At 50.9% G+C, this 57671-nt stretch carries 45 protein-coding genes (2 of these 45 cut by a window edge); 35 read left to right on the top strand and 10 right to left on the bottom strand.

From position 1 onward, the window contains the following. A protein-coding gene (locus A3848_RS11150) for a DUF2933 domain-containing protein (protein ID WP_074085036.1) crosses the window boundary here: on the top strand, window positions 1–35 show its final stretch. 160 nt of this gene lie to the left of the window's left edge; 35 of the gene's 195 nt are visible here — the last part of the coding sequence; its start codon lies off the left edge, out of view; it ends in the stop codon at window positions 33–35. A 366-nt stretch (window positions 36–401) separates the two neighbouring features. Then, window positions 402–1664 carry an Nramp family divalent metal transporter gene (locus A3848_RS11145; protein ID WP_178381977.1) on the top strand — a complete coding sequence of 421 codons (1263 nt, stop codon included), beginning with the start codon at window positions 402–404 and terminating at the stop codon, window positions 1662–1664. A 421-nt stretch (window positions 1665–2085) separates the two neighbouring features. Here the strand turns inward: A3848_RS11145 and A3848_RS11140 are convergent, their stop codons facing one another. The 3 genes from A3848_RS11140 to A3848_RS11130 form a co-directional block, all read right to left on the bottom strand. Continuing rightward, a complete protein-coding gene (locus A3848_RS11140) occupies window positions 2086–3393 on the bottom strand; it encodes an ABC transporter substrate-binding protein (protein ID WP_074085035.1) in 1308 nt (435 codons plus the stop codon). 108 nt (window positions 3394–3501) lie between these two features. Further along, window positions 3502–4338: a carbohydrate ABC transporter permease gene (locus A3848_RS11135; RefSeq protein ID WP_074085034.1), complete on the bottom strand. Its 837-nt coding sequence runs from the start codon at window positions 4336–4338 to the stop codon at window positions 3502–3504. Then, complete coding sequence (locus A3848_RS11130) at window positions 4338–5228, bottom strand: carbohydrate ABC transporter permease (protein ID WP_074085033.1); 891 nt, start codon at window positions 5226–5228, stop codon at window positions 4338–4340. Before A3848_RS11130 ends, A3848_RS11135 begins: the two co-directional genes overlap by 1 nt. 142 nt (window positions 5229–5370) lie before the next feature. Between A3848_RS11130 and A3848_RS11125 the strand changes: the two genes are divergently transcribed. The 3 genes from A3848_RS11125 to A3848_RS11115 all read left to right on the top strand — a co-directional run bounded on the left by A3848_RS11125 (window position 5371) and on the right by A3848_RS11115 (window position 9906). Further along, window positions 5371–7239 carry a sensor histidine kinase gene (locus tag A3848_RS11125; protein WP_074085032.1) on the top strand — a complete coding sequence of 623 codons (1869 nt, stop codon included), beginning with the start codon at window positions 5371–5373 and terminating at the stop codon, window positions 7237–7239. Beyond that, complete coding sequence (locus A3848_RS11120; RefSeq protein ID WP_074085031.1) at window positions 7217–8797, top strand: response regulator; 1581 nt, start codon at window positions 7217–7219, stop codon at window positions 8795–8797. The genes A3848_RS11125 and A3848_RS11120 overlap by 23 nt, the downstream gene beginning before the upstream one ends. Before the next feature lie 101 nt (window positions 8798–8898). Beyond that, on the top strand, window positions 8899–9906 hold the full coding sequence (locus tag A3848_RS11115; protein ID WP_074085030.1) for an HD-GYP domain-containing protein: 1008 nt from the start codon (window positions 8899–8901) through the stop codon (window positions 9904–9906). A 20-nt stretch (window positions 9907–9926) separates the two neighbouring features. Here A3848_RS11115 and A3848_RS11110 read toward each other — a convergent pair whose 3' ends face one another. Next, a complete protein-coding gene (locus tag A3848_RS11110; RefSeq protein ID WP_074085084.1) occupies window positions 9927–11033 on the bottom strand; it encodes an N-acetylmuramoyl-L-alanine amidase family protein in 1107 nt (368 codons plus the stop codon). Between the two features lie 462 nt (window positions 11034–11495). Here A3848_RS11110 and A3848_RS32870 point away from each other — a divergent pair, with 462 nt between their 5' ends. From A3848_RS32870 to A3848_RS11090, 4 genes are all read left to right on the top strand, one after another. After that, window positions 11496–13292 carry a hypothetical protein gene (locus A3848_RS32870; protein ID WP_256702295.1) on the top strand — a complete coding sequence of 599 codons (1797 nt, stop codon included), beginning with the start codon at window positions 11496–11498 and terminating at the stop codon, window positions 13290–13292. Beyond that, a complete protein-coding gene (locus A3848_RS11100) occupies window positions 13279–13893 on the top strand; it encodes a hypothetical protein (protein ID WP_074085029.1) in 615 nt (204 codons plus the stop codon). Before A3848_RS32870 ends, A3848_RS11100 begins: the two co-directional genes overlap by 14 nt. Before the next feature lie 822 nt (window positions 13894–14715). Next, window positions 14716–15717 carry a TIR domain-containing protein gene (locus A3848_RS11095; protein ID WP_074085028.1) on the top strand — a complete coding sequence of 334 codons (1002 nt, stop codon included), beginning with the start codon at window positions 14716–14718 and terminating at the stop codon, window positions 15715–15717. Between the two features lie 4 nt (window positions 15718–15721). Beyond that, window positions 15722–15961, top strand: coding sequence for a hypothetical protein (locus A3848_RS11090; protein ID WP_074085027.1), 240 nt, complete (start codon window positions 15722–15724; stop codon window positions 15959–15961). Window positions 15962–16033: 72 nt separating this feature from the next. Here A3848_RS11090 and A3848_RS11085 read toward each other — a convergent pair whose 3' ends face one another. Continuing rightward, complete coding sequence (locus tag A3848_RS11085; RefSeq protein ID WP_074085026.1) at window positions 16034–16732, bottom strand: ArsR/SmtB family transcription factor; 699 nt, start codon at window positions 16730–16732, stop codon at window positions 16034–16036. A gap of 94 nt (window positions 16733–16826) precedes the next feature. On the opposite strand from A3848_RS11085, the gene A3848_RS11080 reads away from it, so the two are divergent. Further along, a complete protein-coding gene (locus A3848_RS11080) occupies window positions 16827–17447 on the top strand; it encodes a flavin reductase family protein (protein ID WP_074085025.1) in 621 nt (206 codons plus the stop codon). 12 nt (window positions 17448–17459) lie between these two features. Here the strand turns inward: A3848_RS11080 and A3848_RS11075 are convergent, their stop codons facing one another. Next, window positions 17460–18566, bottom strand: a complete 1107-nt coding sequence (locus A3848_RS11075; RefSeq protein ID WP_074085024.1) for an LLM class flavin-dependent oxidoreductase — start codon at window positions 18564–18566, stop codon at window positions 17460–17462. A 359-nt stretch (window positions 18567–18925) separates the two neighbouring features. Between A3848_RS11075 and A3848_RS11070 the strand changes: the two genes are divergently transcribed. The 12 genes from A3848_RS11070 to A3848_RS32270 all read left to right on the top strand — a co-directional run bounded on the left by A3848_RS11070 (window position 18926) and on the right by A3848_RS32270 (window position 34022). Next, window positions 18926–20518 carry a copper amine oxidase N-terminal domain-containing protein gene (locus tag A3848_RS11070; RefSeq protein ID WP_074085023.1) on the top strand — a complete coding sequence of 531 codons (1593 nt, stop codon included), beginning with the start codon at window positions 18926–18928 and terminating at the stop codon, window positions 20516–20518. Between the two features lie 162 nt (window positions 20519–20680). Then, window positions 20681–21964 (top strand): ArsB/NhaD family transporter, encoded by a 1284-nt coding sequence (locus A3848_RS11065; protein ID WP_074085083.1) that lies wholly within the window; start codon window positions 20681–20683, stop codon window positions 21962–21964. Window positions 21965–22127: 163 nt separating this feature from the next. After that, window positions 22128–22802 (top strand): Na-translocating system protein MpsC family protein, encoded by a 675-nt coding sequence (locus A3848_RS11060; protein WP_074085022.1) that lies wholly within the window; start codon window positions 22128–22130, stop codon window positions 22800–22802. Window positions 22803–22950: 148 nt separating this feature from the next. Then, window positions 22951–23337 carry a response regulator gene (locus A3848_RS11055; RefSeq protein WP_178381973.1) on the top strand — a complete coding sequence of 129 codons (387 nt, stop codon included), beginning with the start codon at window positions 22951–22953 and terminating at the stop codon, window positions 23335–23337. 136 nt (window positions 23338–23473) lie between these two features. Beyond that, window positions 23474–25738, top strand: a complete 2265-nt coding sequence (locus tag A3848_RS11045) for a PAS domain-containing hybrid sensor histidine kinase/response regulator (protein WP_083612074.1) — start codon at window positions 23474–23476, stop codon at window positions 25736–25738. Between the two features lie 477 nt (window positions 25739–26215). Next, complete coding sequence (locus A3848_RS11040; RefSeq protein WP_074085020.1) at window positions 26216–27292, top strand: bifunctional 3-deoxy-7-phosphoheptulonate synthase/chorismate mutase; 1077 nt, start codon at window positions 26216–26218, stop codon at window positions 27290–27292. 221 nt (window positions 27293–27513) lie between these two features. Further along, window positions 27514–28965, top strand: coding sequence for a SulP family inorganic anion transporter (locus tag A3848_RS11035; RefSeq protein WP_074085019.1), 1452 nt, complete (start codon window positions 27514–27516; stop codon window positions 28963–28965). Between the two features lie 461 nt (window positions 28966–29426). Further along, on the top strand, window positions 29427–30104 hold the full coding sequence (gene deoC, locus A3848_RS11030; protein WP_074085018.1) for a deoxyribose-phosphate aldolase: 678 nt from the start codon (window positions 29427–29429) through the stop codon (window positions 30102–30104). A 127-nt stretch (window positions 30105–30231) separates the two neighbouring features. After that, window positions 30232–30738, top strand: coding sequence for a GNAT family N-acetyltransferase (locus A3848_RS11025; RefSeq protein WP_074085017.1), 507 nt, complete (start codon window positions 30232–30234; stop codon window positions 30736–30738). A gap of 247 nt (window positions 30739–30985) precedes the next feature. Continuing rightward, window positions 30986–32278: a homocysteine synthase gene (locus A3848_RS11020; protein WP_074085016.1), complete on the top strand. Its 1293-nt coding sequence runs from the start codon at window positions 30986–30988 to the stop codon at window positions 32276–32278. A 250-nt stretch (window positions 32279–32528) separates the two neighbouring features. Continuing rightward, window positions 32529–33674 carry a hypothetical protein gene (locus tag A3848_RS11015; protein ID WP_178381972.1) on the top strand — a complete coding sequence of 382 codons (1146 nt, stop codon included), beginning with the start codon at window positions 32529–32531 and terminating at the stop codon, window positions 33672–33674. Between the two features lie 174 nt (window positions 33675–33848). Further along, a complete protein-coding gene (locus tag A3848_RS32270; RefSeq protein WP_178381971.1) occupies window positions 33849–34022 on the top strand; it encodes a hypothetical protein in 174 nt (57 codons plus the stop codon). Here A3848_RS32270 and A3848_RS11010 read toward each other — a convergent pair. Next, window positions 34003–34803: a polysaccharide deacetylase family protein gene (locus A3848_RS11010; protein ID WP_074085014.1), complete on the bottom strand. Its 801-nt coding sequence runs from the start codon at window positions 34801–34803 to the stop codon at window positions 34003–34005. The genes A3848_RS32270 and A3848_RS11010 overlap by 20 nt on opposite strands. A gap of 95 nt (window positions 34804–34898) precedes the next feature. Further along, on the bottom strand, window positions 34899–35765 hold the full coding sequence (locus A3848_RS11005) for an AraC family transcriptional regulator (RefSeq protein ID WP_074085013.1): 867 nt from the start codon (window positions 35763–35765) through the stop codon (window positions 34899–34901). A gap of 97 nt (window positions 35766–35862) precedes the next feature. On the opposite strand from A3848_RS11005, the gene A3848_RS11000 reads away from it, so the two are divergent. The 7 genes from A3848_RS11000 (at window position 35863) to A3848_RS10970 (ending at window position 47410) form a co-directional block, all read left to right on the top strand. Then, window positions 35863–36531 carry a hypothetical protein gene (locus A3848_RS11000; protein ID WP_074085012.1) on the top strand — a complete coding sequence of 223 codons (669 nt, stop codon included), beginning with the start codon at window positions 35863–35865 and terminating at the stop codon, window positions 36529–36531. A gap of 3 nt (window positions 36532–36534) precedes the next feature. Continuing rightward, window positions 36535–40584, top strand: coding sequence for a glycoside hydrolase family 2 (locus A3848_RS10995; protein ID WP_074085011.1), 4050 nt, complete (start codon window positions 36535–36537; stop codon window positions 40582–40584). Between the two features lie 29 nt (window positions 40585–40613). After that, window positions 40614–43088: a GH36-type glycosyl hydrolase domain-containing protein gene (locus A3848_RS10990; protein WP_074085010.1), complete on the top strand. Its 2475-nt coding sequence runs from the start codon at window positions 40614–40616 to the stop codon at window positions 43086–43088. A 380-nt stretch (window positions 43089–43468) separates the two neighbouring features. Further along, window positions 43469–45424 carry a heavy metal translocating P-type ATPase gene (locus A3848_RS10985; RefSeq protein ID WP_074085009.1) on the top strand — a complete coding sequence of 652 codons (1956 nt, stop codon included), beginning with the start codon at window positions 43469–43471 and terminating at the stop codon, window positions 45422–45424. Between the two features lie 205 nt (window positions 45425–45629). Next, window positions 45630–46571 carry a thioredoxin-disulfide reductase gene (gene trxB, locus A3848_RS10980; RefSeq protein WP_074085008.1) on the top strand — a complete coding sequence of 314 codons (942 nt, stop codon included), beginning with the start codon at window positions 45630–45632 and terminating at the stop codon, window positions 46569–46571. 93 nt (window positions 46572–46664) lie between these two features. Beyond that, window positions 46665–46898, top strand: coding sequence for a glutaredoxin family protein (locus A3848_RS10975; protein ID WP_074085007.1), 234 nt, complete (start codon window positions 46665–46667; stop codon window positions 46896–46898). 98 nt (window positions 46899–46996) lie between these two features. Beyond that, window positions 46997–47410: a GNAT family N-acetyltransferase gene (locus tag A3848_RS10970; protein ID WP_074085006.1), complete on the top strand. Its 414-nt coding sequence runs from the start codon at window positions 46997–46999 to the stop codon at window positions 47408–47410. Here A3848_RS10970 and A3848_RS10965 read toward each other — a convergent pair. Together A3848_RS10965 and A3848_RS10960 are read right to left on the bottom strand one after the other, a co-directional pair. Continuing rightward, complete coding sequence (locus tag A3848_RS10965) at window positions 47391–47588, bottom strand: hypothetical protein (RefSeq protein ID WP_074085005.1); 198 nt, start codon at window positions 47586–47588, stop codon at window positions 47391–47393. The two genes, A3848_RS10970 and A3848_RS10965, sit on opposite strands and share 20 nt — an antisense overlap. Window positions 47589–47719: 131 nt before the next feature. Further along, window positions 47720–48880, bottom strand: coding sequence for an ROK family transcriptional regulator (locus tag A3848_RS10960; RefSeq protein ID WP_074085004.1), 1161 nt, complete (start codon window positions 48878–48880; stop codon window positions 47720–47722). Window positions 48881–49273: 393 nt separating this feature from the next. Here A3848_RS10960 and xylA point away from each other — a divergent pair, with 393 nt between their 5' ends. The 6 genes from xylA to A3848_RS10930 form a co-directional block, all read left to right on the top strand. Then, complete coding sequence (xylA, locus tag A3848_RS10955; RefSeq protein ID WP_074085003.1) at window positions 49274–50593, top strand: xylose isomerase; 1320 nt, start codon at window positions 49274–49276, stop codon at window positions 50591–50593. A gap of 129 nt (window positions 50594–50722) precedes the next feature. Next, window positions 50723–52219: a xylulokinase gene (gene xylB, locus A3848_RS10950; protein WP_074085002.1), complete on the top strand. Its 1497-nt coding sequence runs from the start codon at window positions 50723–50725 to the stop codon at window positions 52217–52219. A 91-nt stretch (window positions 52220–52310) separates the two neighbouring features. After that, window positions 52311–53852 carry a response regulator transcription factor gene (locus tag A3848_RS10945; RefSeq protein ID WP_074085001.1) on the top strand — a complete coding sequence of 514 codons (1542 nt, stop codon included), beginning with the start codon at window positions 52311–52313 and terminating at the stop codon, window positions 53850–53852. A gap of 62 nt (window positions 53853–53914) precedes the next feature. Continuing rightward, a complete protein-coding gene (locus tag A3848_RS10940) occupies window positions 53915–55777 on the top strand; it encodes a sensor histidine kinase (RefSeq protein ID WP_083612072.1) in 1863 nt (620 codons plus the stop codon). 127 nt (window positions 55778–55904) lie between these two features. Continuing rightward, window positions 55905–56885, top strand: a complete 981-nt coding sequence (locus A3848_RS10935) for an ABC transporter permease (RefSeq protein WP_074085000.1) — start codon at window positions 55905–55907, stop codon at window positions 56883–56885. Between the two features lie 13 nt (window positions 56886–56898). Continuing rightward, on the top strand, window positions 56899–57671 hold the 5' portion of the coding sequence (locus A3848_RS10930) for a carbohydrate ABC transporter permease (protein ID WP_178381970.1). 127 nt of this gene lie beyond the right edge of the window; only the first 773 of its 900 coding nucleotides appear in the window; its start codon is at window positions 56899–56901; its stop codon lies beyond the right edge, outside the window.

Here is a 57671-nt window from a genome sequence, read left to right as displayed (position 1 = left end):
AAATGCGGGCAGATCTTAACAGTATTATTTCTTAACGGCATGAAGAAAAAGGCATACAGTAACAGCGGGCGAGTGTCAGGGTAATCCTGAACCTCGCCCGTTTTCTTTTGCGAGAATCCTTTTTCGCCAAGGCTTCACTTTGTGGGGCTTTTTTTCATATGAATAAGGTAGCCTAGATTAACTTGTTAAACATGAACGGCAGGCAGGTTGGGTTAAGAATAGGGTGTGGAAATGATGTCAGGCATTTGTTTGCGTAAATGCATTTACATTTTTCACAACGCAGATTATAATAAAATTAAATTAAATGTTGCATCAGGGAAACTTTCGTGTGTATAGACAACTTTTCCGGGCAAGAGGAGGGATTGAAAATGATGGAGCAAAACTTAGCAGAAACACCTCCAATGATACACAGACGTAAAAACAGACTCACTGCACAGGCAGTGCTAGACGGGGATGTCAAAGGACTTAAAAGACTCCTTCCTTTCCTGGGCCCGGCTTTTATCGCTTCCGTAGCCTATCTGGACCCCGGGAATTTCGCCACCAATATTACGGCAGGTTCGAAATACGGTTATCTGCTGTTATGGGTAATATTTGCATCCAATCTGATGGCTGTTCTTATTCAGTCTTTATCCGCCAAGCTCGGCATCGCTACTGGTAAAAATCTACCCGAGGTGGCGCGGGAGAAATTCCCGAAGGGTGTATCGATTTTCTTGTGGATTCAGAGTGAGCTGGTGATTATTGCTACGGACCTGGCAGAGTTTATCGGGGCGGCTCTCGGACTGTATTTATTGTTCGGTATTCCGATGCTGCCAGCCGCACTTATTACCGCTGTCGGTTCATTCGCCATACTTGAGCTGCAGCGGCGCGGGTACCGTACACTTGAGGCGGGAATCGCCAGCATGGTGCTTATCGTTGTTCTGGCCTTTGCGTTCCAGGTAATCATGGCAAAGCCGGATGCCGGGTCGGTAGTCGCCGGGATCTTTACTCCTCAATTCCAGGGTGTGGACAGTATTCTGCTGGCTGCGGGTATCCTTGGTGCCACGGTAATGCCGCATGCGATTTATCTGCACTCCTCGCTGACACAGAGCCGCGTGGTCGGAATCGATGACAAGGAGAAGAAACAGATCTTCAAGCTGGAGTTCATCGATATTCTGATTGCCATGCTGATTGCAGGGGCGGTCAATATGGCGATGGTGATTGTGGCTGCCGCGTTATTCTTCAAAAACGGCTTGGTGGTCGAGGATTTGGATATTGCCTTCGAGCAGTTCCGCCATTTAGCCGGACCGGTTACTGCGTTGTCCTTCGGACTGGGCCTGCTGATTGCCGGCCTCTCCAGCTCCTCGGTGGGGACAATGGCGGGCGATGTGGTCATGCAGGGCTTCATTAACAAAAGAATCAATCTCTACCTGCGGCGGGCGATTACGATTATTCCTCCGCTGGCCATCATTGCCTTCGGCATCAATGCTACAAGCGCTTTGGTCATGAGTCAGGTCGTTCTCTCCTTCGGGATCGCTTTTGCCTTGATTCCGCTGGTGATCTTCACGAGCGACCGCAAGATTATGAACGGACTGGTCAATCACCGCATCACCACAATCCTGGGCTGGATCATCTGCGCGCTGGTTGTATCGCTGAATCTGTTCCTGATTGTGGAGATGGTTATCTGAGAGGGTTGGCGGAGCACGGAGCATTCATTTCGGTAATGCTAAGTGGAAAAAGTACCACTAATTGAGTATTCTCAGTAGCAAATATTGAAACAAGTGGAAAAAGTCCATCTAAAATTTCTGATTAGGCTGGATAAAGGCCCTTTTGGAGATATCCCGCTAAAGTAAGTGGATTTTTTCCACCTAAAGCTGAGGAAAAAATAATATTTATAATAATAGGTGGACAAATTCCACTTAAGTTTCATCACTCGCTTTGGTGAGGGTCTTGGGGCTAATTCTGTACAGATTTCCGCCCTTGCAAGTACCCATTTTGAATAGCTGCAAGCAAATAACGGGACCCTCCTGAGTAGGAAGGCCCCGTTATTTAAGTTTGAGCAAGAATTAACCTGTCTTGTAATTGTATTTGTATTTGTAATTGTTATTGTTATTGCTTCACGATATCCTGTACAGCTTTGTCGAGCTTTTCCAGAAGCTGATCATGATTCAGCTGGCCGCCCAGGTATTCCTGCATGGCTGCACCGAAGCCTTGGGTTACACCGTCAGGGAACATATCCCAGTTCCAGCCGAGTGCGGTGGCGGATTGCTTCTGCACAGCAACGGCAACCTGACCGATATCTGCGGCATCGGCTTCCACATTGGTTTCAGCCGGAATGAATTTGAATTCCTTGGTCAGATATTTTTTACCAGTTTCCGAAGTCACAAGCCAGTTAAGGAATGCTTTGGCTTCTTCCGGATGCGCCGACTTGCTGTTCACCACATAGTTGTTAGGCACACCTACGAGGATCGTTCCTTCTTTGTCGCTGATTGGGAGTGGCAGGAGGCCAAGATTCATCGCCGGATTAATTTTGTCGATATCCCCTTGTGTCCAGTTGCCCTGCAGCATCATAGCCGCTTTGCCGGATGCAAATTCAGCAACCTGGGTAGCATAGTCTGTAGTCATTTTGTTATCCTGTGCGTTGTCAAAAATAACGTCTACCAAGTTGAGCCATTGCTCGAAGACCGGGTTGCCTTTGATGGTTGCCTTGCCGGCTTTGACATCCTCAATGAATTTCTTCGGATCTGGCTGGTGAGCCAGGCCTACGTTAACCAAGTGAATCCCCATAGACCACCATTCATTGGTAGCTTCAAAAGGCGTGATGCCTGCAGCTTTCAATTTGGCCACTGCATCTTTCAGCTGGGGAAGTGTTTTGGGTTCTTCGGTAATCCCTGCTTTAGTGAACAGGTCCTTGTTATAGATCAGTCCGTAGCCTTCAACGTTCATCGGCATGCCGTACAGCTTGCCGTCCACGGTTGCAGGCGTTTTGGAGGTTGGAATCAGATTGGCCGCCCAAGGCTCATTCGACAAATCAGTGGCACGGTCCATATAAGGAACCAGGGCTGTGTAACCGCCGTTATTGAAAATCTCAGGTTCGGAGCCGGAAGCAATCTCCGCTTTGAGCAGTGCGCCGTAATCTTCACCGCCGCCATGTGTTTCCACTTCAACCTTTACGCCGGTTTCTTTCTCATATTGTTCAGCGAGTGCGTTCAACTGCTCGGCAATTTCAACCTTGAACTGGAACATTTTGATCGTTACATTTTTGGCCGGAGCTGCGGTCGCCGCTGGTGCCGCTGTCTTTGTTCCTGAATTGACAGCGTTCCCATTGCTTGCGGAATTATTATTGCCGCCATTACCGCAACCTGCGATAATAAGTGTGCAAACGGTTGCGATAACAAATGCGAACTTTCTTTTCATAGTATAACCTCCCTGGTCTAGTGGTTCCTGCAACTTGATCGTAATGGATATACGATTGGACTTACACTTAATATTTTGCTCGAAAAGGTGGATATTGTTGCAAAGGAGTTATCCCTTAATGGAGCCGGCGGTCACACCTTCAACAATATAACGCTGCAGCGACAGGAAGAACAAGAGAATTGGCGTAATCGCCATAACCAGACCCGCGAGGGCAAGATCCCACTTCTTGGTGTACTGGCCGAAGAACTTGGTCACCGCCACCGGTAATGTGGTCAGATCCTTGTTGCCTCCAATCACAAGCACCGGAAGCAGGTAGTCATTCCAGATCCATAGTGTGTTCAGAATAATAACAGTTACGATAATAGGCATCAGCAGCGGGAAGACGATTTTGAAGAATACTCCATATGGGCTAGAGCCGTCGACCCGGGCTGCTTCCTCCAGCTCAATGGGCACACTCTTAATGAAGCCGTGGAACAGGAACACGGACAACGGCATCCCGAAGCCGAGATAGCAGGCGACAATGCCGTATAATTCACCGCGCAGCTCCAGTATGCTGGTTACCCGGACCAACTGCAGCATCAGGGACTGGAACGGGATGATCATTGCCGATACGAGCAGCAGGAATACAAAGGAATTGAAACGCGACGGCTTCCGGACGATCTGGTAAGCGGCCATGGAGCTGAACATCACGATGAAGATCACGCTCAGGACCGTAATTTGCAGCGAGTTCCAGAATGCCTGAGGGAAATTGATGGCGTCCCATACCTTGGAGTAATTATCCCACTGGTAGACCTGCGGGAAGGATGCGGCATCCATCAGAATTTCCTTCAGTCCCTTCACCGAGTTGCTCAGTACTAGGTAGAACGGAGACAGGAACACAAGAGCCAGAAGAATGGCGGCGATTTCCAGAATGAAATTACTGAGACGGTATCTGCTGCTCTGCATTATGCCGATACCTCCTTCCGTTTAGTGATCCAGACCTGGGTGACAGTGATTATGGAGACGGCGAAGAAGAAGAGCAGCGCTTTGGCGGTGCCGAGTCCATAACGGTTGTTGATCAGCGCTTCCGCATAAATGTTATAGGCGAGCGACTGGGTGGAGGTACCGGGTCCGCCTTTGGTCAGTGACAGGTTGAGATCGAACATTTTGAAGGCGTTCGAAGTGGTAAGGAACAGACAAATGGTGATGGCTGGCATAATCAACGGGACATAGACGCTCTTGAACAGCTGTGGAGCGCGTGCGCCGTCGATTTTGGCCGCTTCGATCAGGTCCTTCGGAATTCCAGCCAGTCCGGCGATGTAAATCACCATCATATACCCGGCAGTCTGCCAGACGAACACGATGACCAGACCCCAGAATCCGGTGCTCGGCGTACCCAGCCAAGGGAGCTTGAAGAAGGAAATGCCGGTGATGTCGCCAATCGTGGCGAAACCTTTGGTGAAAATAAACTGCCAGATGTAGCCCAGCAGAATACCGCCGATCACATTGGGCATAAAGAAGATGGTACGCAGTACCTTCTTGGTCTTCAGCGTCGTCATCAGCAGGAATGCGAGCAGGAGTGCCAGCACGTTAGCGGCGATCACGGATACGATGGTGAAGCGCAAGGTGAATAGCAAGGATTCCCAGAACTTGTCGTCATTCGTAAAAATTCGCTTCCAGTTAGCCGCACCCGTCCAGACCGCTTTGTTCAGATCCAGCCCGTTCCAGTCGGTGGAGGAGTAATAGAAGCCAAGGATGAAGGGTGTGACCACAATGGTCAGGAAAAAGAGCAGGGCGGGCCAGAGGAAGATAATTTGCTGTCCCCAGCCTCGTTGCAGGCGCAGAGTTTTTCTCATATGGAGTCTCCTTTGTATAGTTAATCTACGGGTTCACACCTTCATTATAGGAACAGGCAGGAATGATCAACACTCAATTTGATGATGATAAAAGTGGATTATATTGCAGCGGATGCTAACCAAATTTCCAGGAGGCCTAATCATGTTCAAAAACAGCATCCGGACCCGGCTCATGGCGCTTGTGCTGCTGGCCTCGGTGATTCCGTCAGCCATTTCGGTTACATTCTCTTATCTGTATACCAAGCAATCGGTTACCGAACAGTCAGTGAAGCAGAACACAAAGCTGCTGACCCTCGGAGAGGCTAATCTGAGCAGCTATTTCAGCGGTATGAGTCAGCGGGCCATGTCGCTGTATAGCGGGATCAATGTGCCCAGCTCTTTTTATACCACACTGCTCACCTCCAAAAGCCAGAAAGATGTTCCGCCCGGCACCGCTGTTCCCGATACGCGGGCAGTGATCTCCACCCAGATGTATAACCTGTTCCTCTCCGACCGGAACACCTTTCAGATTCATCTGTATGTGCGGGCGGTCCAGCAGTCCAATCTGCTGCTCGGCGGATATTTCCGCCGGGAGGTAAACAGCCGCTATGCTCTGGAGAAGCACCTGGAAGGAACATACCGTCCTTACATTGAGGTCACACATATGGATCACCAATACGGGATGAAGTCCGGGTTCCCTAATTTGAAGCCGGGGATTGAACCGGTATTTACTGCCCATTTCCCCATATACAAAACCCCAAGTGCGGAGGTTCTGGCGGATCTGTCGGTCGACTACCGCCTTACAGAGCTGGAGGGGATCGTCAAATCCATGTACAATTCCGATACGGAACGTCTTTATGTGCTGAATGATCAGGGTCAGGCACTGTTCGCCTCCGACTCCAAATGGATTGGCAAGCCGTTCAAGGCAGGCTGGAGCCAGCTTCCCGGAAGCAAGGGCAGCGGTCATTTTACCTGGAAGAAGGATGGATTTGAGGGAATTGTCATGTATCGGCATATAGAGGACCCTCTGTTCAAGGGCAGTATTATCAAGCTGGTTCCCTTCGAGGATCTGTACGGCGATGCCAGAATCATCACCCGGTTCAATGCCGGAATTGGCATATTGTTTCTGTTCGTGGGCGGAATCAGCGCGGTGCTTATCTCTATTGGCTTCACCAGACCGATCAAGAAGCTGATCTCTTTCACCCAGAAGGTGCAGATTGGGCAGCTCGATGCGCATATGGATGTGGAACGGGAAGATGAATTCGGCCTGCTAACACGCAAAATCACCGGCATGACCCGGACGATCAATGATCTGATCCTCAAGGAATACAAGCTGGAGCTGGCGAACAAGACCAACCAGCTGAAGGCCCTGCAGGCCCAGGTCAATCCGCATTTTCTGTATAATGCCCTGCAGTCTATCGCCAGTTTGTCCTTGCGGTACAATGCGCCGAAGGTATATGATCTCATCTATTCACTTGGCAGTATGATGCGTTATTCCATGAATACAGAACGCACACAGGTGCCGCTTCGCGACGAAATCGAGCATGTGCAGAACTATGTTATCCTGCAGACAGAGCGGTTTGGGGAAGAGAACCTGCGCCTAGATGTCGATGCTGAAGAGGAAGCGCTGGAGGTAGTGGTGCCCAAAATGATTTTGCAGCCTATCGTGGAGAATATCTTCAAGCATGGCTTCGCGGACGGTATCCAGGGCGGGCTCATTTCCATCGCCTGCGCGGTGGATACGCAGAGCCGGTTAGTGCTTGCCGTCAAGGATAACGGTAAAGGGATTGCACCTGAGCGGCTGGAGGAAATCAATGCCTTGCTTGCAGGCAACAGAGGAACGGAGCATGAAGAGATTGGACTGTACAATGTGCTGGCAAGGCTCCGTTTACAGATGAGCAGCGGGGCGGAGCTGCTGCTGCACGACAATGGAGACAGAGGCCTAACGGTCACGCTCATGATTCCGCTGGACAGCTTATCAAATCATTTACACAAAGGAGCTGCGGGTAATGAAGGTGCTGATAGTCGATGATGAGAAGCATGTTAGAGAGGCAATCCGCTATTTTGTGCCGTGGGAGAAACATCATATTACCGATATCTATGAGGCTACCAACGGGCAGGAAGCGATGCAGATCATGCGGGAGCATCAGCCTGCGATTGTCTTCACGGATATGCGGATGCCGCTCATGGATGGAGCGGAGCTGCTGGAGTGGCTGCACACCCACTATCCGAATACGAAGACTATTGTGATCAGCGGTTATCAGGACTTTAACTATGTGAAGCCTGCGATTGTCTTCGGCGGAACCGATTATTTGCTGAAGCCGCTGAACAGCAAGCAGCTGATTGCTGCAGCCGAGCATGCCTTCAAGCTGTGGCTGGATGAGGAGGAGGGCCGGCAGCAGGCGCAGCGTAAGAATATGCAGTTAAATGTGCTGCGTCCGCTCTACTGGGATAAGGTACTCTCGGATCTGGTGGCTGGACAGGCTTCCTTTCAGGAGCTGAAGCATTCGCTGAGCGAAGAACTCGGTATGCCGCTGTTTGCGGCAGAGTGCAGAATTGCGGTCATCTCACTCCAGGGAGCGGACTGCCGGCTACTGCAGAGGTTTCATGGCGATGTGGGACTGACTTCTTTTGTACTGGCAAATGTCTGCAATGAGGTGCTTGCCCCGAAGCAGATCGGCTTCGCCTTCCGCAGCTGGCAAAGGGGGGCGAACCTGGTCCTTCTGTTCTGGGCAGCCGTCAGAGAGACGGAGGTAGAGCTGGGCCGCATGAATGAATCCATCAGGCAGACCTATGGTGTGCAAATGGATATGGGGCTCAGCCTTCCCGCAGCCTTTCCAGAAGGATTGCAAACGGCGTTCTACCAGGCAGGGCAGGGTCTGAACGAGCGGAATCTGCTGCAGCGGGAAGGGCGGATTCACCTGTACCGGGAGCATTCGGAAGAGAGTGGGCCTGCAAGGGACTACGCCTCCGAGGCTCAGCTGGACAAGCTGAGAGTAGCAGTGCTCTCCGGAGACTTGGACAAAATGGAGCGGGTTGTAGATGAATGGTCAGACCTGTTGTCGGGACTGCCTCTGCTGACGGAGAGCCGGTTCCTGCAGCTTCAGCAAGAGATTGTGGAGGTCCTGAAACGTTGGCGGCCGGATGAGGAGATTTCGTTAGACATATGCTATGACAGCGAGGGCCTCTTCTCCGTAGAGAATTGGCAGGATCAGTTCAAGGCGGTGATTCAGCGCTTGTTCAAGGGGAATACCCAAGCGCCGGATAGCCAGCTTGTGGAGGAGATCAGGCAGTATCTCCATCAGAACTATGCCCGGGATATGACGCTGCAGCATATTGCGGAGCGGTTTTTTATCAGCAGGGAGAATGTCTCACGGAAGTTCAAACAGATCACCGGGGAGAATCTGTCTGATTATTTGACCGGCCTCCGGGTAGACAAAGCCAAAACGCTGCTGCAGAATACGAATCTCCGGCTGTCACAAATTTCGGAGCTGGTCGGGTATGAGGATGAGAAATATTTCAGCCGTGTCTTCAAAAAGTCCACGGGGCAAACGCCCAGGGAATACCGTAAGCAGGGAGAATCCCTCTAGCAAATTTGTCAGCCGGGCCTTTCAGCTTTTTTCAGCTTTTAACCGATAGTATAGGTATAGCTAAGCTACATATTCATTCGGTTGATTCGGGAGGACGGGGCATGGAAAGGTATTTAGGCAAAAAAATAAAAAATGACTTGATCAATGCCTATGGAGTAACAGTAATCCCCGCGAACAGTGTTCTGAATGTAGAGCACCTGGAGCTTATCCGCAAGCAGAAGATTAATGTACTTGACATCATCTTTGCAGGTGAGGCGGGTCAGGCACCTTCCTGCAAGGAGATGGCATATAACGTAGTTAACGTCTCCAAGAATTTGTTCGAATCCTTCAGAAACTCACGTAAGGTTCCTCTGGCAGATATCCGCAAGGAAGTCGTGCCTGTGGTTCAGGAAATATCCCGGAATTCCGATATTTTTGCGTTGTTCAGTGCGATTCAGGGCAAAGACGATTATACGTACCAGCATAATATTGGAGTGGGTGTATTATCCACGCTTATCGGCAGATGGCTTAATATGAGTGAGGCAGAGCTGTCCGTGCTGTCATTGGCCGCGACTCTTCATGACATCGGCAAGCTGAAGATTCCCACGGAGATCTTGGACAAACCGGGCAAGCTGTCCCCGGATGAATATGAAATCGTCAAAAAACATACCATTCTGGGTTATGAAATGCTGAAGGAGACTACAGGGGCTAATTCCCATATTACACTGACAGCACTTCAGCACCATGAGCGGAATGATGGCAGAGGCTATCCGTTGGGTCTAAAAGAAGAGCAGATTGATTCCTATAGCAAGATTGTAGCCGTTGCTGATATTTTTCATGCGATGTCCTCCAGACGCCCTTATCATGAACCGGTTCCCTTCCATACCATTGTCGATCAGATGAGAAGGGGAAGCTTTGGTGCGCTTGATCCGAATATTGTATCCGTATTTCTTGAGAATATCGTGAAGCGCACCGTGGGCCGCGAGGTGGTACTGACAGACGGGCGGATCGGTGAGATTGTCTACTTGAACCCCCATGATATTGAAACCCCTTTAGTGAAGGTTGATGACGAGTATATAGACTTGAGTAAGCTGAATACCCTTAAGATTAAAGAGATCAGTATTGAGTAACGCGTAAGATTGCTGTGTTTTTAGTCAAAATAGTCTGCCAGCCCATCGGCAATTGCCTTGGCAGCCTTTTTCTGATAAGACGCTTTGCGGACGATGGACTCGTCGGAACGGTTGGTCAGAAAACCAAGCTCCACCAGCGTTGCCGGGAGGCTGTTCTCCCGCAGAATATGATAATCCCCAAAGGATAGTCCATTGCTCTTCAGGCCAATCCCTTGCCTTAGCCGGTTCTCAATGGAACGGGCCAGCCGCAGATCATTATTCTCCGAGTAAAAAAAAGTGAGGGTCCCCGATACCTTCTTCGGAGAAGAATTGTAATGAATGCTAACGAAAGCATCCGCCCGCAGCTGCTGCCCGATCTGTACCCGCCTGGCGAGGGAAGGTTTCTGGTCTCCCCGTGTACGCGTCAGCTTCACCTGTGCTCCTTTGGCTGTCAGATAATCCCGCACATAAAAAGCGGTCTGCAGCGTCAAGTCCTTCTCCATTGTGTCAAAGCTTGTGCCCAGCATACCGGGATCACTTCCGCCGTGTCCGGGGTCAATGACGATAAGCTTTCCGCGGATGCTCCCGGAGTTCCTGGCATTACTGCTCCCGCTGCTCCAGCTTGTACTTCCTCCGGCAATATATTGGCCTGATACCCAGCCAATCTCTCCGCTCGTGGTACGAATGCGTGCCCAATCTCCTTGACGAAGCAATACAGTAATAGAATCCCCTTCTTTCAAAGATCCCAGTACGTGATACCCGGTTCCCGGACCTCCCCTAATCCGTAGGGAAGAGGCGGTGACGTGCGCACTTCCGCCGGCACTGCCAGAGGGTTTGGCCGAGGTCTTCACGGAAGCTGCTGCTGCAGTGGTCCCCGAAGCTACGGAACTTGTTCCGCCGGTTCGTTTGAGATAATATCCGGCGACCCAGCCGGAGACCGAACCGGCCCGCACCTTGAGCCAGCCGTGCTGCTCGTCTGTTACGGTGACCAGCGCTCCGCTTTTTAGTGATCCGGTGACTGACGCGCTTGCGGCCGGCTCACTGCGCACGTTCAGGGAAGAAGCGAAGACCTTTGCCGTATAGGCCCCGGCAGCATGGGCTGATTCAGTCTGCAGAGCGGTGGATAGTAATAAAGTGACGGCTAGCATGGATGCAGATATTGTTTTTTTGAAATGATGTGAATTTATCTTTATTGGTTTCACGCTATAAATTTCCCTTTCTTGTTTCAGGAATAGATTAAAGGTTTATTACCCGCTCCGACAGGAGAGAAACCGCAGATAGTCAAAATTTAAATTGAAAACTGGCAAGCGTCAAACCCAGCTTACCTTTATAACGAGCCCTTTCGATTTCCAGAAACAATTTTCATGGATATATATAAATTAAATGGAAGAAAAAACCGATGTACACAGAGTGACTCTAGAATACTTATAGGTCAGAGTACTCATACATAATTAGTAAGGAAGCAGGGGGTTGGATTGTCTTCCGCGAAGGTAATATTTAATGTAGATGAAGTGAGGCGCCTACGGACGAAAATAAGCCAGGTAAGCCAAGATACCAACCAGCTGTATCTACAACTGAAAGGCCAGGCGAGCGGTTGGGGCGGGATCCCCATGAATGACCACTTGGTACAGGCCCAGGTGCTAATTAATGAATTAACCGTCGAAGCAGAGAAGCTGGAGGATGTCATTCGAGCCGCGCTGAAGGGAGTCGAAGGCCTGCAGGAGGAGAATAAGCAGAAGGCGAACCAGCTTACCCAGTGGTTCAGTTTATTTGCTGGGATGTTTGGGAGCTTTAGAACACAGACGTTTGCAGGGCGGTATACGATACCAACGGCTGCCCAGAAGGCGGCGGCGAATCTGATCACTTCGTTTGCCGCCCTAGGGGGACGGGATGAGCTGGATAGCGATCCTGCGGTGGAGAAGCTCCGGAATACCATCCAAACGTCTAGACTCGGGACCGTTGAGAATATTGCAGCACAGAGCAAACTGAAGGATATCTTCGCTGCGCGGGATCAGATTGCAAAGGCGCAATGGGCTTATAAGATCTATGAGGAGTTTGGAAACAAGGCACAGATGAACGCAGTGAATCGACAGGCGGAAGAAGCACGTCAGAAGCTGGAGTCCATGGAAGTAGATAAGTTCCACTATGAAGCGGGGAAGGATTTGAGCGTGTATTTTAAGCAGCCCGCGGTTCAAGCGTGCGACTACGATCCGTCGATCACAACTCAAAATGTTCCGCTATTACAAAACGAGGAGTATCTGCTCCTGCTGCGGTTGGCGATGGAAAAAACCCCCGCTGGAGAAAATGCAAAAAGTCAGTTGGAGGCAAAGCGGCTGGAGATTGAGGAAGCGGAACGTCAATTAGCACTGGATGCAGAGACAGGGAAAAAGACATATAACTTTGATGAGTATACTAAAACACTCTGGGGAAATACATGGGTGCTCAGTAAAAATGGCAAGACTGATCGTGAGGCAGCGCAAGCCTCCATGGCGTATAACGAGGCCATTAAGAATGGAGAGATTAAATCCTATCAGGAGAATGTACCTGTCGATTACCTTACGGAACAAATATTAGCAGCCAAGAATGGAACTAACTATTGGACCGGTGAAAAAATATCTAAACTGCAAGCCTATGGTATAATAGTCAGCAGTTTAATCACTACTTTTCAAGGGATTGAATCATTTCGGGGGAGTCTAAAGAGGAATCTTCCGCTCCATCCCGGGGCAAATGAAATACCAGCATCCAGGGTGAAGCAGCCAAAAGTTTCGGTTCCTGAGGTAACGGTTCCCAAACCGGTGGAACCGGTGGGTAAGATTGCTGAGGGGACGGGTGAAGGAGTTAAGGCAGGTAATGGGGCTACATTTGAAGGTAAAGCAGGCCGGGACTATAGTCGATTTGCGATTGATGACCCATCACCAGCAAATGTTAAGAACGCAGAGAATTACTTTAAAATGACGAGAAATGGTGATGCAGTTGAACCCTATGAGTGGGGTCTTATATTCGATAAAAATGGTAACCCGATAAGTAAACCTATCACAGACTATCATTCAGGTAAGATTGATATATCAACATATAAAGATTCGTGTAAAGATGGCGTATATACACATAACCATCCTAATAATGGTGTATTTAGTTGGCAGGATTTGGAGACGGCAAGAGGTTTTGATATGGCAGAAATAAGAGCTACATTACCGAATGGAACAACACTTAGTATAAAACGGGGACCAAAGGGATGGATTTGGGATAATATGGACACACAAATAACTCTGAATAGAGCAAAACAAAATGTACTTACTAAACCAGAGTACGCAGAATTATTAAAGCAAAGAGATCAACCTGCGCTAGATATGGCATGGATGAAAGAGTTTGCTGAATTGATGGGAGGTAATTTTCATGTATACAAATAATAGTGAGGAAAGAAAGTTTCTATATTCTAAACTCTATTTCGCTGGAGTGATTGTAGACACAGATTCAAACGGATTTGACTGGTTTGGGAACGACGAGAGGGGTCAATTAGGGAGAATCATAAAGGAGAGTAACTTTACTGACCTTATATGTGAATTAGTTCATATTTTTAAAGAAGGGTTGCCAAACTACTACGAGCTTTCTTCACTTTTTAGTATGAAATATGAAATAGTACAAGGATATTTGATATCTCGTTATGGATTAGAAACTGCTCGAAAAGAGAAAGAAGAGTTTGAAAGACGGTTTGGTAAAGGTAATGCAGGTATGGATAACGGAGATAAAATTATTTGTAGAGTCGAAAACGTTGAACGTGGAGATCAAGATATATCTAAAATAGAAATGGATATTGACATTGAATGTTTAAAAATCAATGACCTCTACTTATTTGTCAACGAAATACCAGATCTGAATGAATTGAAAACCAACATAGAGGCAAAGTTTGATGATATTGACATTGACATTGATTTTGGGAATAAACTAATCATCAAAGATAAAACTTATAGGATTATTGTTTTAGAAGATGAAAATAGGATGACTGATTAGTAATTGGGCTATTCAGGAATAATAGACTGTTGGTTTCTTAAAAACTCCTATACAGTGCCGAATGGTCACATCATTCAAACTAATATCACATATAACCCATGTAGAAAGCCACAATGCGAGCTAGCCGCCCGTGTTGTGGTCTTTTTTTATTGCTCATCACACTGTCGCGGCGGCTACTAAAAGACCCCACCCAGTGCCGAATGACCTGCTATATCAAGAACCATAGAAGTGTGGACCCGATTCCTGACTCGAACATTTCAACAAAATTTTATTTCGACAGAGCAGCACAAAAGTTATCAGTTTGTTTCATTAGGGAAAATGGACATTTCCCCGATAGAACTACATTTGAATCTTAATGTTAATGAAAACCTTGATTGGCTTAATACCTTTCAAGGTTTCTTTTTTGTGGGGCTACCCAGTGCCGAACTGAACTTATCATCCACCCAATAACACAAATAACCCATGTAATACCTGTATGAAGATTTCTCCCTTTTGGTTGTACGCACATAAGATGCTTTAATTTTATAACCCCAATAACGCAATTGCGTTGCAATCAACAGGTCGATTATGGTCAGATACCACCATGATTGACCTGTTTTTTGTTATGTTCGCTTCCTTGCGGTTTTTTTCAAATTTACCTGCATCTGTAGTCTGAAGTGATCGTTATACTGAGAAAGAAAGAAACCGCAATTTTCCCGACACTTGCAACGATGCTTACGCTGCAGGAAAGAAATTGATGTTTACGAAAACTGTCTCTGTTCCAGGTCCGCAATCACCTGTATAATTATTACATATCGGGGAAGACGACAAAGGAGTGCCGACGTGACCAGACCGAAATTATTTATTGGATCTTCCAGAGAATCCATCCGTTACGCACGGGCGATACATGAGCAGCTGAAACGGGAAGCCCAGGTCAATCCGTGGTATGCCAATGCTTTCCGGGCAAATGAATATACCATGGAAGCGCTGGAACGAAATCTTGATGAGAGTGATTTTGCCGTATTTGTGTTCTCGCCGGATGATGTAGCCAGGATCCGCGGTAAATACTATTATGTGACCCGCGATAATACACAGTTCGAAATGGGCTTGTTCTGGGCCCGGCTGCGGCGAAGCCGCGTGTTCTGTCTGCTTCCGGACCAGGTGCCTGTCCGCAAGGATTTAATTCCGGGAGAGAATATTGAGGAGTATCATTTGCTGTCGGATCTATCCGGCCTCACCCCGCTGGAATACGAATGGCAGCATGAGAATCCGGTGGCAGCCGTAGATGTCAGCTGCGGCAAGATTATCGACAGCATTCAGGAGCTGGGAAGCTTCCGTGATCCGCAGAAGGAACTGGAACATCTGAAGCTTGAACTTAGGCGGAAAGAAAGTATCCTTCACTTCTTCTGGCAATATAATAGTAATATGTCTATCACAGATGACAGGGAGAAATATCAGGCGCTCAGCGAGGCAATCCGCAATTCCTTTCTGCCGCCCAAGCATTGCCGGGTGATTGGCGCAGCTATGTGGCAGGCCCGAGAGCAGGAGGGGCTGGTGCAGGTGGGCGGTAATGTGGGGCGCGGACATTCCTATCCTTTTTCAATGACTGAAGAAAAGGGCTCCCGTCCGGGTGTGGTGGATGCTTTTTTAGCCAAAGAATGGACCTTTTTGCAGCGTACCGAAGTTGCTGAGGTATATATCCTATGCTATCCTTTAGGTGAGAGGCATGTCCTTTCTGTTCATTTTTCCGGAAACGACGGATTGTCTGCGGATGATCTGACCGAGGTCGTGTCGTACAACCGGGATTTGTTCCGTACCGTCAATCATTTAGTGGGAGGGGACTGACACGATGAAGAATATGAAGAATGCAGTCAGTTTATCCAGTGCTGTCCGCCGAACCGCGAACAGCAGCACCGGCAGTGAAGGCGGCAAAGGCCGCATGAAGCGAAAGACAGGAGCGGGAAGGCCCACTAAGCTGTCACCTTCGACCATGAACGTATATATTGCGCCTTCTCTTGAAGGCGGAGACGACGAATATAAGAAGCTCATCAGCGGGAAGGTTGACAATACCAAGCCTTCGTTTGCTTAACCGGTGCTTCACCAGGATAGGTCCCCCAGTACATACTGGGGGACCTCTTTTTGTGTTAAATGACCGATTCGTTTACAAAGGTTCTGAAAAGGTCGACGGAAACGCAGCCGCCAATCCTTTTTTCCCCTCTGCAGTTATAACAATGGCTCTTGTACGAGGGAGTCTGTTCACCCAATGGCGTTCCAGCAGAAATTGAAGGATAGCAGCTCCCAAGGCCCCGGCAAGATGGTAACGCCGTTCGCTCCAGTCCAGGCATTTGGGGGCAAAGGCGCGCCTGCATTTTCTAACCTCATCCAGCTGTATTCCCAGCCTGCCCAAGACAAGTTCACCTGTGGCTGTGATGGAGAAGCCGTTTGCTTCCTCCGCTATAATCCCCTCAAGCAGCAAAGCTTCTGTTAACTGCACCCCGAATTTTCCGGCCAGATGGTCATAACAGGTTCTGGCTTCGCGCATGGCATGATCCTGTACGGAGTGGCGAAAGGAGTTAACCTTCACTGGAGGCGAGATGGATAACAACAGCTCTACCACTTGGGCGATTTCCGGACTGGTGATGCCATAATAACGGTGTCTGCCCTGGGTATGAACGGTGAGTACGCCACTTTCAGCCATTTTGTTAAGATGGAAGCTGGCGGTCTGGGGTTTGATTCCGGCTACATAAGCCAGCTCCGTGGCAGGGTGGAGTCCGCCGTCCATCAATGCTGTCAATATGCTTGCCCGGGACGGTTCGCTGATCAGGGATGCCACTCGGGCTACGGCTGGATTAGCTTGCATCGTATATCCTCCTTCTGTATTCCATATTTCGATGAATATTGTAAGATCTCTATTTTACAATAGAATCGAATACACTTGCAGAGGAGCTTATAGGATGAATAATTTTGCAGAAATCCACCGAACGGTACCGATACATCCGAAAATTCTTTATTACGGGACGCCGGTCATCCTGTTGACGACACTAAATGAGGATTTAACCGTTAATATTAGTCCGATTTCCTCCTCGTGGGCTTTAGGAGATCATATTATTTTGGGACTGGGAATCAACGGGAAAGCATTGGAAAACCTCAAACGGATGCCTGAATGCGTGATCAATCTGCCGGATGCTTCGCAGTGGGAGCAGGTGGAAGGATTAGCCAGGCTGACAGGGAAAAATCCGGTCCCTGTTGAAAAGAAGGGAGCCGGATTTATTTTTGAAAAGGATAAATTTGCTCATTCAGGCTTTACGCAGGCTGTATCCACTACGGTACAAACAGCCAGAATCGCCGAATGCCCGATCCAGATTGAAGCGCGGGTGAAGCATATCCGTATTCCAGAGGATTCACCGCATTTTGCTATTGTCGAAACGAAAAGCACACAGGTGCATGTCCATAAGGAACTAGTTGCCGGTGAACATCATATTCATCCGTCAAGCTGGAACCCGCTGATCTATAATTTCCCCCATTACTTTGGATTAAGTGCGGAGCTTGGTAAATCATACCGGTCGGAGACGTAAAAATTAACGGTGTTAAAGTTCACGGGCGGGCGAAATTCTGCTGCTCTTCTTGGCAATTTCTCTGCGCACAACCGGGGCTACCTCAGTAGCCAGCAGTTCAATCGCAGTAGCCACCTTATTGTAGGGAATTCCGCCGATATCCAATTGGGTCATGAAGCGGTTGTGGCCGAACAGCTCGTGCTGGTAGAGGATCTTCTCAATAATCTGCTGCGGGCTGCCGACAGCCAGAGTGTTGACCGGAGATACGAAGTGGCCAAAATCGCTGCGGGAGACGCGGTATTCCTGGTTACGGCTTGGACTAATGGCATTGCGGTAGCTGTAATAGTAGGGATAATATTCATCCAGCGCCTGTTGTGAAGTCTTGGCAATGTAGCCATGGCTCGTGATGGCGATCTTCAGGTCTGCTGCTGCATGTCCGGCCGCAGCTCCGCTCTTCCGGTAAGTTTTGGCAAGGTTCTGGAAAGGCTCCGGGCTGCCGCTTAGAATGGCGATGGCCATACCTATGCCGAGACGGCCGGCCTGTTCGGCGCTTTCGGCCGAGCCCCCGATGCCGACCCAGAGCGGAAGCTTCTGCTGCAGGGGACGCGGTGCGATCTCGGCATTGTGCAGCGGGGATCGGAAATGCCCTTTCCAATTCATGACTTCCTGCTGATTGAGCTGCAGCAGCAGCTCCAGATTCTCGGTAAAGAGCTGTTTGTAGTCTTCCAGTTCATAGCCGAACAGCGGGAAGGATTCCAGGAATGCCCCCCGTCCTGAGATGATTTCCGCGCGTCCGCCGGACAGCAAGTCAAGGGAAGCAAAATCCTCAAACACCCGCACCGGGTCGATAGTGCTGAGCACGGTAGTTGCGCTGGTCAGCTTGATCCGCTTCGTCACTTGAGAGATGGCGGCGAGCACCACGGGTACTGAGGAGATCACAAAGTCCAGCCGGTGATGTTCACCCACCCCGAATACATCAAGCCCCGCTTCATCAGCCAGCTTGGCGGCTTCGATGACTTCATTCATACGCTGCTGAGGGCTGATCCGCTGCCCTGTGTGGCAGTCGGTTACAATATCCCCCAATGTGTAAATGCCAAATTCAAATTCCGGTAATGTTTCTTCTATAGTATTGTTGTCCATCGTTCAAACCCCTTGTTATTTAAGTATTAGTGTTTTCCTATCCGATGTAAGGAAGAATATAAGTTATTGTATCACAATAACTTACAAAATGTAAGTACATGAGTGTAAGTTTGCAGATGTGTTGGAATCCATGATTTTACTTAGGATTAGTGTGTTGGATTTTTTTGTTTTCATCCATGGACTGCTGCTGCCCTGGGTTTTGATTTAATTTTTTTTGTGAAAAAGGTGATCCGAAAATATAAACTCTGCGATTCATTAGAGTAAGCAGGATTAAGCGTATGCGCTGATGAGCGAGCACTTCTCCAATTGGGTACCCTCTACATGAGCCCAGGTTCACCCCATTCCAAGGAGGTAAGAAGATGAAGCTGAAGAAATTGCTAGCCCCTGTACTTAGTTTGTCCCTGTTGCTGCCAGTGATGGCGAGTGCGGCAGCAGCGCCGCCCCAAGCCGTTGTGGATACACCAGCCGCCCAGCTCAGAGCGAGTCTCGATCACCTGCTGTCCGAGCATTTCGCCCTTGCGGTTACCGCGATGACCAAAGCCTATGACGGTTCCAGGGATGCTGCTGCCGCTTATCAGGCGCTGGACCAGAATGCGCTGGATATGCAACCGGCGATTACCTCGCTGTACGGCGAAGCCGGAGGTACAGAATTTGAACGGATCTTCCGCGAACATAACAAATATACGGATGATTTGGTCAAGGCCACCAAAGCGAACAACACCGCCGCCCGTCAAAAAGCAGAGCAGGAGGTTCAGGGCTTCGTCACAGAGTTTGCTGCTTTTCTGAGTACCGCAACTGCCAGCAAACTTCCGCAAACAGCGGCAGAAGAAGCGATTCGGAGTCATGAAAATCATGTACAGCAGGTATTCAATGCTTATGTAGCCGGTGATTATAACAAGGCATACACGACCTATCGCACTGGTTTTCAGGAAATGTTCACGATCAGCAAGGTGTTGTCTACAGCAATTGCCACGCAAATGCCGGATAAATTCCAGAACACCCGTCCGGATACCAAGGCTGCTGACCTCCGTTCAGCACTGAACAGTGTAGCTGCTGAGCACTTTGCGCTCTCAGTACTGGAAATGCAGAAGCAATTTGACGGCAAAGCCGACTACCAGGCTCTCATTAACGCCGAAGCGGGCAATACAGCCGATTTCAAAGCGGCTGTTGCCTCGATCTACGGCGCTGCTGGCGGGGATGCCTTTGCACAGATTTGGGTGGGCAACCATATCACTGCCCAGAGCGATTATGTGAATGCAGTGAAGAACAAAGATGCTGCCGCGCGTGCAGCCGTTCTGGCGCGGATCGACGGCTTCACTATGGAACTGGGCAAATTTCTGGGCACTGCAACGGCCGGGAAGCTGCCGGCAAGTGCGGCACAGACTGCATTGAAGGCCCATGAAGGTCAGGTGCAGAGCACGTTGGACCAGTATGCTGCCGGAGATTATACGGCTTCTTATACCACAAACCGTGCAGGCTATAAAACGATGTTCGGCGTAGGATTGGCCCTGTCGGGAGCGATTGTCGCACAGTTCAACGACAAGTTCCAGGAAGCAGCAATTCCCGCCAGCATGACCACGGTATGGATGAAGCTGAACAGCAAAGAACTGAACATTAACGGAATTGTAACGATGATGGATACAAAACCTTCGAATAGGAGTGGTACAACATATATCCCGCTGCGTTACCTTGGTGAGGGCATTGGAGCAAAAGTGAAATATGATCACCAGACCCGCACCGTATGGGTAATGGCGGGCAATGATACGTTGAAGTTCTGGATTGACAGCAATGTAATGGAAGTCAATGGTATGCAAAAATCTGTCGGCGCCAAAGTCATCATTAACAAAGACGGCAGAACGATGGTTCCTCTTCGCTTCATTGCTGAACTTCTGCAATGGAATGTAACCTGGAACCAGACGGAAGGTCTGATTACGCTGATGAAAGAGATGTAAAACTAAGGGGGGAATCCTCTCAAACGACTCTCCTAAGCCCGGATGTGCGTGAACCTGTTCAGCTTGCTGCTGCGAGGCGCATGGCCTTCGGGCTTTTTTTTTGCTACCAAGGAAGATATGATAAGCTTTAGGGCAAGCCATAAGAATTTTACGGGAGGCATTATGGAACAGCAAGGGATTTGGGCAATAAGTATTTTTCTGCTTACATACGGGCTGATTATTTCGGAGAAGGTTCACCGCACGATTGTGGCGATGCTGGGAGCCTTGATTATGGTTGGGGTAGGCATTGTCTCGCAGGAAACAGCGCTGGAGCATATTGATTTCAATACGCTTGGCCTGCTGGTAGGAATGATGATGATGGTGGGGATTACCGCGGAGACCGGCTTGTTCAGTTATGTGGCGGTAAAGGCAGCTAAGGTGGCCAAGGGTGAGCCTAGGCGAATATTAGTGGCACTGGTCGTAGTGACTGCGCTGGCCTCGGCGTTTCTTGATAATGTGACCACGGTTCTGCTCATGGTGCCGATTACCTTCAGCATTACGAGACAGCTGCGGATTAATCCAATACCGTTTCTGTTATCACAAATCGTTGCCTCGAACGTTGGCGGTACAGCGACGCTGATTGGGGATCCCCCGAATATTATGATTGGCAGCGCCGTAAAGGAACTGACATTCATGGCGTTTATCAGCAACCTCACTCCGGTGATCCTGATTATCATTCTGGCATATTTGCCGCTGTTCCTGCTCATGTTCGGCAAGCAGCTCAAGACCTCACCCGAGCTGCAACAGAGGGTCATGGAGATGGATGAACATGCGATGCTTAAGGACCGCAAGCTACTGCGCAAGTGTCTGTGGGTGCTGGGACTGACGATTCTTGGGTTCTTCCTGCATCAGTCGATACATCTGGAGTCGGCAACAGTGGCGCTGGCTGGAGCCTTTGTACTGCTTCTCCTGGCTGGGGGAGAAAAGATGCTGCTTAAAGCTTTTAAGAGTGTGGAATGGATTACGATATTTTTCTTTATCGGTCTGTTTGTGCTCGTATCCGGATTGGTGGAGACAGGTGTGATCGCACAACTGGCAGGCAAAGCGATGGAGCTTACCGGCGGGAATCTGGTGGCCAGTTCAATGCTGATCTTATGGCTGAGCGCGCTGGCCTCGGCTTTTCTGGACAACATTCCTTTTGTGGCAACAATGATTCCTCTGATTCAGGAGATGGGAACGCTGGGTATCCATAACCTGGAGCCTTTATGGTGGAGTCTTGCACTCGGGGCATGTCTGGGAGGGAACGGGACGCTGATTGGCGCAAGTGCGAATCTAATTGTAGCAGGCCTTGCGGCAAAAGAGGGACATCCGATCACCTTCATGAGATATTTGAAATTCGGCTTTCCTCTGATGCTGCTGTCCATTGTAATCTCAAGCGTGTATATCTATCTGAGGTATCTGGTCTAACCTTTGCCATTTGATTAGTATTCCAACTGATCTGGTTAATTTTACTGTATACGCAGAAGCTGGATAATATTATACTTAAGAGAACTGGCCATTTCTTTCAGCAGGCGGAGTTCTCCCCACACTAACAAACACATACACAAAAAATAATGCTGGGGGAAATTGAATGAGCACTACGGAACTTACTAGCCAACTATCCAGTTATACAGGAAGACTGCTTCGGGAGCGTTTCGGGAAAGGACCCGAGTCTATCCATGCATCTATAGGGAAGCAATGCATAGCCCTGCATATACGTAATTTTATCGGGCCTGTGGAGCGGTTTCTGCTGAACAAGGAAGAGGAACAGGCTTTCCGGTACACACGTGAACTTTTAATGAAATCGCTGCTTCCGGAGCTTTCAGCGTACCTGAAGGACATGATGGCTATTGAGGTCGGCGAGCTTTTTTACGATTGGGGGATACATAACGCTTCAGGAATGATCGTTGCGCTCATCAAGCAGGATGGAGCAGAAATTGACGATTATGCTGGACGGGATGAGGTTCATGCCCAAATTAACGAGGTAAGCAGAAAGGTGCAGAAGGAGCCGGTATATACTGATTCCTGGTGGCTGGGCCCCCGCACCCTGATTATTAAGCGTGAAGGTATTCTGATTCCTTTGGAGAAGGAATTAATTGGACTTGGTTATGAGAACACACTCAAAACAACCAAACGCAAGATGGAAAAACGATACTTGGAGGATACCACCACGATTGCGCCGATGCTCGGCAAAGAGCTTGCCGACATTTATGTGGATTGGGATTTCGACAAAGATACCAGCGTAATAGCCTATACTTTTCTATAATCACCATCATATGAGGCGGAAATGAGTCGGACATGCGAATGAGCCGAACATGAGCCGGAGAAAGGGGAATGTTCCCCTTTCTTCGGCTTTTTATTTTTTCTGCTGTCTCATAGGGAGAGTTACGCTGGATATTTAGGGGGACATGCTGGTGGATCGTAAGCAGACAGTGCTGTACGTGGAAGATAATCATCTCAATATGGCTTTAATGCATCATATCTTCAAAAAAAATCTGCCCTCCGTACTTCTGCTGAAAGCTGAGACGGCAGCGCTGGGTCTGCAGATCGCCCGGCGGACACTGCCGGATCTGATTATTTTGGATATTGGCCTGCCTGACCTGAATGGATATGAAGCGATGGACCGGCTGCAAAATGATGAATTAACACGTCCGATACCGGTGCTGGCGATCAGCGCCTTTGCCCAGAGATCTGATATCGAACGGGCTCAAAATGCAGGATTTTCCGGTTATATGACCAAGCCGTTTCAGGTTAAAGCCCTTACAGAGGCTGTGGAGAAGCTTTTAGCCGGAATTGACTGATGCTACAGACATTTCAGGGGAGAAGAACCAGCTTAGATTATCATTTGACATTCACCCGATAATGCAAGATATTAATACTGAAGATTTTAACTAAAATTCTTGCGTTTGATACTCCACAAACGGGCGGTGAAATTACATGTCAAAACAACATGCAGAAGCATATTCCCACTTTGGATATGCATGCAGAACGGGAGTGGTTGGAGTAGCTTTCCTTTCCATGGACGAGCATTGGACCAGCGTAAATCCGGCGGTAACCTCGCTGCTCGGGTTTACGGAGGAACAGCTCCTGGGACAGCATTTCAGAGAGCTTCTATACGGGGATTCACTAGGGAAATATATAAAGATGGCAGGTGCTCTAGACGCTGGAGAGGCACCTTTTTTGGAATGCGAAATTAATTTATCCGCCGCCTCCGGATCGCAAGTGCCGGTGCTGCTCCATATGACACTTGTGAGCGATCCCTCGACGGGAAAAAAGCTGTATTATCTGCTGCATCTGGCGGAGCTGGCTGCTGAAGAAGAAAGTGATGAGCTGGGTTCTCATACAGACATGCTGTATAAACAGATTGTGGCCAATATTTCCGATGTGGTCTATTATGCAACACCGGACAGTATTTGCAGGTACTGCTCACCTTCGGTAAGGGAGGTGCTCGGCTACGATCCCGAACAGCTGGTGGGCCGGGATATCCGCGGGCTGATCCATCCTGATGATCTTGAGGGGCTTGATTTTCCTGAAACTCAAGATTTTCAGAGGGTTCAGATCCGGATTCAACATGCCGACGGCCGCTATTTGTGGATTGAGTTCACCCTTCGCCTGATGGAAGAGGGATCCCGGCATAGCGTACTCGCTGTCGGACGGGATGTGACGGAACGCAGGATTGTGGAACAGAAGCTGCAGGAATCCGTCGAAAGATATACATCCCTTAAAAAGTATAACCATGATGCGATTATTTCCCTTGACCTTGAGGGTAGAATTATTAACGGGAATGAGAAAGCCTGCCAGCTTACTGGCTACAGCATTCCGGAGCTGGTTGGTATGAATGTGGGCCGGATTATCGGGGAAGACCATCTGGAGGAAGTGATTACCTATCCCCAAAAAGACGGCTACGCTGAGGTGAATATCGGCCATATCTGGCATCGGGAGGGGCATTCTGTAGAGGTGCTGACGACCATTGCCCCGATTATTATCAATAACATCACAGTAGGATTCTATATTATCGTTAAGGATATTACCGAACAGAAGAAGTTGCTGATTGCCAAAGAGTCTGCCGAAAAAACAAACCGTGCCAAAAGCGAGTTTCTGGCGATGATGAGCCATGAGATTCGTACGCCCATGAACGGTGTTATCGGGATGACGGACCTGCTGCTGGATATGTGTGAACCGGGTTCACAGCAAAGAGAGTACTTGGATATCATCCGTCAAAGCGGCGATACCTTGCTAGCAATCATCAATGATGTGCTGGACTTCTCCAAAATCGAGGCAGGCAAAACCGTCCTGCATGAAGAGCCGTTTATGCTGATGACCTGTGTAGATTCTGTGCTAGAGCTGCTGCAGCATAAAGCAGACAAGAAAGGCCTGAAGATTGACATGGACATCGGTCCGGATGTACCGCACCATCTGATTGGTGACGGTGACAGGCTGAAGCAGATCCTGCTTAATTTGGTGGGGAATGCCGTGAAGTTTACTTACAGCGGAGGGATAAAGGTAAGGCTAAGGACAGCAGCAAGAGCCGAGGGAAAGGTGACGCTGGAATTCACAGTGGCCGATACCGGTATTGGGATTCCCGAGCGTTCGCGCAGCCGGCTGTTCGAGCCCTTCTATCAGCTTGATCATTTCATGAACCGGCGCCATGAGGGGACAGGATTGGGACTAGCCATTACCAAGCAGCTTGTGGAACTGATGGGCGGCACAATCGCTCTGGATACTTCAGTGGAGTCAGGATCATCCTTTGTGTTCACAGTCGTGCTGCATGAAGAAACAGGCAGGCAGTCTGGTACAGAGACTGGCAAAGAAGGGACTGAACCGCTTTCGGGCGGACATCCCTTGCGGATTCTCGTGGCTGAGGACAACGAGATCAATCAGATCGTATTGCGTAAAATTCTGGAGAAACGCGGTTATTCCGTCGATGTTGCGGGAGACGGGCTGCAGGTCATGCAGATGGTTCGCGGGAAAAGCTACGATCTTATATTTATGGATGTGCAAATGCCGCGCATGAACGGTCTGGAAGCCACACAGGCGATCAAAGAAATGCTGCCGCCGGAGAAGCAGCCGGTGATCATTGCCGTTACTGCCAATGCGCTCAAGGGAGACCGCGAGTTATGCCTGGCTGCCGGAATGGATGAATATATCAGCAAGCCGCTGAGAAGTGAGACCGTAAGCACTATGTTAGGCAAGTTTTTCTGAAGATGGGCTGCGGAACCGTATATAAATCATTGTACTGCATTAAAGCTGAGATGCGGTGAATGGATATCTTGCATGTGTTATCTATTTTGTTTAAGATAGCAGAAACTGGTACAAATGTAGTGCTAGCCATAATGAAATGATGATGACGAAGAGAGTAAGCGCGAGAAACGGATCTTAACAGGGAAGGTGTGCCGGAGACTGAGAGCACCCTCAAGAGACGATTTGCGCCGAAGTTCACTTCCGAGTTGGCCCCTGAAGTACACTGCTGCAGCAGGTATGTGTAGGACGGCCCGCGCTCCGCGTTACCGGGTATAAGACAGAGTTGATTCCAGCCGGGCTTGAAGGTGTTTTTTGCCGAAGCTTCAGAATGGATTAATTTCTAAATTAGGGTGGTACCACGGCTCCTCGTCCCTTGCGACGGGGGGGCCTTTTTGCGTTCATATTTTAAATTCAACTGACAAGAAGGAGTGGAAGGTAATGAGCAACGTGGAACTTAATGGGCTGAGAGCCCGCCTGGATGAGATCAATGGACAACTGCTGGAGCTAATCTCCGAGCGGGCCCAGGTCGTGCAGGAAATTGGAGCGGTAAAAGAAAAACAGGGTGTGCCAAAGTTCGATCCCGAACGGGAAAAACAGATGCTGGAGAAGCTGGTAGCAAGCAACAAGGGTCCTTTCACAAGCGGAACGATCCGCACCCTCTTCAAGCAGATTTTCTCTGCATCGCTTGATCTGCAAAGTACGGAGCATAAGAAGTCCCTGCTGGTGGCCCGGAAAAACCACGCGGAGGATACTGTTATCGTTCTGCCGGGTAATGTTACGGTCGGCGGATTATCGTCGTTGATGGTGGCAGGTCCATGCTCCGTGGAGAGTGAGCTGCAGACCCGTACCGTTGCTGCCGCTTTGCAGAAGGCTGGTGTAAAGGTTATGCGCGGCGGAGCCTTCAAACCCCGTACCTCTCCTTATGATTTCCAGGGTCTTGGAATGGATGGCCTGAGAATTCTGCGGGAAGCAGCTACGGAGTATGGTCTTCTTACCATTAGTGAAATTGTAGACCCCCGCCATATTGAAGAGGCCCTTGATTATGTGGATGTGATTCAGGTTGGCGCGCGGAATATGCATAACTTCGAACTGCTCAAAGCAGTAGGCGAAGTGAACAAGCCGGTGCTGCTGAAGCGCGGACTATCGGCTACGCTGGATGAATTCATCCATGCGGCGGAATATATTATGTCCCGGGGCAATATGGAAATTATGCTGATTGAACGCGGTATCCGCACCTATGAGAAAGCGACCCGCAATACACTTGATATCTCGGCCGTACCGATTCTCAAGCAGGAATGCCATTTGCCGGTGCTGGTCGATGTGACCCATTCAACCGGACGCAAGGATATTCTGATCCCTTGTGCCAAGGCTGCTCTCGCCGCTGGAGCCGACGGCATTATGGTAGAAGTTCATCCTGATCCGGCTACTGCGTTGTCCGATGCCGCGCAGCAGCTGAACATTGAGGAGTTCAATACGTTCTTCAATGAAGTAAAAGCTTCCGGGTTGTACCGCTAAAACCGCTGAATCTGTCATACTCAAATTTGAATATATAGAATTTGGACGGATAGTGCAGTTAAGACGAGGATAACGCAATAAACAACGCTTACAAGAGCAGATTGAACTTTTGTGGAGGTTATGGATGGTCAGGTACAATTAAGTAGCATTGGAGCTGCACCGGACCCGGGACTATACAGAAAGTGCCTCATCCCATAACAGTCACAGGAGGAACAAAAGATTTGAAGCAGCTTAGTTTGAAGAACGTGTGGTTTTTGAACACGAGGAACGATATTTTGTCCGGGATGACGGTGGCTATTGCCCTGATCCCGGAAGCGATTGCCTTTTCTATACTTGCGGGAGTCAGTCCCATGGTAGGCCTGTACGCTTCGTTTTGCATTGCGGTGGTTACGGCATTTGCGGGTGGAAGGCCAGGTATGATTTCGGCAGCTACGGGAGCTATGGCTCTTTTGGTCGGTAGCCTGGTGTTGAACCATGGTATAGAGTACTTGTTTGCAGCTACCGTACTGGCCGGAATCATTCAAATCCTCATGGGGATGCTGAAGCTTGGGAGATTTATTACCTTTTTGCCGCAGCCGGTGATGACCGGTTTTGTGAATGCGCTGGCGATTCTGATTTTTATGGCGCAGTTGACGCATTTCAGCGGACAAGGGTGGGTAATGTATGCCCTGGTGGCACTTACGCTGCTTATTATCTATACGGTTCCCCGTTTCACTAAGGCGGTGCCTTCGGCACTAGTGGCGATTATAGCGGTGTCCGTGCTCAGCATTGTTCTGGATCTGGATGTGAGAACCGTAGGTGATATGGGAGAGATCACGTCGGCTTTGCCAGTATTCCACCTGCCGGTGCTTCCGTTTACCCTGGATACACTGCTGATTATTTTACCTTATTCGCTGTCGCTTGCCGTAGTAGGACTGCTGGAATCATTGATGACCGCGACCCTGATTGACGATATTACTGGCACCGGGAGCGATAAGAACCGTGAAGCAAAGGGTCAGGGTCTGGCGAACATAGTCACCGGCTTCTTTGGGGGCATGGCTGGCTGCGCGATGATCGGCCAATCTATGGTGAATATGAAATCGGGCGGCCGCAGCCGGCTGTCGACCCTTGTGTCCGGAATTTTTCTGCTGTTCCTGATTCTGGTTCTGGGCGATGTGGTGAAGCAGATTCCCATGGGAGCTCTGGTTGGGGTGATGTTCATGGTATCCATCAGTACCTTTGAATGGAAATCACTAACTTCATTGACGAAGGTTCCGTTAAGCGATGCTCTGGTTATGCTCGTCACCGTGGTTACGGTGGTTGTCACCGATAATCTCTCGATTGGTGTATTGTTCGGTGTCCTGCTCAGTGCCCTTACCTTTGCCTGGAAAATCGCCTCCATCCGTATGACTATTCATACAGCGGCGGTCTCTACCCGGTATACGGTGCATGGTCAGCTGTTCTTCGGCACAACAAGCCAATTCATCCATCATTTCATGGTGGACAGCGATCCGGAGCAGATCATTATTGATTTCACCCATTCGCATGTATGGGATCAGTCCGCAGTAGATGCAATAGCCAAGATCATATCCAAGTATCAAGCCATTGGCAAGAAAGTAACCCTTACCGGTTTGAACGAACAAAGCGCGCTGCTGGTAAAACGGATCGGATTGTCACCATCTGGCGGTCATTAGTTGAATGATGTTCATTGAGAGGTTTTCTCCAATGCCAGATACCTGGCTGCGGAGAGGGCTTCTTTTTTTGTCTTTTGCCCGTATCTTCTGTATATCATCTGCATCGCGGCAGGGAACATAGCCATCCAAAGGGGATACCGGCTCGGCTGTGAAGGGTACGATTAGCAGCTACAACATGAAAATTGCCAGCGGTGAGTCGGATAGACCCGGCAGATCTGGGAGCTGACCGATCTTCAATTGGAGAAAATCAAAGAAGTGAAGTGTACAAGGCTTCAAAGGTTATCCGCGCAAACACGAATGATATGCGGGGCCATCCGCCAGGTGAAAGTGCAGGCAAGGTCTTGTTAACTATAATTAGACTAAAGGGACGCCCGCCCGCACAGCTTTCCAAAGTGCCTTACTATTGGTATGATTACAAGGAATGCGAACGTCTACTACCGATTATCATGGAGGAATTAATAATGAGCGAAAACAAATTATCCGGGATTATTGACCATACGCTGCTGAAGGCGGATGCCCGTAAAGAAGATATCATCAAGCTGGCGGAAGAGGCCAAAACCTATACATTCGCTTCAGTTTGCGTGAATCCGGCGTGGGTTGCTACTGCTTACGAGGTATTGAAGGATACACCTGAAGTGAAGGTCTGCACGGTTATCGGGTTCCCGCTGGGCGCTTCGACACCGGAAACCAAGGCATTTGAGACCACGAATGCGATTTCGAACGGTGCGGGAGAAGTGGACATGGTCATCAACATCGGAGCATTGAAGGATGGCGACAACGAGCTGGTGAAGCGGGATATCGCTGCGGTAGTCGATGCAGCACGCGGTAAAGCGCTGACCAAAGTGATTATTGAGACCTGCCTGCTTACAGATGAAGAGAAAATCCGCGCCTGCAAGCTCGCCGTAGAAGCCGGAGCTGATTTCGTGAAAACCTCGACCGGATTCTCCACAGGCGGTGCGACTAAGGAAGATATTGCATTGATGCGTGCGACTGTAGGTCCTGATATTGGTGTCAAAGCTTCCGGCGGCGTGCGCAGCGCAGAAGATGCGCTGGTTATGGTTGGAGCAGGCGCAACCCGCATCGGCACCAGCGGCGGAGTGGCTATTGCCAAAGGCGAACAGAGCCAGAGCAACTATTAATATCGTTAGTTTCAAAAAGGCGGCTGCAGCGTCATTGTATCAGGGACGCTGCAGCCTTTTTTTATTGCATGAGAATTAATAGGATTCTCTAGGAAATGAGAAGGCGGAGAAGAGGCTATTGACGAAGATGAATTACCCTGTTATTGAAACAGATAGACTGAGGTTAAGAGTACTTACGCTGGAAGATAATGAGGCTGTATTCCAGCATTTCTCGGATGAAGAAGTAACGCGCTATATGGATATTCCGCCCTGCCGGGATATTGCCGAAGCCGATGAAATGATCCAGTTTCACATCGACGATTCAGGCTGCCGCTGGGGAATATTCGATAAGCAGCAGGAGCGAATGGCGGGAACCTGTGGATATCATTGCTGGAGAACTGGAACCTCAGGCACAGCTGAAATTGGCTACGATCTGTCCAGAGCCTTCTGGGGCAAGGGTCTGATGACGGAAGCACTTCATCCGGTGATCCAATTTGGATTTGAACAGATGGGGCTTGAGGTCATCGAAGCTACAGTTGATCCCGGGAATGACAGATCCATACGCCTGCTGATGGCGTTGGGATTCTCTAGAGAGGCGGAGCTTGTAGACAATCTGGTATATTTCTATTTGCGGCGAGATCAATTTACCGGATGACTACTTTTGCCGCTTACGCAGCTTCATCAGAAGATGGAATTCCGAAGGAGAGCCTTGAGTTTGGCTTCGATACATTTGAGAACGCTTACCATGGCGGGATGTTGCGAATCACAGTTCTTCTCAACTGAATAAAACACATTGGAATAATGAGATATTTTTCTTCCCAAATAACATAGATTGTGAGAGAATAGGTACAATTCTTAGTTGTTAAGGTTTACCATCACACAGATCAAGGGAGGAAAACCCATTGTCAGAAGACCGCAAGCTGTCATTTGAAACGTTAGCCGTGCATGCAGGCCAGGAGATTGATCCTACTACCTTCGCACGTGCAGTACCGCTCTACCAGACCACTTCCTACGGATTCCGTGACGCCGAGCATGCCGCCAATTTGTTCGCGCTGAAGGAGTTCGGCAACATCTATACCCGTCTGATGAATCCGACCACCGATGTTTTCGAGCAGCGTATTGCTGCACTGGAAGGCGGGGCGGGTGCGCTTGCGACAGCTTCCGGGTCAGCGGCAATTTCTTTTTCCATCCTTAATATTGCCGGGGCCGGAGATGAGATTGTCTCATCTGCCAGCCTGTATGGCGGTACTTATAATTTGTTCTCCACTACACTTCCGAAGCTGGGAATCAAGGTGCACTTTGTGGATTCAGATGATCCGGAGAACTTCCGCAGTGCGATAACGGACAAGACAAAGGCCCTGTACGCCGAAACCATCGGCAATCCGCAGGGAAATGTGCTGGATATCGAAGCGGTGGCGGCTATCGCCCATGAGCATGGAATCCCGCTGATTGTGGACAATACGTTCCCAAGTCCGTACTTGCTTCGTCCTATTGAATTTGGTGCAGATATTGTTGTCCATTCTGCTACCAAATTTATTGGCGGACACGGAACCTCCATCGGCGGGGTGATTGTGGACAGCGGCAAGTTTGATTGGAAGGCAAGCGGACGATTCCCCGGCCTGACCGAACCTGATCCAAGCTATCACGGACTGGTCTATGCGGAAGCTGTAGGACCGGTTGCCTATATCATCAAAGCACGCGTACAATTGCTGCGTGATTTGGGTGCAGCGATCTCGCCGTTCAACTCCTGGCTGCTGCTGCAGGGCCTAGAAACCCTTCATTTGAGAATGGAGCGTCACAGTGAGAATGCACTGAAGGTAGCCCGCTATCTGGAGCAGCATGAAGCTGTGGACTGGGTCAGCTATGTGGGACTTCCAAGCCATCCATCGTATGAGCTGGCCCGGAAGTATCTCCCCAAGGGGCAGGGCGCTATTCTCACTTTCGGAATCAAGGGCGGAGCGGCTAACGGGGTTAAGCTGATTGAGAGCGTGAAGCTGTTCTCCCACTTGGCCAATGTCGGTGATTCCAAATCGCTGATTATTCATCCGGCGAGCACCACGCATCAGCAGCTTTCGGATGAGGAACAGATTGCCGCGGGGGTTACCCCGGAATTAATCCGGCTCTCCATCGGTACAGAATCCATCGACGATATTCTATATGATCTGGAGCAGGCCATCGCAGCCAGCCAACAATAAGTCAGAGTGTGTACAGGCCACTATCCAAATACGCAATCGTTCATCGATCGGTGAGCGGCGTAATGGGATAGTGGCCTTTTTCATGAAATGTAGCTGCTGCTTATCCGCTTAAATAATGCAGGATATCACTTGCGCTGTATGCCTATTCCTTAAAAAGGGATCGGCGGCAGAGTTACACTTTCCCCCGCATTGTTCCCCTAATAAATTGGTAACGCTTGCATATTTTGCTGCGGGTTCCCGTATTTATAAGATGAAGTATGCAGACGATGCCGGTGGTGGTCTGAAGCCCGAAGGAAGCCGGCAGCAATCCAAAGCTAAAAAGGTGGGTGCGGAAATGAAGGGTGAACGCGAGCAGGAGCATAACCGGAATAAGGAAGAGCGTCCGTTCAAGTATCTTGCCGGAGATCGGGCAATTGGGGTAGAAATGAGCCAATCTGCGTCTGTGGCTTCCGCAGCTGCAGAGTTTATTGCTGAAGGAGAGCGCACAAGCTTAATCGAGCCGATGCACCGTGCTTATTTCAGACGTCCGGGTGAACGTCCGGCTTTTTTGGTGCTGCGGGATGGGCGCGAGGAGCGGACGGTTCTGCGGGAAGAACCTGGAGCGTTGCCTGCGGGCCCCTGCCTAATCCGCAGCGGGGAGTGGCTGTTTGCTCCTGAGGTGAACGAACTCTACGCGGGCTGGCTGTTCAGCGAAACCGCCGAGCAGGAGGAACGGATTCTGCAGCGGATCTATTATCGGTTGCGTGCATCAGCAGCAGCACTGCTGGAGTCGGCGGACGGGGCCTGGGCCGCCGTTATGCTGCCCTTCATGCCGGAGCTGGCCGATCAGCCGGCCAGGCAGGCTGCGCTGCAGGATGCGCAGCTTGAGGCGCTTTTCGCTTCGGTCGCGGAGCGCCAGCGCCTGGGCGGCGACTGCCGCGTGGACCTGCTGGCGCCGTATCCCGCCAGCGCAGCCGAATTCGCGGCGCAGCGCGAATTCATCGAGGGCGTGGCCGAACAGACCCTCGGCCACGCTTACGCGGCGGCGTGCCGCATCGGGGCGATGATTCCGCCCGATGTGGAGCGCGCCGCCGCGGGGGAAATCGCGCGCATCGCCGATTTCCTGGTGCTGGACGGCGCGGCAGGTGAAGCCGCGCCGGAAGACGCCGCCGGAGGCTTCGCCAAGGCGGCGGAAGAGATCCTGGCCGCCGTGCAGCGCGTGAAGCCGGCGGCGGTACTGCTCGCCGCCGGTGCCCCGGCGGCGTATGCGCTGGCCGATCTGTACCGGATCGGCTTCGGCGGGATCTTTTGCAGCGCGGGCCAGCGGACAGAAGCGCTGCTGCGGGCAGCCTGCCTGACCTGGATGGCCCGGCAGGATCAGGCTAAGCCAGCCGCCGGAGGATGGCTGAGCAGCTAGTCCAGCTATGTGTTGATAACACACACTTTAACAAGGAAACCCGATCTCTTCTGCGGCTGGTGCAGGAAGAAATCGGGTCTCTTTTTATTTAGTGAATGATGATCTGCTGCTGCGAATAAAAGCTGAATCGGCCAAAGGAGGGGTTCTCTCCGAAACAACGGCAGAAATGCCGTTGTGGAAGCGCCGCAGGTGGATCTGCTCCGTAACAACGGCAGAAATACCGTTGTTGAAGCATCGCAGGTGGATCTGCTTCAGCCCAGGCCATTATCGTTGGAAACACTCCTGTTGAAATTCAGCCTTTGTCTGCAAGCTCCAGCCGCATCCTGCTTTAATCCAGCCGCACCGTAGCGCCTGCGGATATCTGGCGGGGCTGGTCCTCTGCCGTGATCCATACATCTACTGCTGACGGATTATACACGATGGCTTGGGAAGCGGAGAAGCGCAACCCCCGTACAGCAGACAGATAGTCGGCAATCTCGATATTGGTCGCATACCAGATCTCCTGACGACCGCCCATCAGGCCGGCGAACTGTTCTAATTCCTCCCAGTTGTGATTGTCGTTGAATTCATAGCTATGCCCCCAGACATATAGGAGCTGCATCCGCGAATGTCTGGGCTTCTCCTCCAAGAATCGTTGTCCGAGCGGCAGCATATCACGGTGATGACAGGTGGGGTGCCAAGCCAGCAGATGATCCGGCAAGGTGAAGCCGCCGTGGGATTGCACAGTGCGTGAATACTCGATTCCCAGTGCAGGAAGAATGCTCAGCACCTCATCACTGTAGTCACCGAACGGATAGGACATACCTCTCACGGGATAGCCCGCAAGGGTTTCCAGATGCCCGCGGTCCTTCAGAATTTCATCAGCAATACCCGCCCGGGGGGTCATGGAAAGAAAGGGATGAGTGCTGGTATGTGCGGATATTTCATGACCCTTGTAGAGGGATGACACTTCTTCTCCGAGGATATAGCTTTCCTTGCCGAAAAACCCTGAATTCAAATGAAAGGTGCCCTTCAGACCCTGCCGGTTCAGTATCGCCACAAGCTGTCTGTCATAGATTCTGCCGTCATCCCAGCTCGTTGTTAGCGCTTTAGTAACACCGCCCGGAAAAAGATCAAGCTTGACTTTCATAACATTTCAACCTCCTGATTATTCAATGATTTCATTATGAACAATGCTAGAGACGGCGGCTATTAGCAAGATTCTTGTACATAGACGGCCTGCAATCACAGCCCCGCCTTATGTACCCGATATTCCGAAGGCGAGCACTGGAACACTTTTCTGAATTGCCTGGAATAATAGTTGTGATCCCGGAAGCCGCTGTCCATAGCCACCTGCGAGATGGACAGCTCTGGATTGCGCAGCAGCGTGCAGGAGTAGTCCAGCCTTTTGCGGATAACGTAATCCATAGGTGTCGTATGATAATTCCGGGTGAACACACGGAGGAACTGGCGCTTGGACATATAAGCCAGATCGGCCAGACCCTGCAGAGAGACAGGCTGCAAAAAATGCTCCTCAATATAGGTGATCGCCTCCCCGATCCGCAGTGCCTTGTTCTCGGTCCCGCCCCCATTCTGCCGGTAATACCGTGACAGCGTGCCGACGAGCGCCGTGAAATAGGTGCGGATCATCAGCCGGTAGCCGTCAATTTGCCGGTCATGCTCCTCCAGAATCCGGTCCAGCAAAAGATTCACCTCATCAAGCTGAGCAGGCTGCAGAGCGAGCATGCCTTTGAAGAACATTTCCTTGCGGAAAAAGGGCTCCAGATAAAACAGTGCCTGGAATCCCGGGAGAAGCTTAAGCTCTGGCAGCTGGAGCAGCTGGTCGGGATGGAACATGACATTGACGTATTGAATATTCTGCACATTTTTGTAGCCGTGGGAAATATCACTGTGTATAAAAAACACCTGACCCGCAGAAACGGGGTACTCCTTTCCTTCAATGATATGAATTGCGCTTCCCTCCAGAATGACCACCAGTTCCGAGAAATCATGGCAGTGCACATAATAATCATGCGTCAGCGGGCATTTTTGAATACGGAAAGTGAAGCCGGGTTCGAGTCCCAGATCCCGTGCATAGAGTTTTTTTGTCATGTCGTTATTATGCTAAAGATGGTCCTGATCGTCAAGGAAGCGGCCCGCCGGATGCGCTACTCTGAAGAGGAAGATGACATAAGGCTGGAGGGTGACTATGCAGCGCTGTTTATACAGGGCCGAGTGCAGGGAGGGCGGGATTCCAGAGCTCTTTTTTCAATCCCGGCTCCCATTGCTGAATGAACGAATGGAAATGCTGGATATTTCGCGGCTAAGCGTATTCCAGGAAGGGAACGAGTTGTTTCTTTATTACGAATGCGGCGGAGAGCGGCATGAACCGGAGCGGCTGTTTGCAGATGGGGAGGAGCTGCTCAAGGTTTGGCCGGGAGGACAGCAGCCCAGATGGTGGGTGCCCATGATGGACATTTTCCACTACCAGCAGCCGGTTTCCGGGCAGCATTGGAAGCGCACTCAACAGGAGAGTACTCCCTTTGGACGGGTGGCGCTTTTGAAGCCGGAACAGGTTTCAAGCTATATCTATTATCACTACCAATATCAGGAGGAGCGCCCGGGAGACGGTGACAAATACGGAATCATCGGACTTCATGAGAACCTGCTGTTCTTTTATGCCGAGCTGCCCAGTACGGTGGAGCCGGCGCCTTATGCGGGAAAGCTCGCAACGAATCTCAGACCGGATCAATGGGGGGAAGTAATGGACCCGCATTTTATGAAATGGATGGATGCCCCGGCTGACCAGGAAATTTGGAAAAAGCTCACTATCGTGCTTAACATACCGGTTCCTGCCGGCAAAAAGGAGAGTGAATAGAGGATGCACACCTCGTTATGTTTAAACGGTGAATGGGATTTCATGCCGCTCTACGATCAGCCGCTCTGCCGGACACTTCCTGAGAGACTGGTGTATGAAGCCCGCAAGATCCAGGTTCCTTCAAGCTGGCGCCACAGCTATCCGCAGCCGTTCGGCAGAAGGTTCGGGGAAATCGCGGAGTACGGGTTCGCCCCGCTGGATGTATACGGCTATCCTAGCGAATGGGATGCAGCGGAGGCCGGTGTACTGCACCGGTCCTTTCAGATCCCGGAGGGTATGCTGGGGCAGCGGGTGGTCCTGCGTTTCGATGGAATGATGCAGAAGGCGGCTGTGTATCTGGACCGGGAGCGGGTCGCCATCTGGGAGGACGGGTATCTGCCCTTGCGGCTGGATATCAGCACCAGGGTGAAGCCAGGTCAGGAGCAGCACCTGCATGTGGTCTGCGGAAGCTTTGATCAAACGGTGCTTCCCTCAGGGGATAAGAAGATTACGGGCCTTGCCGGCTCCTGGTTCGGCAGGATCTCAAGGGGGATATGGCAGGATGTATTCCTCGAAGGCTATCCGCCTGTAACGCTGGAGGATATCACAATCCGCACCCTTTTCCGCCAAGGCCTCCTGGAGGTGGATGCACTGATAGGAATGGAGCCCGCTACCTCAACGGCGGATTCGCTGCAGGTCATCCTTAAAGTGAAGGAGCATCGAACGGGCACCTTGCCTATGGATGGAAAAGGGGAACTGCCGGTTCTTGAAGCAGAGGCTGGTGCAACAGCGGTGTCTCAGGAGGCTGTGAAAGGCCGGCAATTATGTGAGAACACAGATCACCGGAAGTGGCAGGAAGCCCGGTTTGTTTTACCCTGGCAGGAAGCCAAGTTGTGGAGCCCGGAAACTCCGGTTCTGTATGATCTGGAGCTGGAGCTTCGGGCAGGGGAGGAAATCCTCGACCGCCGGACCGAGACGTTCGGCTTCAGGGAATTCTGGTGCAAAGGCTCACAGTTTATGCTGAACGGAATTCCGGTCAACCTGCGCGGAGACTCCTGGCATTTCCAGGGGGCGGCACAGCAGACAGAGGATTACATCCGCAATTGGTACCGTATGTGCAGACAGGCAGGTGTCAACAGCATCCGGCTGCATGCCGAGCCATATCCTGCGGATTATTTGCGGATTGCCGATGAAGAGGGGATGCTCATCGTTGACGAGAGCGCCATCTATGGCTCTGCCAAAACAATGGACGCCGCCCATCCGGATTTCATAGCCAATTGCAAGGCTCATGTACGGCGGCTAGTGCAGCGGGATAAAAACCATCCTTCCGTCATCCTGTGGAGTGTACAGAACGAGATGCGGTGGGTGGACGGGCGGAATGACTACAAACCATACATTCCGGGTCTGATAGATATTATGAGAGCGCTGGATTCCACCCGTCCGATTATGGTGGAAGGGGATAACCGCCTGCTCTCCAAGGAGCTTACAGAAGTGGAGAGCCGCCACTATAACATTGACGGCACGATCTCCCAGTGGGACCGCACAGTCCCGCTTACCTTTGGAGAGCATGGCAGCTGGTGGTACATTTGCCCGCAGAACAGCAGCATGTATACGGGACTTGGCGCATATCGCGATACAGACGCAAGTGCTGCCGGCCTTGCACAGAAGGAGCGGCTGTTCATAGAATACGCGCGGCGACAGGGGGTATCCGGCATCGCCACCTTCAACTTCGCCCATTATTTTATGCGGTCAATGCCTGACCGGAATATTTTCCTGCCGCCTGCCGACCTGACAACGCCAGGCCCTAAGCCTGCGCTTATTCCGGCATACTCGCTTTCACTGAATAACGGGCTGCTGCCGGAGGAATATCCGGTCTACCGGGTCAATCCATCCTTTGCAGTCATGTCGGAGGCCTTCAAGCCGATAACGATGATTGCTGCCGAGTATAACCGCTGCTTCTTCGACGACTCGAAGATCCGCCGCAGCTTCGATGTCTATAACGATACGCTGGCGGAACAAGCGGTGACCATTGAGTGTACTGTGCAGCAGGACGGGCGGGTGGTGCATACACAGAATTTCGGGTTCCGTCAAGAACCTGCCGAACGCCGGAGTATCCGCCTGGAGTGGATGCCGGATGCCGTCGCCCGCGAAGGAGAAGCAGTCCTTACTGCAAGGCTGTTCCACGGCGGAGAGCTGAAGCATGAGCTTAACCTTAGGTACCGGCTGCTGTCCGGCAGCTTTAAGACCAAGCCGGTCGAATTAGGACTTCCCGCTGTTTATATAGGTTCCGAAAAGGACTATCAATCCATCTGCGTTCTGGTCCCCAACCTGATCCGGGTGGAGGCAGAAGCCATAGAGCAGTTGCCGGGCGGCATCCTCTTGATCGTCGGCAGTAAAATGCAGGATGGGGACGGGGAGCTGGACCGTCAGCTGCGAGCTTTTGTAGAGAAGGGCGGCAGGCTGCTGCTGCTGGAGCAGCTTCATCTTTCGCTTGGCAAGCTTCCGCTGGTCCGCAGAGAATTCATCCGTGCCCATGCGGGGGATTATGGACATTCCGTGCTCCAAGGTCTTGGAGATAAGGATCTCATGTTCTGGCATGAGGAGCTTCGCGAGGAAGGGCCGGTGCCGATTATTAAGGCTGCCTTTGAAAAGCCTGTGACGGGAGACTTTACCCTCCTGCTGGAGTGCAGCAGCGGTGATTTCGGGGACGGCGGAGACCTGTGGTCGCCGCTTCTGGAATACCGCAGCGGTGCAGGAATGTTCCTGGCCAATCAGCTGGAGATTATGGACCATATCCAGCAGATCCCCCAGGCCTGTCTGCTGCTGCGGAGTCTGCTCCAATACGCGGGCCGCGCCGATTACGCGGCTGCGGCACCCCTGCCCGCTGCGGTATGGGTCCGCAGCGGCGGGGCGGCGGAAGCTCTGCTCGGCAAGCTTCGCCTGAAGGGCACAAGGCTGGATAGCGCCGCAGGCTTATCCAGCCTGAATCCCGGTCTCCTCGTGGTGGAGGCCGCGCTGCTGAACGGCCCGGGCGCGGCGGAAGCCGTCCGGCAGGCTGCAAGTGCCGGCAGCAGAGTGCTCGTGCTGCCGGCAGAACCCGGCGGGCAGGAGGCGCTTGCCCGCCTGCTGGAACGCCCCGTGCGCATCGCACCGCACGGGACGTACCACCTGGAGGCGGACTACGCTCACGCCGCCGTCCGCGGAATCAGCCCTGTCGACCTGTTCGGGTTCGACAAGGTGCATCTCTCGCCCCGGGACGTAGTGAACCGGGAGCTGGCGGCGTACAGGCTGGAAGTTCCGGACGCTGAGGTTCTGTGTACCAGCGTGGAGGGGACCGCCTGGAAGGATTACTTTGCCGGGCAGCACACCGGAGAATACAGCAGGCTGGCGCTGGTCGAGCTGAACCGCGACAAGGCCTGCGAGCCTGGAGCCTTTCTGATCCGGCTGACCGCAGGGGAGGGGGAGATCATCTGCTCGCAGCTGCTTATGGACTCCGACAGCGAGAAAAGCCTGCGGCTCTATACCCGCCTGCTCGCTAATCTCGGAGCGTCCTTCGCGGACGAACTGCTGATCCGCGATAAAGGTGATGCGGAATGGGCGGTGGAAGCGGCAATGACGCTGTACTGCCCGCCTTATGTGGATTACCAGGCCATGAAGGAATACTACACCGATCCGGCATTTTCCTTGAACAATCTGGGCGAAGGCCTGTACGGCTGGATGAAGAAAAAAGAACGGCGCGAGGGCGGAACACTGCTAATTCCTGACCCGGCAGGCCGTCCGCTGTTCCTGAGCTGCTTTGTACATCTTCCCGAAGCGGGTATAGGGACTTCAGCCATCCGCACCGGCTCCCTGCGGGTGAAATCGGACTGTGCATTTGAGATATATATGAACGGTCAACAGGTTGCCGCACCGGAGAAGGAGATTGAACTGAGAAGCGGAACCAATCGGCTGATTGCTATTGTGCAGGGAGGCGAGGAGGACATTGCTTTTGGCATGGTCTTCTTGAACAGGGACGGAACGTATATGAACGATTTGGAGTTCCGCATGACGATGGATGAGGTTGAGCCCAAGTAAGCATTGCGAACCCGAGAGGAGCCAAACCAATGATGAAGCAATCCGGACCCTTAAGTCCAGCCGGCCAGTCAGGCCGCGAAGAGCTCAAGAAGGCTGCCGCGAAAACTGCTGGTGAAGTTAAGCTTGCCCGCATGGAGGAGCTGGACGCGTATTTCTCGTTCCGTGACGAAGCGAAGGAAGTGGAGTTCAAGCGTCATGATATGCCGACGCCATGGATGAATTACTTGTCCAACGGCACATTCCACACCATGTTGTCCCATGCGGGCGGTGGAGTCGCTTTTTATAAATCGCCCCAGATCTGGCGGATTACCCGCTACCGTTTTTTTCATCTGCCCACCGACCGCTCCGGTCCTTATATTTATCTTCAGGATGCCGGTACGGGCAGTTACTGGTGTCCTACCTATGAGCCAGCCTTCCAGAAGCCGCAGGAATGGAAAAGCAGCCACGGCCTGGGCTATACCCGTTTCGAGGCGAGGGAGGATGAAATTTCAGCACGGACGGTCTATTTTGTCGGACCTTATGAGAACTCATTAATCTGGAATCTGACGCTGACCAACAACAGTCCCGCGGTGAAGATACTGAATGTGTATGCCTACGCCGAGTTTGGGATGATGGAATTCATGCGGGAGCTGCAGTGGCAGTGCTACAACAAGCATCAGGTATCCGTGCAATATCACCCCGGGGAAGCACTTGTCTACAAATACGGTGTGGAAAATCAGCCGAAGCCGGACGAGACACCGCTGGTGTATATGATGTCCGATGCGCCGCTGTACAGCTATGACGGTGACCGTGAAGAATTTATCGGCAGCTACCGGAGTGAGTCCAATCCTGTTGCCGTTGAGCAGGGAGGCTGCAAGGGCTCAACACTCCTGGGCGGGGACCCCTGCGGTGCGCTCCAGGTACAGGTGACCCTGCAGCCCGGCGAAACCCGCACCGTGAATTTCTTTCTCGGGACGGCGATGAACGAAGCAGAAGTGGCGCGGGCCATCGCCCATTCGCGTGAGGAGGATTTCGTCGCCCGCTCTTATGCGGGGCTTAAGGAGAACTGGGACCATTATCTGGGCGGATGGAAGTGCGAGTTGCCGGATCAAGATGCGCAGCGGATGATCAACCTATGGAATCCGTATCAGGCACAGCGGAACTTCCTCTTTTCACGCAATATCTCCTTCTATGCCACCGGTACCTTCCGGGGAGTGGGTTTCCGCGACACGGCCCAGGATATATTAGCTGTCGTCCCGCTTGATCCCGAGGCGGCAAAAGAGAAAGTCCGTTTGCTGCTGGGGCAGCAATATCAGGATGGGCATGTGAACCATTATTTCTTCCCGAATGAGGGATGGGACCCGGTGACCAGCATTCATTCCGATGACCATCTGTGGACGGCGCTTGCCGTATGGGATATTTTTGCGGAGACCGGCGATGCAGGGTTTCTGATGGAGAGCCTTCCCTTTTATGATGGCGGTGAAGGCACGCTATATGAGCATTTGAAACGTGCCATCGATTACACTGCCTCTCATAGGGGACCCAACGGCTTTCCGCTAATGCTGCGCTCGGACTGGAACGACCAGCTTTTCCGGGTCTGCCGCCAGGGCAAAGGGGAGAGCATCTGGACTGCGATGCAGCTCGGAACAGTGCTTCTGCGCATGAAGGATCTGGCTGTGGCATCCGGTCATCCAGAGCATGTGGCAGACTATGAAGCTCTGTACGAGAATCAGAAGCAGCTGGTGAACAGTCTGGGCTGGGATGGACGCTGGTTCCGGCGGGCGGTGATGGATGACGGGCGTTTCCTGGGGACAGACGAGCATGACGAGGCCAAAATCTGGCTCAATGCGCAAACCTGGGCCACCCTGTCCGGCATGGCTGACCCGGATAAAGCTGTGCAGGCCATGGACAGTGTGCGTGATATTCTGGATACAGAGCTGGGCATTAAGAAGCTGCATCCTTCCATCACGACCTTCCCGGATCCTGCGGACCCGCTGACCAATTATAATAAAGGCACTGGGGAGAATGGAGCGGTCTTCTGCCATGCCAACACCTGGGCTATTATTGCCGAATGCTTGCTGGGAAGAGGCGATCAGGCCTACAAATATTACCGCCAGCTGATTCCGAACGTCGCTATGGAGCAGGCTGGATTATGGCGTTACAAAGCAGAGCCGTTCGTCTATGCGTCCAATCTGTTCGGACCTGAGTCTGACAAGTTCGGACTGGCTAACGTCTCCTGGCTGACCGGTACTGCCGCATGGATGTATATCGCCGCAACCCAGTATATTATGGGAATTAAGCCTGTATTGGAGGGACTGTCCATTGATCCATGCATTCCTGCGGAGTGGGAAGGCTTCAAGGTGAGCCGGAAATTCCGCGGCTGCCTGTATGAGATTTCCGTGACCAACAGCTCTCGCAGCTGCAAGGGTGTGAAGGAAATCCGTGTCGATGGCCAGCGGCTGGAAGGTAACATCGTACCCGCCTATCCTGGAAAAGCAGCAGTAAAAGTAGAAGTTACACTATAGTTTAAATTCATGAAGCATGCAGCCCGAGATCCCAACATGATCGGGCTGCTTTTTTACATAATATTAGTTAACTGTATATAGCTATTCATCCTGTTAAAGATTAATATCCTAAAAAGAGGGGATTACGCACCTGGAGTCTAAGAATAAGCATCTCAAATCAGGTCTGGTTCTGGCTTTACTTTTTCGCAGATCGTGATATATTATAGCTATAAGTTGCACTAAGGAAATAAAATTGTACAATGGCAACAACGATTATCATTCTCATTTACCATGCTGTCCCGGCTGAGCCGGGGCAGCATGTGTCATTTTAAGGGCCTTAAGAATGGCTCTCATTCTCAGTCAGTATTTCAAAAAAAATGAATCAGGAGTGTGATTTACTTATGCAAGCTACATCCAAACAACTGCCTAAATCCATGGCGCGGGGAGAAGGCGCGCAGCAGCCGCGTACCCCGCAGCCGCGCCGTTTTGATCCCAAAGCCATGCTCCACAATTCCGAAATGCAGGCTGCACTTGGCAGCGGGCTCCTCATGCTGATCGCCTGGGCCGTCAGTGGCTGGTCGGAGGTGTTCTCGGTTCTTCTGTATGTGGTTTCTTACACGGTAGGCGGATGGATCAAGGCGAAAGAAGGCGTGGAGACACTTGTCAAGGAACGTGATCTGGACGTGAACCTTCTGATGATTGCTGCCGCACTGGGCGCCGCATCAATCGGGTACTGGAATGAAGGCGCGATGCTGATCTTTATTTTTGCGCTGAGCGGGGCCCTGGAGAGCTATACGATGGAGCGCAGCAAGAAGGATATCTCATCACTGCTGGCTCTGAAGCCGGCGACTGCCGTTCGTATCGAAAAAGGGATTATGAGTGAGGTAGCGATTGATCTGCTCGCTGTAGGAGATCTGCTGCTTGTGCGTCCGGGTGAGCTTATTCCGGCAGACGGTACCGTCTACCGGGGAGAATCGGCGGTCAACCAGGCATCCATCACGGGTGAATCCCTGCCTGTAGAGAAAAGTACGGGCAGCGATGTGTTTGCCGGAACCATCAATGGGGAAGGCCCGCTGTATATAGAGGTGACCAAGTCTGCGGAGAACACTTTGTTTTCGAAAATTATCAAAATGGTGGAAGAAGCCGAAACCGAGGTGCCCGAATCGCAACGCTTTATCAAACGGCTGGAGTCCATCTATGCCCGTGTAGTGGTTGCTGCGACGATCGTACTGATTGCACTGCCGCCATTAGTTCTGGACTGGAGCTGGAGCGCTACCTTCTATAAAGCAATGGTGTTTCTTGTAGTGGCTTCTCCTTGCGCCTTGGTTTCATCCATTATGCCAGCCATGCTGTCGGCAATCTCTAAAAGTGCCCGGAAAGGCATTCTTTTCAAAGGCGGCGTCCATTTGGAGAATATGGCGAAAACCTCGGTAGTTGCTTTTGACAAGACCGGGACTTTGACTGCTGGGCTTCCGCAGGTGACTGATTTTATAGCCGGAGAAGAGTATGACCGCAATGAGCTGCTGAGGGTCAGCGCGTCGATTGAGAAGCTGTCCCGCCATCCGCTGGCAGAGGCAATTGTCCGCAAGGCAGAGGAAGAACACCTTGTGCTGCATGTAATTGAAGAGAGCACATCGGTTACCGGCTGGGGGATTGAAGGACTGATCGCAGGGCAGCTGTGGAGAATCGGCAAGTCCAATTTGCTGGATGAACGTAATGAACTCCAGGATGAGCAGTGGAGATCGCTCCGCAAGCAGCTGGAGAGCGAAGGCAAGACAGTATCGCTGATTCTCGACGGCGAACGGATTGCCGGGATGATTGCGCTCCAGGATACGGTGCGTCTGCAGGCGGTTGCGGCGGTTCGGAAGCTGCAGCAGCTTGGCATTAAAGTGGCTATGCTGACGGGTGACCGCGTGGCGACAGCAGAAGTGATAGCCGGGCAGACCGGTGTGGATCTTGTATTCGCAGGACTGCTGCCTGAGGACAAAGTGACGCACATCAAAGCACTGCGTGAACAATACGGGAATGTAATTATGGTCGGGGACGGGGTGAATGATGCTCCGGCACTCGCTACAGCCACAGTTGGCATGGGGATGGGCATGAACGGAAGCGGCGCAGCACTGGAGATTGCCGATGTGGTATTGATGAATGACAATATTGAGGAAATCGCCTCAACAATTAAGCTGGCCCGCCGTACCCAGCGGATCGTGAAGCAGAATATGATCTTTGCCGTCACGGTCATAGCTACCTTGATGCTGAGCAACTTTTTACAGGGGATTGCCCTTCCGTTTGGAGTCGTTGGCCACGAAGGCAGCACGATCCTTGTCATCCTGAACGGACTGAGACTTTTGCGTTAAAAAAGGTCTGGAATCCTTACTGTTTACCCATTTCTCCTAATAGGTTGCTTAAAATTGAATTGTTCACAAAATAGAGCGATTACATCGTGTCTGGCATATTGACAGATTCCCTTGAGATGAGCATAATTAGTACTACATTATAATAATTTTAATTAAGGAAATATAGAGCGGTGCCTTAGCCGTCCATCTCAAGGAGGATATAGTCATGTATAAATCAATTATTATCGGAACCGGCCCTGCCGGATTGACTGCGGCCATCTACCTGGCCCGTGCCAATCTGAATCCATTGGTTATTGAAGGGCCTCAGCCGGGCGGACAGCTTACCACCACCACGGAAGTGGAGAATTTTCCAGGATTCCCCGATGGCATCATGGGTCCGGAGCTCATGGATAATATGCGCAAGCAGGCTGAACGCTTTGGTGCCAAGTTTGTTACAGGCTGGGTGAACAGTGTAGAGCTTGGGGAACGCCCTTTTAAGCTGAATGTTGAAGGGATGGGCGCACTGACTACGGATACTCTGATTCTCTCGACAGGTGCAACAGCTAAATACCTGGGCATCCCGGGTGAACAGGATAATATCGGACGCGGTGTCAGCACTTGTGCAACCTGCGACGGATTTTTCTTCCGGGGCAAAGAGATCGTGGTGGTCGGCGGCGGCGACTCAGCTCTTGAAGAGGCGGGTTTCCTGACCCGTTTTGCTTCCAAAGTAACCCTTGTGCACCGTCGTGAAGAACTTCGTGCTTCCAAAATCATGCAGGACCGGGTCCGTGACAATGAAAAGGTTGCCTGGGGCCTGAACCGCACTCCGCTGGAAGTAACTGCCGGCGATAGAGGTGTGAACGGAATTAAAGTGCTTAATAATGAAACCGGGGAAGAAGAGTTCATTGAGGCCAGCGGTGTGTTTGTCGCTATTGGGCATCATCCGAATACGGCATTCCTTGGCGGACAGATTACGACGGATGCGAACGGCTATATCGTCACGAATCCAGGCACTTCCGAAACCAACATTCCCGGCGTCTTCGCTTGCGGAGATGTACAGGATACCCGTTACAAACAAGCGATTACCGCAGCGGGCAGCGGATGTATGGCGGCTATGGATGCTGAGAAGTACATTGAGAGCCTGGAGCACAGTGCAGTTATTTTGTAAAATGCCCTTGGTATTGCAGGCACCACGGTGCTATAATATAGTAAGCTGATGTTTTAGTGTAAGTCGATAAAGCTTTTAGGAGGAGATTAGAACATGGAAAACGTAATTGTATACACCTCGACCAACTGTCCCCATTGCCGTCAGGTCAAAAGCTTCCTGAGTGAGAAGGGCGTCTCCTACGAGGAGCGCAACATTGAACAAAATGATGATTTTGCCCAGCAGGTGTGGGATATGGGGATGCGGGCTGTACCTGTAACCGTCATCGGCGATTTCAAAATCGTTGGCATGAATAAAACCCAATTCGACAAGGCGTTGGCTACTGTATAATCGTCAGACCAGGTACTCCTCTGCTTGAGGAAACAAGGGCCGCTTCCGCGCTGGAGGCGGCTTTTTGTATACATATTAGGATAAGGAGGCGATGAGGAATGTTGATCAGTTTGGAAAATTATTGGGATAGGAATGCTGTTGAACGGCTGCTTGCAGAGTGCATGATGGCGGACGAGGAGCGTGTACGGGAGGAAGTGGACCGCTATCTTGCTGAAGATTCACGGGAACTGCAGGGCACCTTCATAGATGGTGAACTGGCGGGATTGATCGGCATCCGGCGAGGTCCGGGAACGGAAGCGGAAATCCTGCATATCGCCGTTCAGACCCGCTGGCGGGGCCGTGGAATTGGTGCTGCAATGATCGGAGAACTCCGGAAATGCGGCGGCATCGAAACGCTTCAGGCTGAGACGGACCGGGAAGCTGTGGGTTTTTATAGCCATTGCGGATTTAAGATTAGCAGTTTGGGCGAGAAGTACCCGGGGGTGGAGCGGTTTAGCTGTAAATATACATAATGATTTGAAAAAGGGCATAGACAGCAATTCCGCAGGTAATAAGCAGCAATCCTGATTTTTTTTTCGACTGGAACAGGCGAAGAACGCCGAGGCTAATGAGTGGAGCGATGATGAGCAGCAGCAGCAGTACAGTGATGAACATCTGCGCCGAAATATCAGACGTATCAACATAAGTCATGGACTCTCTCTCCATTCAGAAAAGGGATTGTAGTGACATTTGTCACACTTTTACCCCCTATTATAAAGGATTGATCTTCCTTTTTCTGTACTGCTGCCCCTATAATTGCGGCAATTTTACGTCAATTTTGCCTAGAGCGTCACCCGGATGTTCCCAAGGAAATGCATCACTGCTGAAAAACCCGCTCCGACCATGGTCCCGCGGCTGCCCAGCCGTGAAAAGACGATTTCGAGCTGCTGCTTATGATACGGCAGGGTCCGCTCGGCAACCACTCTGCGCAGCGGCTCGCCCAGCCAAGGCTCGGCTTCAGATAGAGCACCGCCAATCACGATCAGCTCGGGGTTAAAGCTGTTGATAAGATTGGTAACACCGATCCCGAGATATTCGCCGATGGTATTGAAATGGCACAATGTGTCTTCCTGCCCCTCCAGTGCATGCCGGACCAGCTCGGATGTGCTGCGGGCAGGCAGCGCCAGCCCGGGATTGTCGTAAGTTTTCTCTGAAGCGTATAGTTCCCAGCAGCCACGGCTGCCGCAGCTGCAGGGTTTGCCTTCCGCCTCTATAGTCATATGGCCGGTCTCACCGGCATATCCGCGTGCCCCCTTGTACAGCTCTCCGCCGATAATAATTCCAGAACCAATCCCCGAGCCTGCACTGATATAGAGCAGATGGCGCACATCACGCGCCGCTCCGAAGTTCAGCTCCCCTTGGGCGCCTGCATTCGCCTCGTTGTCGATCGTCACCGGGACTTCGAAAGACTGCTCGAGAATGCCCCGCAGATCGACCATTTCCCAGCCCAGATTGGGTGCGAATAGCACCACACCATGTTCATCCACCATCCCTGGCACCCCTACCCCAATCCCCACTATGCCGTATGGCGAGGAAGGGGCTGCTGCAATCAGCTCCGAGATCATACTCTTCATTTTGTCCAATACATAAGGCAGGTCATGGACTTCCAGCTGGCGGTCCAACTCGTGAAGAATGCTCCCGTCCAAATCGCATAAGACCGCCTTCAGCTGCTTCACCTGCAGTTCGATGCCGATTACACTGCCAGCCTTGCTGTTGAAATGCAGCATCAGCGGTTTACGGCCGCCGCTTGATTCACCCGGCCCGGCCTCGGTGACCAGTTCCTGCCCGCAGAGCTCGGCCACGAGATTGGATACGGTGGCTTTATTCAGTCCGGTCATTTCGGATACCCGGGCCCGAGATACCGGAGACTGCATCCGAATCGTATGTAAAATAATCGATTTATTGATTTTTTTGACCAGCGCCTGATCACCCGTAACCTTCACTAACTACACTTCCTTCTTGGCAACGTTCTCATAAGAGTATGCCACTTAGTCTAGTGCGATGCGCGCTAAAATGCAACAGTGGCGCTGGATATGAATTGGCTTCAGGAGTTCTTGCAACCATGCTGAACAAGGAGAAAGCGTAAGCAGCAATCTAGAGCTTGCCGGACTGCGGGCCGAATGTAATAGACGCATAGGCACAGGGGCCGGGGGGTACTTTATGTTAGTGAAGAATAAGAGAGAGGATTGTCCGCAGGGGCTGCGGGACGCTCCAATTCGAGAAATTATAAGTTACAAAAAAACTTTGTTTAACCAATATACAAAGTCAAAAAGATGTGTTAAGATGTTGCTGTAAACGCTTGCGGGCGAAGCAAAATATCGAGGAGGATTACACAAATGGCTTATTTTGAATCAGTGAGCAAGATCTCTTACGAGGGAAGCCGTTCCACCAACCCTTATGCATTCAAATTCTACAACCCGAAAGAAATTGTAGCCGGCAAAACCATGGAAGAGCACCTGAAGTTTGCAATGGCTTATTGGCATACACTAACAGCTGGCGGCGCCGATCCGTTCGGCGCTGAAACTGCAGTCCGCGCTTGGGATAAGCTGAACACGATTGACAAGGCAAAAGCCCGTGCAGAAGCAGCATTTGAGTTCATGGAAAAAATGGACCTGCATTACTACTGCTTCCATGACGTGGATATCGCTCCTGAAGGCGCGTCTTTGCGCGAGTTCTACAGCAACATCGATACCATCGTAGACATCCTTGAACAAGGCATGAAGGCATCCGGCAAAAAATTGCTGTGGAACACTGCCAACATGTTCACCAACCCGCGCTATATGCACGGTGCAGGCTCCACCTGCAACGCTGATGTGTATGCACACGCAGCTGCACAGGTTAAGAAAGGTCTGGAAGTCGGTAAACGTCTGGGCGCTGACAACTATGTATTCTGGGGCGGCCGTGAAGGCTACGAAACTCTGCTGAATACAGATATGGGCCTTGAGCAGGACAACATTGCCCGCCTGTTCAGCATGGCTGTAGACTACGCTAAGGAAATCGGCTTCGACGGCCAGTTCCTGATCGAGCCTAAACCGAAAGAGCCTACCAAACATCAATATGACTTCGACGCAGCAACAACGATCGCGTTCCTGCAGAAGTACAACCTTGATAAACACTTCAAGCTGAATCTTGAAGCTAACCATGCGACACTTGCCGGCCATACTTTCGAGCATGAGCTGCGTGTAGCCCGCATCAACGGCATGCTGGGATCGCTGGATGCGAACCAGGGCGATCCGTTTCTCGGCTGGGATACAGATGAATTCCCTGCAAGCATCTACGATGCTACCCTGACCCTGTATGAAGTGCTGAAGAATGATGGACTGGGTAAAGGCGGTATTAACTTTGACTCCAAAGTACGCCGTCCTTCCTTCGAGCCTGAGGACCTGTTCCTGGCACACATCTCCGGTATGGATATCTATGCTAAGGGTCTGAAAGTTGCCGCTAAGCTGATTGAAGACCGCGTATTCGACGACTTCATCGCTAAACGTTACAGCAGCTTCACTGAAGGCGTAGGCGCTGACATCGTGTCCGGCAAAGCAACCTTGGCTTCGCTGGCTGATTATGCATTGAACAATGAAACTCCGCGTCCGAACCAGTCCGGACGTCAAGAACTGCTCAGAGCTACATTGAACCAGTACATCCTGACAGCTGAGTAAGACTACACCGGATTACCGGTGCTGTCCGTAGATTGGGCAGATCACTAACGCAACGGGGGTTGCTGAAGAGAGCATTCTTCGGCAGCCCCTTTTCTATTGAATAGAAAAGTAACTTTTAGGAGGCTAATTATGAAATATGTAATCGGTGTCGATCTTGGAACCAGTGCTGTAAAAACTGTATTGGTAGATCCGCAGGGAAAGGTGGCTTTTGAGCACTCCGAATCCTATCCCTTAAGCCGTCCCCAGCCGAACTGGAGTGAGCAGAATCCTGAGGATTGGGTACAGGGAACGCTGGTCAGCTTACACCGTCTGATTGAAGTATCCGGAGTGGACCCGTCGCAAGTGGACGGCATCAGTTTCTCCGGCCAGATGCACGGACTGGTGCTGGTGGATCGTGAAGGCAAGGTGCTGCGTCCGGCGATTCTCTGGAACGACACCCGGACTACGGCGCAATGCCGGAAGATCGAGAAGACGCTCGGCGCCAAGCTGATCGAAATTGCCAGAAACCGAGCTCTGGAAGGCTTCACTCTGCCTAAGATTCTGTGGGTGCAGGAGAACGAGCCGGAGGTGCTGGCACAGGCTGAGCTATTCCTTCTGCCGAAGGATTATGTTCGTTACCGGCTGACAGGTGATTACGCCATGGATTATTCCGATGCCGCAGGCACGCTGCTGCTGGATGTGGCCTCCAAAACATGGAGTGCAGAAATCGCTGAGGCCTTCGGCCTGCCGGTATCCCTTTGTCCAAAGCTTGTGGAATCCTTCGACCAGACTGGCACGCTGCTTCCGGAAATTGCTGAAGCATCCGGCCTGCTCCCGTCCACCAAAGTATTCGCTGGTGGCGCAGACAACGCATGTGGTGCACTCGGTGCCGGCATTCTTGGTGAAGGCCGGACCATGTGCAGCATCGGGACCTCCGGTGTGATCCTGTCCTATGAGAGCAATAAAGACCTGAACCTGGAAGGCAAGGTCCATTTCTTCAACCATGGGGAGAAGGATGCCTACTACATCATGGGGGTTACACTGGCTGCTGGTTATAGTCTCACCTGGTTCAAAGAAACCTTTGCAGGGGACAAAAGCTTTGATGAACTGCTTCAAGGCATCGATTCCATCCCTGCCGGCAGCGGCGGTCTTCTGTTCACACCATACATTGTCGGTGAGCGTACTCCGTATCCCGATCCTAATATCCGCGGCAGCTTTATCGGCATGGATTCCGGGCATACTCTGGCTCATTTCACCCGTTCGGTGCTGGAGGGAATTACGTTCTCGCTGCGGGAATCTATTGATATCGTGCGTGACTCCGGCAAGGAAATTAACGAGGTTGTAGCGATTGGCGGAGGTGCCAAGAATGAAGCCTGGCTGCAGATGCAGGCGGATATTTTTAATGCTTCGATCATCAAGCTGGAGAGCGAGCAGGGACCGGCTATGGGTGCGGCTATGCTGGCAGCTTACGGTGCCGGCTGGTTCGAATCTCTCGGTGAATGCGCAGAAGCCTTCATCCGTCCTGCAGAAGTGTACAAACCGAATGCTCAGCAAGCCGCAACCTATGATGGATTGTTTGGGCTGTATCAGGAAGTTTATGGGCAGACACGTTCACTAAATGATAAACTGGCACAATACCGTAAATAGTCAGAGCCTGGGCAAGCTCGGGCCTATATCTTGGAATTGCCGGAGGGTCCGTAAGGGCCTTCTGGGATTCTGCCTTAGGGGTTGACCGCAGATGATAAAAGTGCTGATTGTAGATGACGAGCCCAAACTGAGGGAAGGGATGCGTACACTGATTCCATGGGAGGAGTATGGCTATACTGTAGTCGGGACAGCCGCGAGTGGGCTGGAAGCACTTGATAAATTCCGGACACTTGCACCCATGCTGATGATTGCTGATATCCGTATGCCGGGCATGGATGGTCTGGAGCTGGTTGGCGAACTGCGTAAAGAAAACGCTAACTGTCATGTGCTGATCCTCAGCGGTTATGCGGACTTCGAATATGCCAAACGGGCCATTTCCTATCATATTGACGGGTATTTGCTGAAACCGGTGGATGAAGAGGAATTGATCTCCTATTTGCAGGAGTTGCGGGACACCATATCCCGGGAGGAACGTGCCAGCGAATGGCAGAACAATGAAACTGTGCGCAATGAGGATACTTTGCTGCGTCATTTGCTGCAGCCGCAGGTGGAAGATGCCCCCAGGGCTGAAGCTGCTGTGGAGCTTGGTCTGGAAGGGCATAGCTGCGAGGTCGTGCTCCTGGAATTCAAGGGACTGCATAAGGGCGGAGATATCCGTGAAGAGCAGGTGAGAAGCGAGCTTGAGCAGCAGTGGCAGCCGGATACGGGATTAATATTCACTTTGCCGCCTTATTTAGGCATCCTTCTGAAGGAACCGCTCCAGGATGATGCCGGCCGTGCCGCCTTGTGGCGGAAGCTGAATGCAGTCATTACCGGGTATGGGCTCGAATTTTGCGCCGCTGCAGGGGGGAGCGCAGCCGGACCCGAGGAGGCATCACGGTCTTTTACAGCGGCCGCCGGGCTGCTGGAAGAGGCTTTTTTTGGCCGGAAGGGTATTATTCTGAGCGGAACAACCGATGATTGGGCGGAACCTGAGCCGGAACCGGAGGAGGAGCCGGACCCCGAACGGGATGTAGAGGTACAACTGCTGCTGGCCATAGAGACCGGAAGCAATGAGGCCATTCCCATGCTGGTAGGGCAAATTGTCCGTAAGCTGGTTGCAGCAAAGCGTGACGAAACCTATATTAAGGAAAATCTGATGCGAATTGTAAGCAGTACTATCGCCCGTCTGGAAGCGGCTAGCCCCGATTTCCGCAGCTTCATCCTTAGTCATCCTTCTCCTATAGGCGAGGTATACGGCAGCGATTATCTGATTGACGTAGAGAAGCAGGTCGCAGATTATATGGAGCAAATCTCCAGGCAGATGAACAGCGGCGGCCGCGGCGACGAGATCAAACGGATTACCGATCTGATTCAACGCCGCTATAATGAGAACCTGAAGCTGGGATCGCTTGCCGAAGTCTTCAATTACAACAGCGCATATTTAGGTAAAATGTTCAAAAATCAGGTAGGCGAGCACTTTAATACTTATTTGGACAAAGTCAGAATCGAGAAGGCCAAGCAATTTTTGAATCAGGGAATGAAAGTATACGAGGTTGCTGAAAGAGTTGGATATATGAATTCCGATTATTTTAATGCCAAATTCCGCAAATATGTCGGTGTGTCCCCAACCGCTTTCCGTAAGGAACAATAAATGGATCTGCTGAAATGAATATATATCTGTATAATAGTCGTTAAGAGGTACAGGCTGTTCCCATGCTGCAGCAGATGCGGGGGAGCAGCCTGTTTCTCATGATTTGGGCGGAAACATTGGGAGGAGGGATTGGCATTAAAGGGCTGGTGCGAATGATCAATAATTTAAAGCTGAAGTACAAGCTGATTTTTTTCTACATTATTGTGGTGATGATACCCGTGTTAATCGTCGGGATTATACTGACCAGCTATTTCCGCAGTGCGGCCTTGGACAGAGCCATTGAACAGGCAACGAATAATGTGGAGAAGATCAAGAGTCAAATGGTAACCAAACTGCGGGTGCCGACGGACATTTCCAATCTGCTTTATTTTGACAGTAATCTTGAAAAGCTTGTCAATACAAAATACCCCGGCATATTGGAGCTGACGAAGGCCTATCTGAATTATACGGATTTCCAGGATTATATTCTGCAGTACAGGGAGATTTCCAACATCCGCTTTTTTATAGATAACCCTACGCTTGTAGATAACATGTCTATCGCTCCGCTGACTCCAGAGATCAAATCGAAGAACTGGTATAAAAGTGCCATGAAGGGCCCGGGTCTCAACTGGATGTATATCCCGGACAAAGAGGCCTATATCAACAGTACTAAAGGAACGATCAACAAGCTTAGTCTGGTCCGGCAGGTTTTTTACCCCGAATATCAGAAAACGGGAATATTGATGGTGCAGGTGGTACAGGATGAACTGAACCAGATGCTCTACCAGGAGCCGTTTGAGACGATTATTACAGATGAGCAGGGATATATTGTGGCCGCTAAGAATCCGCATCTGGTGGGCAGCACGCTCGCCGCGTTTGATATCGGGATGGATCTGCAGAAAACGGACAAAAATGTCATCCGGACAACAGTCAAGGGCAAGGATTCTTATGTCATCGTAGATGAGATCCGGCCGCAGCTTAGTGTAAGCCGGCTGAAAGTAATCTCTGTCTTTGAAACCAAGAGTATACTGAGCTCTGCGAACAAGGTAAGTCTTCTGGGGCTGCTGATCATTGGCGGTGTCCTGCTGATTGCACTGGTGCTGGTGTATGTTATCTCTTTTCTGATGACCAATCGTCTGCTGCGGCTGAGCCGTCAATTGAATCAAGTCGCCCTCGGCAATCTGAACGTAGTCTCGCAAATGGACGGGACCGATGAAATCGGCCAACTCTCGCGCCAGTTCAATTATATGGTAGCCAGTATTAACCGTCTGCTGTCACAAGTCGTGGAGAGCAATGAGAAAAACAACAAGCTGGAGATCGCCCAGAGAGAGATCAAGCTGAAAATGATGGCGAGTCAGATTCATCCGCATTTTCTGTTCAATGCGCTGGAATCGATCCGTATGAATGCCCACCTTAAGGGGGAGAAGGAGATTGCCAACATTGTGCGGCTGCTGGGCAAGCTGATGCGTAAAAACCTGGAAGTGGGCCGGGACCGGGCACCGATCAAAGAAGAAGTGGAAATGATGCGTTCGTACCTGGAGATTCAAAAGTTCCGCTACGAAGAGCGGCTGGAATATGAAATAGAGTTCGATACCAAAGCCGCAGATATCCTGATTCCGCCCCTGATCATTCAACCCATGGTTGAGAATTCGGTGGTCCATGGGCTGGAGAACAAAGCGGGCACGGTGCATGTCCATGTCAGCATAACACTCCATGAGGATGAAGTTAAGGTATGCGTTACCGACGATGGAATCGGTATGTCAGAGGAGCGGCTTACCGAGATTGTCTCTGTCATCTCCCAGGCTGAGGAGGAACCTCAGAGCCGCATCGGGCTGCGTAACGTTCATCAGCGACTGGTAATGTATTATGGGGAATCACATGGGCTCAATATATCCAGTAAAAAGGGGATAGGAACAGAAATTTCCTTCTCGATTCCCCGATTGTGAGGTCTCAAGGGTAGCGCTTTCACTGAATGTCTAATTAGCACTGGTTTTACGTAAAATCTGTCGGGTATTCTCCCCTAGTGGTGTACGTTATGATATGTGTATACAAAACGAAGGGGGAATATTGAACGTGAAAGCGCTCACGGAGAATGGTGTTACAGTTAATGAAAGCGTAACCCCTGTCCCACCTACGAAACGGAATAGTGGATTTTGGAAAAGCGTACTGCAGCAAAAGTACTTGTATCTGATGTCTCTACCGTTCGTGATCTGGGTATTTGTTTTCAGTTACGTGCCCTTATGGGGATGGTTGATGGCATTTCAGAATTATAAACCGATCAAGTCGTTTAGAGATCAGAAATGGGTAGGGCTTAAGAATTTTAAGGAGCTTTTCCATGATGAACGTTTCTATCTTGTTCTGAGAAATACCCTGGCCATGAGTGGACTTGGACTCGTATTCGGATTCGTTGTTCCGATAATTTTTGCGGTAATGCTAAACGAGCTGCGGGGGAGTGTTTTCAAGAGAACGGTTCAGACCATATCCTACCTGCCTCACTTTGTATCCTGGGTTGTTGTTGGCGGGATTGTCTATAAGACACTCGCGATCGACGGAGGGATTGTCAACGATCTGTTGACACATCTTCATATCATAGACGAGCCGATTCAGTTCATGGCGAAGGCTAAGATGTTCTGGGGTGTTGTAACGGCAGCGGATCTGTGGAAAGAAACGGGCTGGAATGCGATTATCTATTTGGCAGCGATTACAGGGATCGATAAAGAACTCTATGAAGCTGCAAAAGTAGACGGTGCCGGAAGAATCAAGCAAATGTTCAATATTACTTTGCCGGGTATTCGTACCACTATTACGGTATTGCTGATTATGTCCATTGGACATCTGATCGGTATTGGCTTCGAAAAGCAGTTCCAGCTCAGCAACAATCTCGTTACGGATTATTCCGAAGTGTTGGATATCTATGCGCTTAAGTACGGGATTCAGATCGGGCGGTTCTCCTATGGTACAGCCATTAGCATGTTCACCTCGGTAGTCAGTGTAATCTTACTGCTTACAGCCAACGGTGTTATGAAGAAATTCACTAAAGAAAGCATCATGTAAGGAGGGGATAAGGGTGGCAGGCAAAGCTTTTCAAATGACAAAGTCTGAACGTGTGTTCGACATCTTTCTATACATTTTTCTTGGGATCATAATGCTCGTGACGTTGTATCCCTTCTTGAACGTGCTCGCGATTTCTTTAAATGAATCTACAGACACCGTCCGAGGGGGCATTTACATTTGGCCGAGGGTTCTGACGCTTGATAACTATAAACAGATCTTCAGCTACACAGGGCTGATTCAAGGCTTCAAAATCTCAATTCTCCGGACTGTATCCGGTACGATTCTAGGGCTTATAAGCTCTTCGATGCTGGCCTTTACACTAAGCCGTCCGGAGTTCAGAGCAAGGAAATTTGTTTCGTATTTCCTGGCAATGACGATGTATTTCTCTGGCGGTATGGTACCTATGTACATTCTGATGAGAGATTTGAATCTGATCGGAACGTTCTGGATTTACATTTTGCCGGGTGCAGTTTCCGCTTTCAACGTGTTCGTCATCCGTTCCTTCATGGACGGACTGCCTTTCGCCCTGCAGGAATCGGCGAAGCTGGACGGCGCCAATGACTTCGTGATTTATTACAAGATCATCATGCCGCTCTGTATGCCCGTACTAGCAACAATCACTTTGTTCCTGGCTGTAGGACAATGGAATGAGTGGTTCACCACCTACCTGTACAACGGCAATAAGCCGCATCTGACTACGCTCCAATATGAGCTGATGAAGGTGCTGGCAACAACCAACCAGGGCAGCGGCATGGTAAATGCTAATGATATGGCGAAGCAGATGGC

This window comes from Paenibacillus sp. P32E, from assembly GCF_001909085.1.
GTDB lineage: Bacteria > Bacillota > Bacilli > Paenibacillales > Paenibacillaceae > Paenibacillus_AQ > Paenibacillus_AQ helianthi.
This window is presented reverse-complemented; position numbering and strand designations above follow the sequence as displayed.

Coding starts and splice junctions, on each gene's coding strand:
- A3848_RS11130 (WP_074085033.1), bottom strand. CDS start 5,228: ATGAGAAAAACTCTGCGCCTGCAACGAGGCTGGGGACAGCAAATTATC.
- A3848_RS10940 (WP_083612072.1), top strand. CDS start 53,915: ATGCTGCAGCAGATGCGGGGGAGCAGCCTGTTTCTCATGATTTGGGCG.
- A3848_RS11115 (WP_074085030.1), top strand. CDS start 8,899: ATGGAAAGGTATTTAGGCAAAAAAATAAAAAATGACTTGATCAATGCC.
- A3848_RS11000 (WP_074085012.1), top strand. CDS start 35,863: ATGCAGCGCTGTTTATACAGGGCCGAGTGCAGGGAGGGCGGGATTCCA.
- A3848_RS11110 (WP_074085084.1), bottom strand. CDS start 11,033: ATGCTAGCCGTCACTTTATTACTATCCACCGCTCTGCAGACTGAATCA.
- A3848_RS11070 (WP_074085023.1), top strand. CDS start 18,926: ATGAAGCTGAAGAAATTGCTAGCCCCTGTACTTAGTTTGTCCCTGTTG.
- A3848_RS11025 (WP_074085017.1), top strand. CDS start 30,232: ATGAATTACCCTGTTATTGAAACAGATAGACTGAGGTTAAGAGTACTT.
- A3848_RS11135 (WP_074085034.1), bottom strand. CDS start 4,338: ATGCAGAGCAGCAGATACCGTCTCAGTAATTTCATTCTGGAAATCGCC.
- A3848_RS11060 (WP_074085022.1), top strand. CDS start 22,128: ATGAGCACTACGGAACTTACTAGCCAACTATCCAGTTATACAGGAAGA.
- A3848_RS10945 (WP_074085001.1), top strand. CDS start 52,311: ATGATAAAAGTGCTGATTGTAGATGACGAGCCCAAACTGAGGGAAGGG.
- A3848_RS11010 (WP_074085014.1), bottom strand. CDS start 34,803: ATGAAAGTCAAGCTTGATCTTTTTCCGGGCGGTGTTACTAAAGCGCTA.
- A3848_RS11080 (WP_074085025.1), top strand. CDS start 16,827: ATGAATAATTTTGCAGAAATCCACCGAACGGTACCGATACATCCGAAA.
- A3848_RS11075 (WP_074085024.1), bottom strand. CDS start 18,566: ATGGACAACAATACTATAGAAGAAACATTACCGGAATTTGAATTTGGC.
- trxB (WP_074085008.1), top strand. CDS start 45,630: ATGTATAAATCAATTATTATCGGAACCGGCCCTGCCGGATTGACTGCG.
- A3848_RS11100 (WP_074085029.1), top strand. CDS start 13,279: ATGTATACAAATAATAGTGAGGAAAGAAAGTTTCTATATTCTAAACTC.
- A3848_RS10985 (WP_074085009.1), top strand. CDS start 43,469: ATGCAAGCTACATCCAAACAACTGCCTAAATCCATGGCGCGGGGAGAA.
- A3848_RS11065 (WP_074085083.1), top strand. CDS start 20,681: ATGGAACAGCAAGGGATTTGGGCAATAAGTATTTTTCTGCTTACATAC.
- A3848_RS11125 (WP_074085032.1), top strand. CDS start 5,371: ATGTTCAAAAACAGCATCCGGACCCGGCTCATGGCGCTTGTGCTGCTG.
- A3848_RS10975 (WP_074085007.1), top strand. CDS start 46,665: ATGGAAAACGTAATTGTATACACCTCGACCAACTGTCCCCATTGCCGT.
- A3848_RS10995 (WP_074085011.1), top strand. CDS start 36,535: ATGCACACCTCGTTATGTTTAAACGGTGAATGGGATTTCATGCCGCTC.
- A3848_RS11005 (WP_074085013.1), bottom strand. CDS start 35,765: ATGACAAAAAAACTCTATGCACGGGATCTGGGACTCGAACCCGGCTTC.
- A3848_RS11120 (WP_074085031.1), top strand. CDS start 7,217: ATGAAGGTGCTGATAGTCGATGATGAGAAGCATGTTAGAGAGGCAATC.
- A3848_RS11045 (WP_083612074.1), top strand. CDS start 23,474: ATGTCAAAACAACATGCAGAAGCATATTCCCACTTTGGATATGCATGC.
- A3848_RS10970 (WP_074085006.1), top strand. CDS start 46,997: ATGTTGATCAGTTTGGAAAATTATTGGGATAGGAATGCTGTTGAACGG.
- A3848_RS11140 (WP_074085035.1), bottom strand. CDS start 3,393: ATGAAAAGAAAGTTCGCATTTGTTATCGCAACCGTTTGCACACTTATT.
- A3848_RS11040 (WP_074085020.1), top strand. CDS start 26,216: ATGAGCAACGTGGAACTTAATGGGCTGAGAGCCCGCCTGGATGAGATC.
- A3848_RS32870 (WP_256702295.1), top strand. CDS start 11,496: ATGAATGACCACTTGGTACAGGCCCAGGTGCTAATTAATGAATTAACC.
- A3848_RS11090 (WP_074085027.1), top strand. CDS start 15,722: ATGAAGAATATGAAGAATGCAGTCAGTTTATCCAGTGCTGTCCGCCGA.
- A3848_RS10965 (WP_074085005.1), bottom strand. CDS start 47,588: ATGACTTATGTTGATACGTCTGATATTTCGGCGCAGATGTTCATCACT.
- deoC (WP_074085018.1), top strand. CDS start 29,427: ATGAGCGAAAACAAATTATCCGGGATTATTGACCATACGCTGCTGAAG.
- A3848_RS11015 (WP_178381972.1), top strand. CDS start 32,529: ATGAAGTATGCAGACGATGCCGGTGGTGGTCTGAAGCCCGAAGGAAGC.
- A3848_RS11145 (WP_178381977.1), top strand. CDS start 402: ATGATACACAGACGTAAAAACAGACTCACTGCACAGGCAGTGCTAGAC.
- xylB (WP_074085002.1), top strand. CDS start 50,723: ATGAAATATGTAATCGGTGTCGATCTTGGAACCAGTGCTGTAAAAACT.
- xylA (WP_074085003.1), top strand. CDS start 49,274: ATGGCTTATTTTGAATCAGTGAGCAAGATCTCTTACGAGGGAAGCCGT.
- A3848_RS11085 (WP_074085026.1), bottom strand. CDS start 16,732: ATGCAAGCTAATCCAGCCGTAGCCCGAGTGGCATCCCTGATCAGCGAA.
- A3848_RS10990 (WP_074085010.1), top strand. CDS start 40,614: ATGATGAAGCAATCCGGACCCTTAAGTCCAGCCGGCCAGTCAGGCCGC.